General features: G+C 52.1%; 56 protein-coding genes, 1 tRNA gene and 3 pseudogenes (2 of these 60 cut by a window edge). 26 read left to right on the forward strand and 34 right to left on the reverse strand.

Annotated elements, in window-relative coordinates; translation table 11 throughout:
• Positions 1–389: the 3' portion of a metalloprotease LoiP gene (locus tag SK32_RS15830; RefSeq protein WP_003027053.1), read on the forward strand. The gene continues 370 nt to the left of window position 1, outside the view; the window shows 389 of its 759 coding nt (coding positions 371–759); its start codon lies beyond the left edge, outside the window; it ends in the stop codon at positions 387–389.
• 196 nt (positions 390–585) lie between these two features.
• Here the strand turns inward: SK32_RS15830 and speB are convergent, their stop codons facing one another.
• The 4 genes from speB to SK32_RS26605 all read right to left on the reverse strand — a co-directional run bounded on the left by speB (position 586) and on the right by SK32_RS26605 (position 3,993).
• Positions 586–1,506, reverse strand: coding sequence for an agmatinase (gene speB, locus SK32_RS15835; RefSeq protein WP_003027056.1), 921 nt, complete (start codon positions 1,504–1,506; stop codon positions 586–588).
• A gap of 142 nt (positions 1,507–1,648) precedes the next feature.
• On the reverse strand, positions 1,649–3,625 hold the full coding sequence (speA, locus tag SK32_RS15840; protein WP_071887384.1) for a biosynthetic arginine decarboxylase: 1,977 nt from the start codon (positions 3,623–3,625) through the stop codon (positions 1,649–1,651).
• A complete protein-coding gene (gene yqgB, locus SK32_RS24960) occupies positions 3,618–3,764 on the reverse strand; it encodes an acid stress response protein YqgB (protein ID WP_005123310.1) in 147 nt (48 codons plus the stop codon). The genes speA and yqgB overlap by 8 nt, the downstream gene beginning before the upstream one ends.
• 91 nt (positions 3,765–3,855) lie before the next feature.
• Complete coding sequence (locus tag SK32_RS26605) at positions 3,856–3,993, reverse strand: hypothetical protein (RefSeq protein ID WP_269156192.1); 138 nt, start codon at positions 3,991–3,993, stop codon at positions 3,856–3,858.
• A gap of 418 nt (positions 3,994–4,411) precedes the next feature.
• Here SK32_RS26605 and metK point away from each other — a divergent pair, with 418 nt between their 5' ends.
• From metK to ruvX, 8 genes and pseudogenes are all read left to right on the forward strand, one after another.
• On the forward strand, positions 4,412–5,566 hold the full coding sequence (metK, locus tag SK32_RS15845; protein ID WP_040232098.1) for a methionine adenosyltransferase: 1,155 nt from the start codon (positions 4,412–4,414) through the stop codon (positions 5,564–5,566).
• Positions 5,567–5,967: 401 nt separating this feature from the next.
• A pseudogene (gene galP, locus SK32_RS15850) lies at positions 5,968–7,361 on the forward strand (galactose/proton symporter).
• 77 nt (positions 7,362–7,438) lie between these two features.
• Positions 7,439–7,936 (forward strand): SprT family zinc-dependent metalloprotease, encoded by a 498-nt coding sequence (locus SK32_RS15855; RefSeq protein WP_003838223.1) that lies wholly within the window; start codon positions 7,439–7,441, stop codon positions 7,934–7,936.
• A 94-nt stretch (positions 7,937–8,030) separates the two neighbouring features.
• Positions 8,031–8,738 carry a deoxyribonuclease I gene (gene endA, locus SK32_RS15860; RefSeq protein ID WP_048213191.1) on the forward strand — a complete coding sequence of 236 codons (708 nt, stop codon included), beginning with the start codon at positions 8,031–8,033 and terminating at the stop codon, positions 8,736–8,738.
• Between the two features lie 74 nt (positions 8,739–8,812).
• A complete protein-coding gene (gene rsmE, locus SK32_RS15865; protein ID WP_048213192.1) occupies positions 8,813–9,544 on the forward strand; it encodes a 16S rRNA (uracil(1498)-N(3))-methyltransferase in 732 nt (243 codons plus the stop codon).
• Between the two features lie 12 nt (positions 9,545–9,556).
• Positions 9,557–10,504, forward strand: coding sequence for a glutathione synthase (gshB, locus tag SK32_RS15870; protein ID WP_003027083.1), 948 nt, complete (start codon positions 9,557–9,559; stop codon positions 10,502–10,504).
• A 111-nt stretch (positions 10,505–10,615) separates the two neighbouring features.
• Positions 10,616–11,179, forward strand: coding sequence for a YqgE/AlgH family protein (locus tag SK32_RS15875; RefSeq protein ID WP_048213499.1), 564 nt, complete (start codon positions 10,616–10,618; stop codon positions 11,177–11,179).
• Positions 11,179–11,595, forward strand: a complete 417-nt coding sequence (gene ruvX / locus SK32_RS15880) for a Holliday junction resolvase RuvX (RefSeq protein WP_006686843.1) — start codon at positions 11,179–11,181, stop codon at positions 11,593–11,595. The genes SK32_RS15875 and ruvX overlap by 1 nt, the downstream gene beginning before the upstream one ends.
• Here ruvX and SK32_RS15885 read toward each other — a convergent pair.
• Positions 11,592–12,572 carry a type IV pilus twitching motility protein PilT gene (locus tag SK32_RS15885; protein ID WP_003027090.1) on the reverse strand — a complete coding sequence of 327 codons (981 nt, stop codon included), beginning with the start codon at positions 12,570–12,572 and terminating at the stop codon, positions 11,592–11,594. The genes ruvX and SK32_RS15885 overlap by 4 nt on opposite strands.
• 17 nt (positions 12,573–12,589) lie before the next feature.
• On the opposite strand from SK32_RS15885, the pseudogene SK32_RS15890 reads away from it, so the two are divergent.
• Positions 12,590–12,760: pseudogene (locus SK32_RS15890) on the forward strand (YggS family pyridoxal phosphate enzyme); the annotation flags it as partial.
• A 5-nt stretch (positions 12,761–12,765) separates the two neighbouring features.
• Here SK32_RS15890 and SK32_RS15895 read toward each other — a convergent pair.
• Both SK32_RS15895 and SK32_RS26265 read right to left on the reverse strand, forming a co-directional pair.
• Positions 12,766–13,185: a DUF3828 domain-containing protein gene (locus SK32_RS15895; RefSeq protein WP_048213194.1), complete on the reverse strand. Its 420-nt coding sequence runs from the start codon at positions 13,183–13,185 to the stop codon at positions 12,766–12,768.
• Positions 13,186–13,701: 516 nt separating this feature from the next.
• A pseudogene (locus SK32_RS26265) lies at positions 13,702–13,827 on the reverse strand (type IV pili twitching motility protein PilT); the annotation flags it as partial.
• A 17-nt stretch (positions 13,828–13,844) separates the two neighbouring features.
• Between SK32_RS26265 and SK32_RS15900 the strand changes: the two are divergent.
• The 5 genes from SK32_RS15900 to hemW are packed head-to-tail and all read left to right on the forward strand — an operon-like array spanning position 13,845 to position 17,151.
• Positions 13,845–14,549, forward strand: coding sequence for a YggS family pyridoxal phosphate-dependent enzyme (locus SK32_RS15900; protein WP_048213195.1), 705 nt, complete (start codon positions 13,845–13,847; stop codon positions 14,547–14,549).
• Positions 14,550–14,567: 18 nt separating this feature from the next.
• A complete protein-coding gene (locus SK32_RS15905; RefSeq protein WP_003825417.1) occupies positions 14,568–15,134 on the forward strand; it encodes a YggT family protein in 567 nt (188 codons plus the stop codon).
• Positions 15,131–15,421, forward strand: a complete 291-nt coding sequence (yggU, locus tag SK32_RS15910) for a DUF167 family protein YggU (RefSeq protein ID WP_005123286.1) — start codon at positions 15,131–15,133, stop codon at positions 15,419–15,421. Before SK32_RS15905 ends, yggU begins: the two co-directional genes overlap by 4 nt.
• Before the next feature lie 7 nt (positions 15,422–15,428).
• Entirely contained in the window at positions 15,429–16,022 is a 594-nt protein-coding gene (locus SK32_RS15915; protein WP_048213196.1) for an XTP/dITP diphosphatase, read from the forward strand.
• On the forward strand, positions 16,015–17,151 hold the full coding sequence (hemW, locus tag SK32_RS15920; RefSeq protein WP_048213197.1) for a radical SAM family heme chaperone HemW: 1,137 nt from the start codon (positions 16,015–16,017) through the stop codon (positions 17,149–17,151). The genes SK32_RS15915 and hemW overlap by 8 nt, the downstream gene beginning before the upstream one ends.
• Positions 17,152–17,266: 115 nt before the next feature.
• Here the strand turns inward: hemW and ansB are convergent, their stop codons facing one another.
• From ansB to trmB, 4 genes are all read right to left on the reverse strand, one after another.
• On the reverse strand, positions 17,267–18,313 hold the full coding sequence (gene ansB / locus SK32_RS15925) for an L-asparaginase 2 (RefSeq protein WP_048213198.1): 1,047 nt from the start codon (positions 18,311–18,313) through the stop codon (positions 17,267–17,269).
• A 188-nt stretch (positions 18,314–18,501) separates the two neighbouring features.
• The gene (locus SK32_RS15930; RefSeq protein WP_048213199.1) at positions 18,502–19,221 is read right to left on the reverse strand and encodes a YggN family protein; all 720 of its coding nucleotides are present in this window, start codon (positions 19,219–19,221) and stop codon (positions 18,502–18,504) included.
• Between the two features lie 49 nt (positions 19,222–19,270).
• Positions 19,271–19,597 (reverse strand): YggL family protein, encoded by a 327-nt coding sequence (locus tag SK32_RS15935; protein ID WP_003027115.1) that lies wholly within the window; start codon positions 19,595–19,597, stop codon positions 19,271–19,273.
• Complete coding sequence (gene trmB / locus SK32_RS15940; RefSeq protein ID WP_003027117.1) at positions 19,597–20,316, reverse strand: tRNA (guanosine(46)-N7)-methyltransferase TrmB; 720 nt, start codon at positions 20,314–20,316, stop codon at positions 19,597–19,599. Before trmB ends, SK32_RS15935 begins: the two co-directional genes overlap by 1 nt.
• A 160-nt stretch (positions 20,317–20,476) precedes the next feature.
• Between trmB and mutY the strand changes: the two genes are divergently transcribed.
• The 4 genes from mutY (at position 20,477) to SK32_RS15960 (ending at position 24,465) form a co-directional block, all read left to right on the forward strand.
• Positions 20,477–21,529, forward strand: coding sequence for an A/G-specific adenine glycosylase (gene mutY / locus SK32_RS15945; protein WP_086523813.1), 1,053 nt, complete (start codon positions 20,477–20,479; stop codon positions 21,527–21,529).
• Positions 21,530–21,556: 27 nt separating this feature from the next.
• On the forward strand, positions 21,557–21,826 hold the full coding sequence (locus SK32_RS15950; protein ID WP_003027126.1) for an oxidative damage protection protein: 270 nt from the start codon (positions 21,557–21,559) through the stop codon (positions 21,824–21,826).
• 86 nt (positions 21,827–21,912) lie between these two features.
• Positions 21,913–22,998, forward strand: a complete 1,086-nt coding sequence (gene mltC, locus SK32_RS15955; RefSeq protein WP_049001609.1) for a membrane-bound lytic murein transglycosylase MltC — start codon at positions 21,913–21,915, stop codon at positions 22,996–22,998.
• Positions 22,999–23,208: 210 nt separating this feature from the next.
• Complete coding sequence (locus SK32_RS15960) at positions 23,209–24,465, forward strand: nucleoside permease (RefSeq protein WP_003027130.1); 1,257 nt, start codon at positions 23,209–23,211, stop codon at positions 24,463–24,465.
• A gap of 52 nt (positions 24,466–24,517) precedes the next feature.
• Here SK32_RS15960 and SK32_RS15965 read toward each other — a convergent pair whose 3' ends face one another.
• Entirely contained in the window at positions 24,518–26,653 is a 2,136-nt protein-coding gene (locus SK32_RS15965; protein ID WP_048213201.1) for an ornithine decarboxylase, read from the reverse strand.
• Between the two features lie 469 nt (positions 26,654–27,122).
• On the opposite strand from SK32_RS15965, the gene SK32_RS15970 reads away from it, so the two are divergent.
• The 4 genes from SK32_RS15970 (at position 27,123) to SK32_RS15985 (ending at position 30,200) form a co-directional block, all read left to right on the forward strand.
• Positions 27,123–27,830: a DUF554 domain-containing protein gene (locus SK32_RS15970; protein WP_048213202.1), complete on the forward strand. Its 708-nt coding sequence runs from the start codon at positions 27,123–27,125 to the stop codon at positions 27,828–27,830.
• Positions 27,831–27,935: 105 nt separating this feature from the next.
• Positions 27,936–28,011: transfer RNA gene (locus SK32_RS15975), tRNA-Phe, on the forward strand.
• Between the two features lie 163 nt (positions 28,012–28,174).
• Positions 28,175–29,434, forward strand: a complete 1,260-nt coding sequence (locus SK32_RS15980) for a tyrosine-type recombinase/integrase (RefSeq protein ID WP_048213203.1) — start codon at positions 28,175–28,177, stop codon at positions 29,432–29,434.
• 208 nt (positions 29,435–29,642) lie between these two features.
• A complete protein-coding gene (locus SK32_RS15985; protein ID WP_048213204.1) occupies positions 29,643–30,200 on the forward strand; it encodes an AAA family ATPase in 558 nt (185 codons plus the stop codon).
• Positions 30,201–30,422: 222 nt separating this feature from the next.
• Here SK32_RS15985 and SK32_RS15990 read toward each other — a convergent pair whose 3' ends face one another.
• The 3 genes from SK32_RS15990 to SK32_RS16000 all read right to left on the reverse strand — a co-directional run bounded on the left by SK32_RS15990 (position 30,423) and on the right by SK32_RS16000 (position 32,910).
• Positions 30,423–31,304 carry an integrase domain-containing protein gene (locus tag SK32_RS15990; protein ID WP_048213205.1) on the reverse strand — a complete coding sequence of 294 codons (882 nt, stop codon included), beginning with the start codon at positions 31,302–31,304 and terminating at the stop codon, positions 30,423–30,425.
• Between the two features lie 932 nt (positions 31,305–32,236).
• A complete protein-coding gene (locus SK32_RS15995) occupies positions 32,237–32,452 on the reverse strand; it encodes a helix-turn-helix domain-containing protein (protein WP_048213206.1) in 216 nt (71 codons plus the stop codon).
• Positions 32,449–32,910 (reverse strand): hypothetical protein, encoded by a 462-nt coding sequence (locus SK32_RS16000; protein ID WP_048213207.1) that lies wholly within the window; start codon positions 32,908–32,910, stop codon positions 32,449–32,451. Before SK32_RS16000 ends, SK32_RS15995 begins: the two co-directional genes overlap by 4 nt.
• Before the next feature lie 149 nt (positions 32,911–33,059).
• On the opposite strand from SK32_RS16000, the gene SK32_RS26065 reads away from it, so the two are divergent.
• A complete protein-coding gene (locus SK32_RS26065; RefSeq protein ID WP_140168315.1) occupies positions 33,060–33,290 on the forward strand; it encodes a hypothetical protein in 231 nt (76 codons plus the stop codon).
• Between the two features lie 291 nt (positions 33,291–33,581).
• Here the strand turns inward: SK32_RS26065 and SK32_RS16005 are convergent, their stop codons facing one another.
• A complete protein-coding gene (locus tag SK32_RS16005) occupies positions 33,582–34,820 on the reverse strand; it encodes an AAA family ATPase (protein WP_231591584.1) in 1,239 nt (412 codons plus the stop codon).
• A 72-nt stretch (positions 34,821–34,892) separates the two neighbouring features.
• On the opposite strand from SK32_RS16005, the gene SK32_RS25780 reads away from it, so the two are divergent.
• Positions 34,893–36,106 (forward strand): IS3 family transposase gene (locus SK32_RS25780; protein WP_148735742.1). Its coding sequence is split into 2 segments (ribosomal slippage): positions 34,893–35,187 and positions 35,187–36,106, totalling 1,215 coding nucleotides; the frame shifts between segments, so codons are not numbered across the junction.
• A gap of 88 nt (positions 36,107–36,194) precedes the next feature.
• On the opposite strand, the gene tssD is transcribed toward SK32_RS25780, so the two are convergent.
• From tssD to SK32_RS16055, 8 genes are all read right to left on the reverse strand, one after another.
• The gene (gene tssD, locus SK32_RS16020; RefSeq protein ID WP_003024437.1) at positions 36,195–36,686 is read right to left on the reverse strand and encodes a type VI secretion system tube protein TssD; all 492 of its coding nucleotides are present in this window, start codon (positions 36,684–36,686) and stop codon (positions 36,195–36,197) included.
• A gap of 16 nt (positions 36,687–36,702) precedes the next feature.
• Complete coding sequence (locus SK32_RS16025) at positions 36,703–38,367, reverse strand: OmpA family protein (RefSeq protein WP_048213208.1); 1,665 nt, start codon at positions 38,365–38,367, stop codon at positions 36,703–36,705.
• Between the two features lie 3 nt (positions 38,368–38,370).
• A complete protein-coding gene (gene tssL, locus SK32_RS16030) occupies positions 38,371–39,012 on the reverse strand; it encodes a type VI secretion system protein TssL, short form (protein ID WP_048213209.1) in 642 nt (213 codons plus the stop codon).
• Between the two features lie 5 nt (positions 39,013–39,017).
• Positions 39,018–40,355, reverse strand: a complete 1,338-nt coding sequence (gene tssK, locus SK32_RS16035; protein ID WP_048213210.1) for a type VI secretion system baseplate subunit TssK — start codon at positions 40,353–40,355, stop codon at positions 39,018–39,020.
• A gap of 23 nt (positions 40,356–40,378) precedes the next feature.
• A complete protein-coding gene (gene tssC, locus SK32_RS16040) occupies positions 40,379–41,908 on the reverse strand; it encodes a type VI secretion system contractile sheath large subunit (RefSeq protein WP_048213211.1) in 1,530 nt (509 codons plus the stop codon).
• Positions 41,909–41,973: 65 nt separating this feature from the next.
• Positions 41,974–42,471 (reverse strand): type VI secretion system contractile sheath small subunit, encoded by a 498-nt coding sequence (tssB, locus tag SK32_RS16045; RefSeq protein ID WP_048213212.1) that lies wholly within the window; start codon positions 42,469–42,471, stop codon positions 41,974–41,976.
• Between the two features lie 469 nt (positions 42,472–42,940).
• A complete protein-coding gene (gene gss / locus SK32_RS16050) occupies positions 42,941–44,803 on the reverse strand; it encodes a bifunctional glutathionylspermidine amidase/synthase (protein WP_048213213.1) in 1,863 nt (620 codons plus the stop codon).
• A gap of 153 nt (positions 44,804–44,956) precedes the next feature.
• Positions 44,957–47,245, reverse strand: coding sequence for an FdhF/YdeP family oxidoreductase (locus SK32_RS16055; protein WP_048213214.1), 2,289 nt, complete (start codon positions 47,243–47,245; stop codon positions 44,957–44,959).
• Between the two features lie 217 nt (positions 47,246–47,462).
• Here SK32_RS16055 and yghU point away from each other — a divergent pair, with 217 nt between their 5' ends.
• Complete coding sequence (yghU, locus tag SK32_RS16060) at positions 47,463–48,329, forward strand: glutathione-dependent disulfide-bond oxidoreductase (RefSeq protein ID WP_048213215.1); 867 nt, start codon at positions 47,463–47,465, stop codon at positions 48,327–48,329.
• A gap of 95 nt (positions 48,330–48,424) precedes the next feature.
• On the opposite strand, the gene hybG is transcribed toward yghU, so the two are convergent.
• The 10 genes from hybG to SK32_RS16110 all read right to left on the reverse strand — a co-directional run.
• Positions 48,425–48,673 (reverse strand): hydrogenase maturation factor HybG, encoded by a 249-nt coding sequence (gene hybG, locus SK32_RS16065; RefSeq protein WP_048213216.1) that lies wholly within the window; start codon positions 48,671–48,673, stop codon positions 48,425–48,427.
• 30 nt (positions 48,674–48,703) lie between these two features.
• Positions 48,704–49,045, reverse strand: a complete 342-nt coding sequence (hypA, locus tag SK32_RS16070; protein WP_003828349.1) for a hydrogenase maturation nickel metallochaperone HypA — start codon at positions 49,043–49,045, stop codon at positions 48,704–48,706.
• Positions 49,038–49,526 (reverse strand): hydrogenase-2 assembly chaperone, encoded by a 489-nt coding sequence (gene hybE / locus SK32_RS16075; RefSeq protein WP_005123148.1) that lies wholly within the window; start codon positions 49,524–49,526, stop codon positions 49,038–49,040. The genes hypA and hybE overlap by 8 nt, the downstream gene beginning before the upstream one ends.
• Complete coding sequence (locus tag SK32_RS16080) at positions 49,519–50,013, reverse strand: HyaD/HybD family hydrogenase maturation endopeptidase (protein ID WP_048213217.1); 495 nt, start codon at positions 50,011–50,013, stop codon at positions 49,519–49,521. The genes hybE and SK32_RS16080 overlap by 8 nt, the downstream gene beginning before the upstream one ends.
• Positions 50,013–51,716 (reverse strand): hydrogenase 2 large subunit, encoded by a 1,704-nt coding sequence (gene hybC, locus SK32_RS16085; protein WP_003024476.1) that lies wholly within the window; start codon positions 51,714–51,716, stop codon positions 50,013–50,015. The genes SK32_RS16080 and hybC overlap by 1 nt, the downstream gene beginning before the upstream one ends.
• Positions 51,713–52,891, reverse strand: a complete 1,179-nt coding sequence (hybB, locus tag SK32_RS16090) for a Ni/Fe-hydrogenase cytochrome b subunit (protein WP_006688074.1) — start codon at positions 52,889–52,891, stop codon at positions 51,713–51,715. The genes hybC and hybB overlap by 4 nt, the downstream gene beginning before the upstream one ends.
• Complete coding sequence (hybA, locus tag SK32_RS16095) at positions 52,881–53,867, reverse strand: hydrogenase 2 operon protein HybA (protein ID WP_005123143.1); 987 nt, start codon at positions 53,865–53,867, stop codon at positions 52,881–52,883. The genes hybB and hybA overlap by 11 nt, the downstream gene beginning before the upstream one ends.
• A 2-nt stretch (positions 53,868–53,869) precedes the next feature.
• Positions 53,870–54,988: a hydrogenase 2 small subunit gene (gene hybO / locus SK32_RS16100; protein ID WP_016154493.1), complete on the reverse strand. Its 1,119-nt coding sequence runs from the start codon at positions 54,986–54,988 to the stop codon at positions 53,870–53,872.
• 188 nt (positions 54,989–55,176) lie between these two features.
• Positions 55,177–55,464, reverse strand: coding sequence for a DUF2623 family protein (locus SK32_RS16105; protein WP_048213218.1), 288 nt, complete (start codon positions 55,462–55,464; stop codon positions 55,177–55,179).
• Between the two features lie 85 nt (positions 55,465–55,549).
• Positions 55,550–57,161 carry the 3' portion of a methyl-accepting chemotaxis protein gene (locus SK32_RS16110; protein ID WP_048213219.1) on the reverse strand. 29 nt of this gene lie beyond the right edge of the window, so only the last 1,612 of its 1,641 coding nucleotides appear in the window; its start codon lies beyond the right edge, outside the window; the stop codon is at positions 55,550–55,552.

Consider the following 57,161-nt stretch of genomic DNA (forward strand, 5'->3'; position numbering starts at 1 on the left):
TCGAAGCGGTGATCGGCCACGAAATGGGTCACGTTGCGCTGGGTCACGTGAAAAAAGGGATGCAGGTTGCGCTGGGTACGAACGCCGTGCGCGCAGCTGCGGCTTCCGCTGGCGGTATTGTCGGCAGCCTGTCGCAGTCGCAATTGGGCGATCTTGGCGAGAAACTGGTGAACTCGCAGTTCTCCCAGCGTCAGGAATCCGAAGCGGATGATTACTCGTATGATCTGTTGCGCAAACGAGGGATCAATCCGGCAGGCTTAGCCACCAGTTTTGAGAAACTGGCAAAACTGGAAGCAGGACGTCAAAGCTCAATGTTTGACGATCACCCGGCATCCGCAGAACGTGCGCAACATATTCGCGATCGCATGAGCGCAGACGGGATCAAATAATCTTCGAACAGTGCCGGATGGCGGCGTGAACGCCTTATCCGGCCTACAGAATGACAAATTTAGTCCAGCGATCGGGCGTTATTGGCGAAGTCAGTTTGAGACCGGACAGCGCACAGCCACCGGAGCGTACACGTAGTACGTGAGGATGGCGAGCACTGCCCGGGTTCAAAATGGCGAGTAAAATAGCCCGAAACCGTTACTCGCCTTTTTTCGCCGCCTGGATGTACAACATCTCCAACGCTAACGTTGCCGCCGCCAGTGCGGTGATCTCTGACTGATCGTAGGCCGGAGCCACTTCAACAACATCCATCCCGACGATGTTCAGATCTTTCAGACCACGTACCAGTTTTATCGCGCGATCGGACGTCAGGCCGCCGATCACTGGCGTACCGGTTCCTGGTGCAAACGCCGGATCCAGACAGTCGATATCAAAAGTCAGGTATACCGGCATATCACCGACAATCTGCTTAACCTGAGCGATAATGTCATCAACGCTGCGGTCGTTAACCTGGCATGCATCCAGCACGGTAAAACCGTTGTCTTTGTCGAACTCGGTACGAATACCGATCTGCACAGAGTGATTCGGATCGATCAGACCTTCGTTCGGCGCAGTGTAGAACATGGTACCGTGGTCGAATTCGCAGCCGTTCGCGTAGGTGTCGGTGTGAGCATCAAAGTGCACCAGCGCCATTTTACCAAAGTGTTTAGCGTGCGCGCGCAGCAGCGGCAGCGTGACGAAGTGGTCGCCGCCAAAGGAGAGCATGCGCTTACCGGCAGACAGCAGCTTCTCAGCATGCGCCTGCAGTTTTTCACTCATTTCACGCGCATCCCCGAACGCATAAACCAGATCGCCGCAGTCCACCACGTTCAGGCGCTCGCGCATATCGAAGTTCCACGGGAAGCGGTTGTGCTCCCAGGCCAGGTTGGTGGAAACCTGACGGATTGCCGCCGGACCATGACGCCCGCCCGCACGACCAGACGTTGCCATATCAAACGGTACACCGGTGATCACCCAGTCGGCGTCGCTGTCGTAGGGCATAAAGTTCATCGGCAGACGCAAAAAACCAAAGGCGTTAGAAACCAGGGAGTTGTCGTATTGATGACCTAAGGTGCTCATGTACTGACCTCTTTTAAAATCGGTGAAAAAAAATCCCCTCCGCGTCGTTAAGCCCGACGAGGAAGGGATTGATTTACGTGACTACTTGTATGGGCGAATTATCGCCGTTAATTTGCCCAGGTTCAAGCGAACCCGAGCAGCCTTACTCGTCTTCGAGATAAGTGTATCCGTACAAACCTGCTTCGAACTCTTCGAGGAATTGCTGTTGCAACTCAGCATCCAGATCGGTTTTTTTCACCTGGTCACGGAACTGCGTCAGCAGGGTGTTCGGATCCAACTGCACATACTGCAGCATATCCGCCACGGTATCGCCTTCATCAGAAAGCTCTACTTCCACGCTACCGTCGGGGAAGACGAACACGTCAACCGCTTCGGTATCACCGAACAGGTTGTGCATGTTGCCGAGGATCTCCTGGTACGCGCCCACCATAAAGAAGCCCAGCATCGGCGGATTTTCCGGGTCGTATTCCGGCATCGGCATGGTCGTCGCAATCCCATCGCCGTCAACGTAATGGTCGATAGCACCATCGGAGTCACAGGTAATATCCAATAGCACCGCACGACGCTCTGGCACCTGATTCAGTCCTTCGAGCGGCAGTACCGGGAACAGTTGATCGATCCCCCATGCATCCGGCATCGACTGGAACAGGGAGAAGTTGACGTAAATCTTATCCGCCATACGCTCCTGCAGCTCGTCGATAATCGGACGGTGCGCGCGGTTGCTCGGGTCGAGCTGTTTCTGCACGTCATGGCACATGTTCAGATACAACTGCTCTGCCCACGCACGCTCCTGCAGGCTGAAGGTGCCTGAAGAGTAACCCACGTGAATATCATGCAGATCCATCTGGCTGTCGTGCAGCCATTCGCGCAGCGAACGACGGGTTCCCGGCTCGTGCATCTCTTGCCAGGTTTCCCACATGCTTTGCAGGGCACGCGGTGCATCTTCAGCCGGCGGTGTGGCTTCGGTATGTTCGCTACGCTCAACGCCGATAATGTTAGACACCAGCACAGTATGATGCGCGGTAACCGCACGACCAGACTCGGTGATGACCGTCGGATGCGGCAAGCCATGCTCTTCACAGGCATCGCCAATCGCCCAAATGATATTGTTGGCGTATTCGTTCAGGCCGTAGTTTACGGAGCAGTCAGACTGCGAACGGGTACCTTCGTAGTCCACGCCCAGACCACCGCCGACGTCGAAGCACTGGATATTCACGCCCAGCTTGTGCAGCTCAACGTAGAAACGCGCTGATTCACGTACGCCGGTGGCGATATCACGAATGTTCGCCATCTGCGAACCGAGGTGGAAGTGCAGCAACTGAATGCTGTCCAGACGACCGCGCTCGCGCAAAATTTCCACCAGCTGCAGCACCTGGTTTGCCGCCAGGCCGAATTTTGATTTCTCGCCACCGGAAGACTGCCATTTACCGGACCCCTGCGACGCCAGACGCGCACGCACGCCCAGACGCGGAACCACATTCAGGCGTTCAGCTTCATCCAGCACGATAGCGATTTCAGACATCTTCTCGATGACCAGATAGACCTTATGGCCCATCTTCTCGCCAATCAACGCCAGACGGATGTATTCACGGTCTTTATAGCCGTTACACACGATCACGCTACGGGTCATTCCGGCATGGGCCAAAACGGCCATCAGTTCAGCTTTGGAACCGGCTTCCAGCCCCAGCGGTTCGCCGGAGTGGATCAGCGATTCAATCACGCGACGATGCTGGTTGACCTTGATTGGGTAAACGAGGAAATAGTCGCCGTTGTAACCGTAAGATTCACGGGCGCGTTTAAACGCGGCGTTAATCGAACGCAGTCGGTGTTGCAGGATCTGCGGGAAGCAGAATAATGCAGGCAGACGCTGGCCCTGCGCTTCACGGGCTTTCACCAACTCAGCAAGGTCAACGCGCGCTTCTGGTACGTCCGGATCCGGGCACACGCTGATGTGGCCCAGCTCATTGACGTCATAGTAGTTATTACCCCACCAGGCAATATTGTAAGTACGCAGCATCTTGCTGGCTTCCTCGGAACTCATTGCAACCTCCTGCATGGAGCGTAGTACACCGTGTTCGCCTGCTGACGAAGGCGAACCCAAAGAAATGTCGTCAGACATAGCGAACCTCAATTTTATTAACAAGTGTAAAACAGTTGACTACTATCGCAATCCATAGACGCGATAACAACCCAAATACAGGCAGAATTTCCAGCAGATAGTGCTGACGCTCCGACTGTGCGACCGGTTTCTTTTTCATATCAATGTAAACACGTAACCGAACTTAATGCTGACGGTTCGGCGAAACCACGAGAAAACTCTTGTTTACCAAGAGCGCCCTTGTTCAGTTCTTAGTGACCGTTACCGGCTCTTGAGTCCTGAGAAGCGCCGAGATGGGTATAACATCGGCAGGTATGCAAGATGCAGATTGCGGGGGACATATGTACACCAGAACGGTGCGACAGATTCAGCAGAATACAACAGTTCATTATCTCGTATCACCTCCACGGTTGCTCCTGACGGAACGAACCCACAAGCCAAAGCTAAAGTGTTAACCCGGCTGGAAGTGGCAACACGATGAAAACGTCGTGTGCTTTTGTATGAGCCGCGCGCCGCGTTTTATACCCATAAGGAAGTCAAAAAGCAAAAGATAAATGCGCGCATTGCCAGCACCGTCAGGAAAAATTTCCAGTTACATTTTCAGTACAATGCGACCTCAATCAAAAAAAGCTGGAAATCAGGCGAAGAACTGCCCTAAAATAGCCGTCCAGATGTTAATCCATCTATACCGATTAACACTCAGACTGCCAGTGTCCGTCATCTGCAGACTCATGGTAGAATCTTCTACACATGGCTATTCCACTCGACAGTTTGAGCTAACTAAATATTCCTTAGGTGAAATTAAATATGGCAAAACACCTTTTTACGTCCGAGTCCGTATCAGAAGGGCATCCTGACAAAATCGCTGACCAAATCTCTGATGCCGTGCTGGATGCAATCCTCGAGCAGGATCCGAAAGCACGCGTAGCCTGCGAAACCTATGTCAAAACCGGTATGGTTTTAGTTGGCGGTGAGATCACTACCAGCGCCTGGGTAGATATCGAAGAGATCACGCGTAACACGGTTCGCGAAATTGGCTATGTGCATTCCGACATGGGCTTTGACGCCAACTCTTGCGCGGTTCTGAGCGCCATCGGTAAGCAGTCTCCGGATATCAACCAGGGTGTTGACCGCGCGGATCCGCTGGAACAAGGCGCTGGCGACCAGGGCCTGATGTTTGGTTATGCAACCAATGAAACCGACGTGCTGATGCCTGCGCCAATCACCTACGCGCATCGTCTGGTACAGCGTCAGGCTGAAGTACGCAAAAACGGTACTCTGCCGTGGCTGCGCCCGGATGCAAAAAGCCAGGTTACCTTCCAGTATGACGACGGCAAAATCGTCGGTATTGATGCCGTGGTTCTGTCGACTCAGCATGCTGAAGATATCGACCAGAAATCTCTGCAAGAAGCTGTCATGGAAGAGATCATCAAGCCGGTACTGCCGACTGAATGGCTGAGCGCTGCGACCAAATTCTTCATCAACCCAACCGGTCGTTTTGTGATCGGCGGTCCGATGGGCGACTGTGGCCTGACAGGTCGTAAAATCATCGTTGATACCTACGGCGGCATGGCGCGTCACGGCGGCGGTGCATTCTCTGGTAAGGATCCATCTAAAGTTGACCGTTCTGCAGCCTATGCAGCTCGTTACGTCGCGAAAAACATTGTTGCCGCTGGTCTGGCTGACCGTTGTGAGATTCAGGTTTCCTACGCCATCGGCGTGGCTGAACCGACCTCTATCATGGTAGAAACGTTCGGTACTGAAAAAGTGCCTTCTGAGCAACTGACCCTGCTGGTGCGCGAGTTCTTCGACCTGCGTCCGTATGGCCTGATTCAGATGCTGGATCTGCTGCACCCGATCTACAAAGAAACCGCAGCTTACGGTCACTTTGGCCGCGAACATTTCCCATGGGAAAAAACCGACAAAGCGCAGTTGCTGCGTGACGCTGCAGGTCTGAAGTAATTCCCTCACGGCTCAACGCTTATGAAGACCAGCCTCGCGCTGGTCTTTTTTTATTCCCCAATTTTCCCCCCAACGCCTCGTCACCTGAACAATGCAGTGAAGCGTTCCTCTAACAACAATGAAAGCGATTACATAGCACCGATTTTCTATCCACAACAAGTTAACATCTCTTTTCCGTCAAGCTTGCGTCACTGTTACATTATTTTTCAGGATCGTCTTAATTCCAGGCAATTAACCATATTTAATCGTATTATAAAATGTTAATTTTCAAATAGTTAATCAATAATCGTGATAAATGCCAGTGTAACCGATTACACTAATGTGATGTGATTCGCATTTTTTTACCCCGTACTCACCTACCCTTAACATCAACAAAACTAGCTACCCAACCGGAGGGCATCATGCCTGACAATAAAAAAACGGGGCGTTCCAACAAAGCCATGACATTTTTTGTCTGCTTTCTTGCAGCCCTGGCTGGATTACTTTTTGGCCTGGATATCGGTGTTATTGCCGGTGCTTTACCGTTCATTACCGACGAGTTCCAAATTACCCCCACACTCAGGAATGGGTGGTGAGTTCGATGATGTTTGGTGCTGCCGTGGGTGCCGTCGGCAGCGGTTGGCTCTCCTTCAAACTGGGGCGTAAAAAGAGTCTGATGATCGGCGCAATCCTGTTTGTTGCCGGTTCACTGTTCTCCGCCGCGGCGCCAAACGTTGAAGTGCTGCTGGTTTCCCGCGTGCTGCTCGGCCTGGCGGTGGGCGTTGCGTCTTATACCGCGCCGCTGTACCTGTCTGAAATTGCCCCGGAAAAAATTCGTGGCAGTATGATCTCTATGTATCAGCTGATGATCACCATCGGTATTTTGGGTGCGTATCTTTCCGATACGGCGTTTAGCTACAGCGGCGCATGGCGCTGGATGCTGGGCGTGATCATCATCCCTGCCCTGCTGCTGCTGGTTGGCGTTATCTTCCTGCCGGACAGCCCACGCTGGTTTGCTGCTAAACGTCGTTTTGTCGATGCTGAACGTGTTCTGTTGCGTCTGCGTGATACCAGCGCAGAAGCCAAACGCGAGCTGGATGAAATTCGTGAAAGCCTGCAGGTGAAGCAGAGCGGCTGGGCGCTGTTTAAAGAAAACAGCAACTTCCGCCGCGCGGTATTCCTTGGCGTCCTGTTACAGGTGATGCAGCAGTTCACCGGGATGAACGTCATTATGTATTACGCACCGAAAATCTTTGAGCTGGCGGGCTACACCAACACCACCGAGCAGATGTGGGGGACTGTTATCGTCGGTCTGACCAACGTGCTGGCAACCTTTATCGCCATTGGCCTGGTTGACCGTTGGGGCCGCAAGCCTACGCTGATCCTCGGCTTTATCGTCATGGCCGTCGGTATGGGCGTGCTGGGCACGATGATGCACGTGGGTATTCACTCGGCGGCCGCGCAATACTTCGCTGTACTGATGCTGCTGATGTTTATCGTTGGCTTTGCCATGAGCGCCGGTCCGCTGATTTGGGTACTGTGCTCTGAAATCCAGCCGCTGAAAGGCCGCGATTTCGGTATCACCTGCTCTACCGCAACCAACTGGATTGCCAATATGATCGTCGGTGCAACCTTCCTGACGATGCTGAACTCGCTGGGCAGCGCCAATACTTTCTGGGTCTACGGTGGTCTGAACGTCCTGTTCATCTTCCTGACCCTGTGGCTGATTCCGGAAACTAAAAACGTCTCTCTGGAACACATTGAACGTAACCTGATGAAAGGTCGTAAACTGCGCGAAATTGGCGCACACGACTAATCACGAAAAGCTTCCTCCCCCGCGGGAGGAAGCCTTCCTCTTGCAGTCCCTTCCCTGTCGCACTATCCTCTGGCGTTATGAAAACCTCCCGTCTCCCTATCGCCATCCAGCAAGCCGTTATGCGTAGCCTGCGGGAAAAACTCGCTCAGGCCAATCTCAAGCTCGAACGCAATTACCCGGAACCTAAGCTGGTGTACCAACAGCGCGGCACCGCTGCAGGCACCGCGTGGTTACAAACCTACGAAATCCGCCTCAATCCGGTACTACTGATGGAAAATGTCGACGCATTCGTGAATGAGGTGGTGCCCCATGAACTGGCGCATTTACTGGTGTGGAAATACTTTGGTCGCGTGCCGCCGCACGGCAAAGAGTGGAAATGGATGATGGAGAGCGTGCTGGGCGTGCCAGCCCGACGCACACATCAGTTCGAACTGCAATCCGTGCAGCGTAAGACCTTTACTTACCGCTGCAAGTGTCAGGAACACCAACTGACCGTACGCCGCCATAACCGCGTGATACGCGGCGAAGCCACCTACCGCTGCGTTCACTGCGGCGAACCACTGATTGCAGAATAATCTTCAGAATTATCAGGAACTTTTCTGATCTAACTGATTGCATACAGGAATGACTTTCGCTACGTTGCGGGCTCGTTTTGACACGGAGTTCGTGATGTACCGTAATCTTTCTTTTGCAGCCGCCCTGTTAGCCGCTGCGTTTTCAGGCCCGGCTTTAGCCGAAGGCATCAATAGTTTTTCCCAGGCAAAAGCCGCTGGCGTCAAAGTTAACGCCGATGCGCCAGGCGATTTCTACTGTGGTTGCAAAATTAACTGGCAAGGCAAAAAAGGGGTCGTGGACCTCGAATCCTGCGGCTATAAAGTGCGAAAAAACGAAAACCGCGCCAGTCGAATTGAATGGGAACACGTTGTCCCCGCCTGGCAGTTTGGTCATCAGCGCCAGTGCTGGCAGGACGGGGGGCGTAAAAACTGCGCTAAAGATCCGGTCTATCGCAAAATGGAAAGCGATATGCATAACCTGCAGCCTGCGGTAGGTGAAGTGAATGGCGATCGCGCAAACTTTATGTACAGCCAGTGGAACGGTGGCGAAGGCCAGTACGGACAGTGCGCGATGAAGGTTGATTTCAAAGAGAAAGTTGCCGAGCCGCCTGCCCGCGCACGTGGCGCCATCGCGCGTACCTATTTTTATATGCGCGACCAATACAACCTGACGCTCTCCCGCCAGCAAACCCAGCTTTTTAATGCCTGGAATAAGCAGTATCCGGTCACCGACTGGGAGTGTGAGCGCGACGAACGCATCGCGAAGGTACAGGGGAATCATAACCCTTATGTGCAACGCGCTTGCCAGGCGCAAAAGAGCTAACCTACACTAGCGGCAATATTTTTAACCATGCCCTGGCCTTTAATAGCCCAGGGCCATGACGCGGATGTTTAACTATGCGCATTCCCCGCATTTATCACCCTGAGCCAATCACTTCCGGTAGCCAAATTTCATTGTGTGAGGATGCCGCCAATCATATTGGTCGCGTACTGCGTATGGGGCCAGGCCAGGCGCTGCAGCTATTTGACGGCAGCAATCAGGTATTCGACGCCGAAATTACTCACGCCAGTAAGAAAAGCGTGGAGGTGAAGGTACTTAACGCTGAACCCGACGATCGGGAATCACCGTTGCATATCCACCTGGGCCAGGTAATGTCGCGCGGTGAAAAAATGGAATTTACTATCCAGAAATCGATTGAACTAGGTGTAAGCCTCATTACGCCACTTTTTTCTGAGCGCTGCGGCGTTAAACTGGACAATGAACGCCTGAACAAGAAGCTCCAGCAGTGGCAGAAAATCGCCATTGCCGCCTGCGAACAGTGCGGTCGTAATCGGGTACCTGAAATTCGCCCGGCAATGGATCTGGAAGCATGGTGCGCAGAACAGGACGAAGGGTTGAAGCTGAACCTGCACCCGCGCGCCAGTGCCAGCATCAACACGCTGCCGCTCCCGGTGGAGCGCATCCGCTTGCTGATTGGCCCGGAAGGTGGGCTATCGGCAGATGAAATTGCCATGACCGCACGGTATCAGTTTACTGATATTCTGTTAGGACCTCGCGTTCTGCGTACTGAGACAACTGCGCTCACCGCCATTACCGCGCTACAGGTGCGTTTTGGCGATCTGGGCTAACGGAGAAAAACAATGATCAAGCTCGGCATCGTGATGGATCCCATCGCAAGCATCAACATCAAGAAAGATTCCAGCTTCGCTATGCTGCTGGAAGCGCAACGCCGCGGTTACGAAATTCATTATATGGAGATGGCCGATCTTTATCTGATCAACGGTGAAGCCCGCGCCCATACGCGTACCCTGAGCGTAGAGCAGAACTACGACAAATGGTATGAGTTCAAGAGCGAGCAGGATCTCCCGCTGGCAGACCTGGACGTTATTCTGATGCGTAAGGATCCGCCGTTTGATACCGAGTTCATTTATGCAACCTATATTCTGGAACGTGCAGAAGAAAAAGGGACGCTGATCGTCAACAAACCGCAGAGCCTGCGCGACTGCAACGAGAAGTTGTTCACCGCATGGTTTGCCGATCTGACGCCGGAAACGCTGGTCACGCGTAACAAAGCGCAGTTGAAAGCCTTCTGGCAAAAACACAGCGACATCATTCTCAAACCGCTGGACGGCATGGGCGGAGCCTCTATTTTCCGCGTGAAGGAAGGCGATCCGAACCTTGGCGTTATTGCGGAAACGCTGACAGAGCACGGTACCCGCTACTGCATGGCGCAGAACTATCTGCCGGCCATTAAAGATGGCGATAAACGCGTGCTGGTGGTCGATGGCGAACCCGTTCCGTACTGCCTGGCGCGTATTCCGCAGGGCGGTGAAACCCGTGGCAACCTGGCTGCAGGTGGTCGTGGCGAGCCACGTCCATTAACCGACAGTGACTGGGAAATTGCCCGTCGCATTGGGCCGACGCTGAAAGCCAAAGGTTTGATTTTTGTCGGTCTGGATATCATTGGCGATCGTCTGACGGAAATTAACGTCACCAGCCCAACCTGTATTCGTGAAATTGAAGCGGAGTTCCCGGTTTCGATTACCGGTATGCTGATGGATGCCATTGAAGCGCGCCTGCAAAAATAAAAGAACTCGCCGGTAGAAGGGACCCTACCAATACTAATAGTGACAGCGCTCCTGTTTGTACGCATACTGGGCGCTGTTGCTTTTTTGAACCAGGAAACAGAACCTCTGACAATGAATTTACAGCATCACTTTCTAATTGCCATGCCTGCTCTCCAGGATCCAATTTTCCGCCGTTCCGTGGTGTATATCTGCGAACACAATGAGAACGGAGCAATGGGGATTATCGTCAATAAGCCTCTGGAAAACTTACAAATTGAAGGGATTCTGGAAAAGCTGAAGATCACGCCTGAAGGACGCGATCCGTCCATCCGTCTGGATAAAGCAGTGATGCTCGGCGGCCCGTTGGCGGAAGACCGCGGATTTATTCTGCATACTCCGCCCGCCCGTTTTGCATCCAGTATCTTAATTTCTGATAACACTATCATCACGACCTCCCGCGATGTATTAGAAACGTTGGGCACGCAGGAGCAACCGTCCGAGGTGCTGGTGGCATTGGGCTATTCATCATGGGAAAAAGGCCAACTGGAACAAGAGCTACTGGATAACGCCTGGCTCACCGCCCCCGCCGATCTCAACATTCTGTTTAAAACGCCGATTGCCGACCGCTGGCGCGACGCTGCCAAACTTATCGGAATAGATATTCAGACCATGCCCGGCGTGGCGGGACACGCATGATGAGCGGAACATTACTCTCTTTTGATTTTGGTACGAAAAGTATCGGCGTCGCCGTGGGTCAGCGCATTACCGGTACGGCCAGGCCATTGCCCGCCATCAAAGCACAGGACGGTACGCCAGACTGGAATTTGATTGAACGCCTGCTGAAAGAGTGGCAACCGGATGAAATCATTGTCGGCCTGCCGCTCAACATGGATGGCACCGAACAGCCCCTTACCGCGCGCGCACGTAAATTCGCTAACCGCATTCATGGTCGCTTTGGCGTAACCGTAACGCTGCACGATGAACGTTTGAGCACCGTCGAAGCCCGCTCAGGCCTGTTTGAGCAAGGCGGTTACCGGGCGTTGAATAAAGGCAAAGTGGACTCCGCTTCTGCCGTTATTATCCTCGAAAGCTATTTCGAGCAGGGCTATTAAAGCCGCCCCTGCGCCTGTCGCTGCTGTAAACTTTGTGCAAACGTCTGCATACCTGTCTGCTGCCCGGTTTGAATCACGCCGGGTAGCTGATGCGTTTTCCCTTCGCGGATCAAATTGCCCACGGCGGGCGTGTTGACGAGCAGTTCGAATAGCGCCACGCGTCCCCCCTGCTTATCCTCCTCCAGTTTTTGCGAAAGAACCGCCCGCAGGCTATCTGCCAGTTGGTTACGCACAGGATCTTTCTCTGTTGCTGCAAAGGAATCCACCAGCCGCGCGATGGCCTGCGCCGCACCTCGCGTATGTAACGTTGCCAGCACCAGATGTCCGGTCTCCGCCGCCGTTAATGCCAGCCGAATGGTTTCCACGTCGCGCAGCTCTCCCAGCAAAATAACGTCGGGATCTTCGCGTAGCGCACCGCGCAAACCGGTGGCGAAAGAGGCGCAGTGTGCGCCCACCTCCCGCTGTTGAATTAGACAACGTCGGCTGGTGTAGCGATATTCAATAGGATCTTCCAGCGTCAGGATGTGCCCCTCAATATGCTGATTAAGATACTCCACCATCGCCGCCAGGGTCGTAGATTTACCGCTGCCGGTAGCGCCTGTCACCAGAATCAACCCGTTTTCACTGTGAAGCAGTTCAGGTATGACCGCGGGAGGCTGAAGATCGTCTAAATGGGGACAATCCAGCGGTAGCAGTCTTAGCGCCAGCGAGGTTCCCTGCAGATGGACAAATGCGCTGGCGCGCAGCCGCCGGGAGTCCGTCAGGGTAACGGCAAAATCAATCTGCCCTTGCTCCTGCAACTGTACCTGTTGTTGCTCACTGAGCCAGCACATCAGCAGATTCTCTACGTCAGGCGCGGTAAACGGTGCGCTTTCGACTTTTCCATGTCTACGCCAACGCGCAGGCCATGCATTGCACAGGTGTAGATCCGACACGTTATGCTTTACACTAAGGGCCACTATTTCTTCCATATTCATATGAACATCCTCGGAAAATGAACGATATCGCGCATAACCTGGCACATGTCCGGGACAAAATCTCAGCCGCCGCGACGCGTTGCGGGCGGTCTTCAGAAGAAGTTATGTTGCTTGCAGTCAGCAAAACCAAACCTGCGAGCGCCATCGAAGAAGCCATTACCGCAGGATTATTTTCAATTGGTGAAAACAATAACTAATGGCGAGTAGCCACGCTCTTGATTTTCCATACACCATTTTCTTCTACCATGCAGTCAATGACTTTTTGAGATGACTCACCTGTTCCAAATGTCAAATAGACATTGGTACAAATAGGATCAGTTATAGTCAGATCAATACTAATATGCTTACTCCAGTCTTCATCTGCAAAATCCTGAACCTTTAGAAAATAATCCTCTTCAAGCTCATTATTCATATAAGCTTGTTTTAATTTATTCAATGTATCAATACTAACGAAAGGCTCTAATGCCGTCGGGTTATCTGCAACTGGGATGACATTATGAGCAATCTGCTTTATATACCAGGTATTGAATTTTAATGCTTGCGTATCAGCAGGAACTATTTCTGCCATAGCAAATGATGAGAATAGAAAAGTAAATAATATTAATCGCTTCATCAGTTGTGCCTATATAATTTATACGAAGGCTGACTTTTACGATAACCGGGGCCGGGGTAGACGCCATGTTCGATAGCTGCTGTTACTGCCCTGGCACAATAACCCGTAGCGTGTGGATGAGCATTATGTCTAACAAAATTTATAGCGGCTTCTTTATTCCACATTTACAACACCTCATTTATAAACGAAGAATATGAAATATCACAAAGCGAACCATTAGCATGAACATTAAATGCTTCTAACTCCATTTATTGACATCATCACCATGTCCCAAACTTATATTTGCAATGTGTATTATCGTTTAGTTATAAAATAATAAAAAATATTCACCCCACCAATTATGTAATACCTTAATTTTATTAGAGATATAATTTCACACCTGTTTTTATTACTTTAAACCTTTAAATTAAAGCAAGCCTGAGCTAAATAAAAACGAATTAAAAATTCTATTTATTAAATCTGTTTACATCCTCCTACAGACTCACATTTTGTACTCAGCACATCCACAGTCCCACCAGGCGCGGTAAACGGTGCGCTTTCGACTTTTCCATGTCTGCGCCAACGCGCAGGCCATGCATTGCACAGGTGTAGATCCGACACGTTATGCTTTACACTAAGGGCCACTATTTCTTCCATATTCATATGAACATCCTCGGAAAATGAACGATATCGCGCATAACCTGGCACATGTCCGGGACAAAATCTCAGCCGCCGCGACGCGTTGCGGGCGGTCTTCAGAAGAAGTTACGTTGCTTGCAGTCAGCAAAACCAAACCTGCGAGCGCCATCGAAGAAGCCATTACCGCAGGGCAGCGAGCCTTCGGTGAAAACTATGTCCAGGAAGGGGTGGATAAAATCCGCTACTTTCAGGAAAAAGGCGTCAACGATCTGCAGTGGCACTTTATCGGCCCGCTGCAGTCCAACAAAAGTCGTCTGGTCGCAGAACATTTTGACTGGTGCCATACGATTGATCGTCTGCGCATCGCTGCCCGTCTGAGCGAACAGCGCCCGGCAGACCTGCCGCCGCTGAATGTGTTGATCCAGATAAATATCAGCGATGAGAACAGTAAGTCAGGGATTCCGCTGGCAGAGCTTGATGCCCTGGCTGCTGAAGTCGCTGCGCTGCCGCGCATTACCCTGCGTGGCTTGATGGCGATTCCCGCGCCTGAGTCAGATTATGTAAGGCAGTTTGAAGTTGCACAGCAAATGGCTGTAGCATTTGCCGGGTTGAAAACACGCTACCCAAATATCGATACGCTCTCGCTGGGGATGTCTGATGATATGGATGCCGCTATCGCGGCGGGTAGCACGATGGTGCGCATCGGCACTGCCATTTTTGGTGCTCGTGATTACACTAAAAAATAAGGAAAATTAAGGAACACCATGAATACGTTGACCTTCCTGCTCTCAACGGTAATTGAGCTGTATACCATGGCGCTGCTATTGCGTGTGTGGATGCAGTGGTCTCGCTGCGATTTTTACAACCCGTTCTCACAGTTTATTGTGAAAATCACCCAACCTATTATTGGGCCGTTACGCCGCATTATCCCCCCGATGGGACCGATCGACAGCGCATCAGCATTAGTCGCGCTCGTTCTCAGCTTTATCAAAGCCATCGTGCTGTTTAAGGTGGTGACGTTCCAGCCGATCATCTGGATCGCCGCCGTGCTGATTGTCCTGAAAACCATCGGACTGCTGATTTTCTGGGTACTGCTGGTGATGGCGATTATGAGCTGGGTCAGCCAGGGCCGCAGCCCGGTGGAGTACGTGCTGATCCAACTGGCGGATCCGCTGCTGCGTCCTATTCGTCGTATTCTTCCGGGAATGGGTGGGATCGATTTCTCGCCGATGATCCTGGTTCTGCTGCTCTATGTCATTAACATGGGGATCGCGGAAGTGTTACAGGCGACAGGCAACATGCTGCTGCCGGGGCTGTGGATGGCACTATGAGTGCCGTAACACCCTGCGATGACGGTCTGGTTTTACGGCTCTACATTCAGCCGAAAGCCAGCCGTGACAGTATTGTGGGTTTACATGGCGACGAGCTAAAAGTCGCCATTACCGCCCCGCCGGTTGATGGACAAGCCAACAGCCATCTGGTGAAGTTTCTCGGCAAACAGTTCCGCGTAGCGAAAAGCCAGGTCGTTATTGAGAAGGGCGAGCTTGGTCGGCACAAACAGGTTAAAATTATTCATCCGCAACAGATCCCGCCCGAAATTGCGGCGCTAACTGATTAGGTATCCCATGCAAAAAGTTGTCCTCGCGACCGGCAATGCCGGTAAAGTGCGTGAACTCGCCTCTCTTCTGAGTGATTTCGGTCTTGATGTTGTAGCCCAAACGGATCTGGGTGTTGATTCTGCAGAAGAGACCGGGCTGACGTTTATTGAGAACGCCATTCTGAAGGCGCGTCATGCCGCACAAATTACGGGTTTGCCAGCCATTGCTGATGACTCCGGCCTGGCGGTTAATGCCCTTGGCGGTGCGCCGGGTATCTATTCAGCCCGCTATTCCGGCGAAGATGCGACCGACCAGCAGAACCTGGAAAAACTGCTGCACACCCTGCGGGATGTCCCGGATGACCAGCGTCAGGCGCAATTCCACTGCGTGCTGGTGTATATGCGCCATGCGGACGATCCCACGCCTTTAGTGTGCCACGGAAGCTGGCCGGGCGTGATTACCCGTGAACCGGCCGGAAACGGTGGTTTTGGTTACGACCCAATCTTTTTTGTGCCGTCCGAAGGAAAAACAGCTGCTGAGCTGACCCGCGAAGAAAAAAGTGCGATTTCCCACCGCGGACAGGCACTGAAGCTGCTGCTGGATGCCCTGCGTGATGGTTAACCTTCCGCCGCTAAGTCTTTATATTCACATTCCCTGGTGCGTGCAGAAATGCCCGTACTGCGACTTTAACTCGCATGCCCTCAAGGGTGAGGTTCCTCATGACGACTATGTTCAGCACCTGCTGAGCGATCTGGATACTGAGGTGGCCCACGCCCAGGAGCGTGAAGTAAAGACAATTTTTATCGGTGGTGGTACGCCGAGCCTGCTTTCTGGCCCGGCAATGCAAACGTTGCTCGACGGCGTGCGCGCACGGCTGAATCTGGCCGCAGATGCAGAAATCACGATGGAGGCTAATCCCGGGACGGTGGAAGCCGATCGCTTTGTTGATTATCAACGCGCTGGCGTCAACCGTATCTCGATTGGCGTACAGAGCTTTAGCTCTGCCAAACTCGAGCGTCTGGGACGTATTCACGGGCCGGAAGAAGCCAAACGAGCAGCACACCTGGCGAGCGGTCTGGGGCTACGCAGCTTTAACCTCGACCTGATGCATGGTTTGCCGGATCAGACGCTGGAAGAGGCGCTGGGCGATTTACAGCAGGCCATCGCGCTCAATCCACCGCATCTTTCCTGGTATCAGTTGACCATCGAACCCAACACGCTGTTCGGTTCCCGACCGCCTGTTTTACCGGACGATGATGCGCTGTGGGATATTTTTGAGCAAGGCCACCAGTTGCTGACCGCCGCCGGGTATCAACAGTACGAAACCTCAGCCTATGCGAAGCCAGGCTATCAGTGTCAGCACAACCTTAATTACTGGCGTTTTGGTGACTATCTCGGTATTGGCTGCGGCGCGCATGGCAAAATTACGTTCCCGGACGGGCGCATTCTGCGTACCACCAAAACGCGGCATCCGCGTGGCTACATGCAAGGGCGTTATCTCGAAAACCAGCGTGATGTCGCCGAAGCCGATAAGCCGTTCGAGTTCTTTATGAACCGTTTCCGGTTGCTTGAGGCCGCACCTCGCGCGGAGTTCAGACAATATACCGGGCTTACCGAGGACGTTATTCGTCGACAGATCGATGAGGCTATTTCCCAGGGCTACCTGAGTGAATGCGATGAATACTGGCAGATTACCCAACATGGTAAGCTGTTTTTGAATTCTCTGTTGGAGCTGTTTCTGGCGGAGTAATACGGTAACGATCCAGGCCGGATAAGGCCTTGAGCCGCATCCGGCAAATTGCCTGATGGCGCTGCGCTTATCAGGCCTACAGGGTTAGGTCGATAAGCGCAGCCACCTTCATCGATTAATACTGATTAAACATTTCCTGAATCTGCTTAGGATCTTTGGTTTCGGTCAGCGCCAGCTGCAACAGAACACGCGCTTTTTGCGGGTTCAGCGAACCAGACGCGACAAAGCCATATTTCGCATCATCAACTTCAGCATCCTGGGTGGTAGCACCAGTCGGTACACGGGATGAACGTACGACAACGGTTCCTTTATGCGCGGCAGTTGCCAGCGTATCGAAAATGGTTTTATACAGGTTACCGTTACCTACACCCGCACTAACGATCCCTGCGTAACCCGCATCTACCAGCGCTTTTGCCGGCAGATCGGAGGCGTTAGCATAGTTGTAAACAATCCCGACTTTCGGCAGCTCGGTCAGCTTAGAAACATCGAACGGCGTGGATGTGGTGTGCTTACGCGCAGGCGTACGCTGGTAGTCGATTTTACCGTTATGAATGTAACCCAACGGGCCGTAGTTAACGGATTTGAAGGTAGCAACGTCAGTGGTATTGGTTTTGGTCACGTCGCGACCATCCATAACGGTGTCGTTCATCACCACCAGCACACCGCGGTTGGCAGAGGCTTTATCTGCGGCGGTTACCACGGCGTTATACAGGTTGAACGGGCCATCAGCGCTCATACCGGTAGATGGACGCATCGCGCCTACCAGCACCACCGGCTTGTTGCATTTGACGGTCAGATCGAGGAAATAGGCGGTTTCCTCCATGGTATCCGTACCATGCGTTACCACGAAGCCGTCGGTTTTATCACACTCGGTATTAATCTTTTTCGCCAGCGTTAACCAGACGTCGTCATTCATATCCTGGGAGCCGATGTTCACTACCTGCTCACCTTTAACCACGGCGATATCTTTCAACTGAGGTACGGCCTCAACCAGATTTTCTACGCCAACCTTGCCTGCCGTGTAGTTAGATTTTGTCGCGGAATCACCACCACCGGCAATCGTCCCGCCGGTCGCTAAAATGGTGATGTTTGGCAGTGCAAGCGCCGCGCCGCTGAAACCCATAACTAGTGCGGCAAGTGCCGTTTTCTTGAAAAACTCCATGTTATTTCTCCAGTTACTTGAATTTGCAGCATTATGTCTATCCTACAGATGAATAATGTGACGAGTTCCAATTAACCAGATTTATATCTCCACCAAATTGCCATTCTTAGAGATGGATATCAAAAAAACAGAAATATACAAAATAAAACGGCGCAAAATGTTTCTGCGCCGTTAAAAAGAGGTGAAGATTATTTCAGAGTGCTAACCAGCGTTTTACGATCGTTTTCCAGCGTCACGACGCGGGCACAAACATCTTTGCCAAACTGCTGGAAGTCTTGTTCCTGATTCTTCCATTCGTTTTGAATTGAGGTTTGCAAGCCACCGAGACTCCCAAGCACACCCTGCAACGGATTACCACCGCCTTTGAGTACGGCTTTGGCACCCATTTCGTTGATGCTGTCCTGCAAAATACCGCCCATCGCCTGATTAACCAGCTGTTGTCCGTCCGCGCGGACTTGATCAATCGCCTTATAATGGAAGGTCAGGCCATCAGTTCGATGCTCGATGATGCGGTTCATCTGCTCTTTCAATTGCGCATCCAGCTTGGTTAAGCGGCCACGCATGTTGCTGCTTTCACCGACCTCTTTGGCGATGATTTTATCCAGCGCCACGCGACCTTTCTCTACGCGCGCTCTGGCACCTTCGTCAATCCACGGCAGGCTGCTACGCAACGCCGCCTGATAATCTTTGGCTTGCTCACGCTGTGCGGCGTTCAGGTTGTACTGTTTACCGTTGAAGGTGACATCGCCGGCCTGGGTAATAATCAGGTCGCCGTTCTCGCCCTTCACCTGCACCGTTTGTGGGCTCAAAATCACATCGTCACGCGGGGTGACGCTGCACTGGTAATCTGCATGTGCGGCCATCGCCGTGAACGTTAGGACTGCCGCCAGCAGCGTTTTGCGCATCATATCTTTCCCTCAAGACAAATCGGGCCGGCATTTGCCGACCCTGTGCTACTTAGTCCCACCAAATATCGAAAAGTTCGCTGGTACGCACTTCTTCGAGTTTGTGCTCTTCCAGCCACTTACGTACGATTGCCTGGTGTTCTTCGGTGCATTTGCCGATTTCCTGCAGACAGATCAGACCTTCCCAGGCCAGATAGCCGCTGCCGTCAAAAGCCAGCTTGTTCGGTTCGATAACTTCATTGATAAAGTCATCAACGATTTGATCGACCTGCTCTCCAGATGTACCTTCCGGGAAACGCCATGCAACCGAAAATCCTACTTCCTGGAATTCTTCGATGTGCATCTTTTTACGCAGACGACGGCTACGGTTCTTTGCCATTATTTCACCCTCTCGAACATTAAGTCCCATACGCCGTGGCCAAGACGATGACCACGTTGTTCAAATTTGGTTACCGGGCGCGATTGTGGGCGCGGTACATAATCGTTACTCTCGGACTGGTTTTTATACCCGTCAATGGAGGACATCACTTCCAGCATATGTTCCGCATAAGCTTCCCAGTCGGTTGCCATGTGGAATACGCCGCCCAGCTTCAGCTTACTTAAGATATGCTCAGCAAACGGTACCTGAACGATACGGCGTTTATTATGACGTGCTTTATGCCACGGGTCAGGGAAAAACAGCTGAACCATAGATAAAGAATTGTCAGGAATCATTTTATGCAGGACTTCAACGGCATCATGGCACATGACGCGCAGGTTCTCGACACCCTCTTCATGGGCTGAAGCCAGACACGCACCAACGCCCGGCGAGTGAACCTCAATGCCGAGGAAATTCTGTTCCGGACGCGCTTTCGCCATTGCGACCAGCGACGCTCCCATACCAAAACCGATTTCCAGCGTGACTGGCGCATCACGGCCAAACAGTTCTGCGAAATTTACAGGCTCTTCGCTGAACTCAACGCCCATCACCGGCCAGTAGTTTTCCAGCGCGTGTTCCTGCCCTTTCGTCAGTCGCCCCTGGCGACGAACAAAACTACGAATCCGGCGCAGAGGGCGGCCGTTTTCATCAAATTCCGGTGAAATGACGTCGTTCTTCATAAAAGTTTAGTCTGCTGTGTTTGAGTTCTGAAAACGGGCATTATCCAAAGTTAGTTGCCGGATGCAAGTAAAGGAAGAAAGTGAGCAGCGGAAAGTTCCGGTTTACACCCCGTTGCCGCTGTGCTGCAATCTTGCCCCCGGCAATAATGAAACGGTAATCATGCAAGCGTCTCAATTCTCGGCTCAGGTGTTGAGCTGGTACGACAAATACGGGCGGAAAACGCTACCCTGGCAAATTGACAAGACGCCTTACAAAGTATGGCTCTCTGAGGTAATGCTGCAACAAACTCAGGTTGCGACCGTTATCCCTTATTTTGAGCGCTTTATGGCGCGCTTCCCAACGGTAAGCGATTTAGCCCATGCGCCGCTGGATGAAGTCTTGCATTTATGGACCGGCCTTGGCTATTACGCCCGAGCGCGTAATCTGCATAAAGCCGCGCAGCAGGTTGTCACGCTGCATAGCGGTATATTTCCGCAAACTTTTGATGAGGTGGCTGCTCTGCCAGGCGTCGGTCGCTCAACCGCAGGCGCGATCCTTTCCCTCTCTCTGGGTCAGCATTTTCCGATTCTCGACGGTAACGTCAAACGCGTGCTGGCTCGCTGTTATGCTGTAAACGGCTGGCCGGGTAAAAAAGAGGTCGAAAAGAAGCTGTGGGAGTTGAGCGAGCAGGTGACGCCCGCCCATGGCGTTGAGCGTTTTAATCAGGCGATGATGGATTTAGGCGCCATGGTCTGTACGCGCTCAAAACCTAAATGTTCGCTGTGTCCGTTGGATAATGGCTGTGTGGCCAGCGCCAATGCAAGCTGGGCGTTGTACCCGGGTAAAAAACCCAAGCAAACGCTGCCAGAACGAACGGGCTATTTTTTACTGATGCAGCATGATGACGAAGTGCTGCTCGCACAGCGACCGCCCAGCGGCTTATGGGGTGGTTTATACTGTTTTCCACAGTTTGACGACGAAGATGGACTGCGCAACTGGCTGGCGCAACGGCAAATTAACGCAGATAATCTGACCCAACTTAATGCGTTTCGCCATACCTTTAGCCATTTCCACTTAGACATTGTGCCTATGTGGCTTCCTGTGTCTTCATTCGGCTCATGCATGGATGAAGGCAACGCGCTCTGGTATAACTTAGCGCAACCGCCGTCGGTCGGACTGGCGGCTCCCGTGGAGCGTTTGTTACAGCAATTACGTGCCGGTACACACGTTTAACGTACCGGTCGATAGAGAGGATTTTTTATGAGCAGAACGATTTTTTGCACTTTCCTGCAACGCGAAGCAGAGGGCCAGGATTTTCAGCTGTACCCGGGCGATCTGGGGAAACGCATCTACAACGAGATTTCTAAAGAAGCATGGGCGCAATGGCAGCATAAGCAAACCATGCTGATTAACGAGAAGAAGCTCAATATGATGAACGTTGAGCATCGTAAACTGCTTGAGCAGGAGATGATCAACTTCCTGTTTGAAGGCAAAGATGTGCATATTGAAGGCTATACACCAGAGTCTTAAGAACCGTTGCCGGATGGCGCTGCGCTTATCCGGCCTACGATTTAATCTGGTCCTTGCAAATAACAAACACAACACGCACTCCCGGAATGATGAAAAAATTTCTCGCGCTTGCCGTTATTGCGCCGTTGCTCATCTCCTGTTCCAGTTCGACCAAAAAAGGCGATTCCTATAACGAAGCCTGGGTCAAGGATACCAACGGTTTTGATATTCTGATGGGGCAATTTGCCCATAACATTGAGAATTTGTGGGGATTTAAGGAAGTGCTGATTGCGGGTCCAAAGGACTACGTAAAGTATACCGATCAGTATCAAACCCGCAGCCATATCAACTTTGATGACGGTACGATAACCGTCGAGACCATTGCCGGGACAGATCCCGCCGGACACCTGCGTCGGGCGATTATCAAGACATTGCTGATGGGGGATGATCCGGGTTCTATCGACCTCTATTCCGATGTCGACGACATCAAGATTTCCAAAGAGCCGTTCCTGTACGGGCAGGTGGTCGATAATACCGGCCAGCCCATTCGTTGGGAGGGACGCGCCACCAATTTCGCTGACTATCTGCTGAAAACACGCCTGAAAAGCCGCAGCAATGGTATTCGCATCATCTATAGCGTGACGATCAACCTGGTACCGAACCACCTTGATAAGCGCGCGCATAAATACGTCGGCATGGTGCGTCAGGCTTCGCGTAAGTATGGCGTCGATGAGTCGCTGATTCTGGCCATCATGCAAACCGAATCCTCATTTAACCCGTATGCGGTCAGCCATGCCGATGCGCTGGGACTGATGCAGGTGGTACAGCATAGCGCCGGGAAAGATGTGTTTCGCTCGCAAGGGCGCTCCGGCACGCCGAGCCGTAGCTTCCTGTTTGACCCGGCCAGCAACATTGATACCGGTACCGCCTATCTGGCTATGCTCAACAATGTCTATTTAGGCGGCATTGATAATCCAACCTCCCGTCGCTATGCGGTCATCACGGCATATAACGGCGGTGCGGGCAGCGTGCTGCGCGTTTTCTCGAACGATAAAATTCAGGCCGCGAATATTATCAACAGCATGACCCCGGGGGACGTTTATCAAACACTGACCACCCGACATCCGTCTGCTGAATCACGCCGATACCTTTACAAGGTCAATTCCGCCCAAAAATCATATCGACGCCGCTAATATATCCCTCTTCTGCCCCGGTAAACGGGGCCCGGAAGAGGGTAAAGTGTTAACCCCATCACTCTTTTGCTTTGCAATCAGAAATTGTTTGCAAATATTTGTCACAGGTAACAAAAAAAGAGTGTCTCTCGTTGATAGAATCACATCATCAAGCCCCGGCAAATGTGCCTTTTAAAACATTCATCCGCATTACGGTGTGAGGAAATTAACATGAATCTTAAGCTGCAGCTGAAAGTGCTCTCGTTTCTGCAGTTCTGCTTATGGGGTAGTTGGCTCACTACCCTCGGCTCCTATATGTTTGTCACCCTAAAATTCGATGGTGCATCCATTGGCGCAGTGTATAGCTCGCTGGGGATCGCCGCCGTGTTTATGCCTACGCTGTTAGGGATCGTGGCCGACAAATGGATCAGTGCGAAATGGGTGTACGCCATTTGTCACCTGGTCGGCGCAGCAACGCTGTTCGCCGCAGCCGAAGTCACCACCCCAGGCGCCATGTTCTTTGTGATCTTGCTTAACTCTCTGGCCTATATGCCAACGCTGGGGTTAATCAACACCATTTCTTACTATCGCCTGCAGTCAGCCGGGATGGATATCGTTACAGACTTCCCGCCAATCCGTATCTGGGGCACCATTGGCTTTATTATGGCGATGTGGGGCGTGAGCTTCTCCGGCTTCGAGCTGAGTCATATGCAGCTGTATATCGGTGCAACGCTGTCCGTTGTTTTGGCGCTGTTCACGCTGACGCTGCCGCATATTCCGGTGGCTAACCAGCAGAAAAACCAGAGCTGGTCGTCCATGCTGGGCCTGGATGCTTTCGCGCTGTTTAAAAACAAGCGTATGGCGATTTTCTTTATCTTCTCAATGATGCTGGGCGCTGAGCTGCAGATTACCAATATGTTCGGTAATACCTTCCTGCACAGCTTCGATAACAACCCGCTGTTCTCCGGTAGCTTCATCGTTGAACACGCCTCGGTGATGATGTCGATCTCGCAGATTTCCGAGACGCTGTTTATCCTGACCATCCCATTCTTCTTGAGCCGTTACGGTATTAAGAATGTAATGCTTATCAGTATTGTGGCGTGGATGCTGCGCTTCGGCCTGTTTGCCTACGGCGATCCGACACCGTTCGGTACCGTGCTGCTGGTTCTGTCGATGATTGTTTACGGCTGCGCCTTCGACTTCTTCAACATCTCTGGCTCGGTATTCGTGGAGAAAGAAGTTCGCCCTGAAATCCGCGCCAGCGCACAGGGTATGTTCCTGATGATGACCAACGGCTTCGGTTGTATTCTTGGCGGTCTGGTGAGCGGTAAAGTGGTTGAACACTATACGCTGAACGGTATTACCGACTGGCAGACCGTGTGGCTGATCTTCGCAGGTTACTCGCTGGTTCTGGCTTTTGCCTTCGTGGCGCTGTTTAAATACAAACACGTACGCGTTCCGGCAGGTACCCAAACTATCGCGCACTAACGTTTACGCAGAGATAAGCGGGTTGCCAAAAGGTAACCCGCTTTTTTTGCGCTTACTTCACAACATATCCATACAGACGCTTAATACCGTCGGCATCCGTTTCACTGTAAACGCCTTGCAGCTCCGGCGAAAAACCCGGCAGCAGGTTTACGCCCTCTTCCAGCGCCAGGAAATAACGTTGCACCGCCCCGCCCCAGACTTCACCCGGTACCACGCACAGCACGCCCGGAGGATAAGGCAGCGCACCTTCTGCCGCAACGCGACCTGCGGCATCAGAAATTCGCACCAGTTCGACATCACCGCGGATGAAAGCGCTGTTCGCATCCTGCGGGTTCATCGCCACGGCAGGCAAACTCTCCTGGCGGAACATCGCTTTTTGCAGATCCTTGACATCAAAGCTGACGTATAAATCGTGCATCTCCTGACACAGTTCACGCAGCGTGTAATCCCGATAGCGTACCGGATACTTGTTGAAGATGGTGGGCAGCACATCTGCCAGCGGCGTATCGTCCTCAATATGCTGCTCAAACTGCGCCAGCATCGCCACCAGTTGCGCCAGTTTCTCGGTGCTTTCTGCCGGGGTCAGCAGGAACAGAATCGAGTTAAGGTCGCATTTCTCTGGAACAATGCCGTTTTCACGCAGGTAATGCGCCAGAATCGTCGCCGGAATACCAAACTCAGTATATTGCCCGGTTTGCGCATCAATGCCCAGAGTAGTTAACAACAGCTTGCAGGGATCAACGAAGTACTGGTCGCGCGCGTAGCCGGAAAAACCATGCCATTTAGCACCCGGTTCAAAGCTAAAGAAGCGGCGCTCGCTGGCAATCACCGGCGTCGGATAGCTTTCCCACGGTTTGCCATCGACTACCGGGGGAATAAACGGCTGAATCAGCTTACAGCGGGTAAGTATCGCTTTACGGGCCTCGATCCCCAGCGCCACACACTCCGCCCATAGCCGACGACCGCTCTCGCCTTCATGGATTTTGGCGTTCACGTCCAGCGCCGCAAACAGCGGGTAAAACGGACTGGTGGAAGCATGCAGCATAAACGCATTGTTCAGACGCTTGTGCGGGCAGAATCGCGCCTGACCACGAATATGGTTATCCTTTTTGTGGATCTGCGAGGTTTGCGAGAATCCGGCCTGCTGTTTGTGTACCGACTGGGTGACAAAGATCCCCGGATCGTCAGCATTGAGCTCCAGTAGCAGCGGTGACCCATCGGCCATCATCGGAATAAATTGCTCGTAGCCAACCCAGGCAGAATCAAACAGGATGTAATCGCACAGGCTACCGATCTTGTCGATCACCTGCCGGGCGTTGTAGATCGTGCCGTCATAGGTACCTAGCTGAATGATTGCCAGACGGAACGGACGCGGCTGGTCAGCCTTGTGCGGCGCAACGTCACGCAGTTGCTGGCGCAGATACGCCTCATCAAAGCAGTGCTCGTCAATACCGCCAATAAAGCCAAACGGATTACGCGCCGCTTCCAGATAAACCGGCGTCGCGCCTGCCTGGATCAGCGCGCCGTGGTGGTTGGACTTATGGTTGTTGCGGTCAAACAACACCAGATCGCCGCGCGTCAGCAGCGCATTGGTCACCACTTTATTCGCCGCAGAAGTCCCGTTCAGCACAAAGTAGGTTTTATCCGCGTGGAAAACTTTCGCGGCAAATTTCTGCGCATGTTTCGCTGATCCCTCATGAATCAGCAGATCGCCCAGCTTAACGTCAGCGTTGCACATATCCGCGCGAAACAGGTTCTCGCCAAAGAACTCGTAGAAATGTCGACCCGCCGGATGCTTCTTAAAAAACTCACCATGCTGGTGCCCCGGACAAGCAAAGGTACTGTTCCCCATTTCAACATACTGGGTCAGCGTGTCATAGAACGGCGGCAGCAACTCTTCCTCATACCGACGGGCGGCAGACTCCAGCTCCAGCCAGTCCTGCGCATTGCCGCAGATAACCGCTTCAACGTCTGCCAGGACATCCACGTTGGTCTCTGAAAATATAAACACCGGTATGTGAAACCCGGTGCGTTTCAGCAAAGCCAGGATCCCGCTGCGGCTGTCCGCAACGGTAATGACGACTGCCGCGACGTCAGTAAAATCGGTACTGTCCAGCGTCACCACCTTGCGATGAGTAGACAGACGGGAAACCAGTTCACCACTGGCGGCAATATTCATTGATTTCATAAGCGCAAAAACCCGTATCGGGAGAATCAAAAGTCCCGGGCAAAGCCGCATTGCTATGCCCCACGAAATGACAGGTCAAACTGGTCACCAGCCCCGACCGCCAGACATCAGTAAAAGCAGATAGCCTCTGATTTTACTGTTATCCTGCAGTGAGCGTGCGCTGCCCTCACCGCATGGTGGGAGAGTATAGATAAGTCGCAGGAAGGGGCAAACGTCGCGCAAAAAGGCGATATTGAAGGCGATGTAGGGGGAGTAATATCATCCCAGGCAGCCCCATTCAGACAGGAGAAAATTCGCGCAATCATGGCACCTTTCACCTACAGGCGCAAGATAAAATCCTGTGCTTAAACCTCACAGATAAACAAACATTTCGTCTGAAAATAGCGGCATAATAATGCAATCTGAAACATAATTTCACCCAGACAATTGCCTTTAACATCAATACGATAATAGGTATGCAGGAGCTAACGTGGTAATCGGACCCTTTATTAATGCCAGCGCCATTTTACTCGGTGGCGTTCTTGGCGCGCTGCTCAGCCAGCACTTACCCGAACGTATTCGGATCTCAATGACCTCAATATTCGGGTTGTGCTCGTTGGGGATTGGTATCCTGCTGGTTATCAAATGCGCTAACTTGCCGGTGATGGTGCTGGCAACGCTGCTCGGCGCGCTGATCGGCGAGTTCTGTCATCTGGAAAAAGGCATTAATACCGCTGTCGCCAAAGCGCAGCAGCTTTTCACCAAATCGGATGTCAATGCAACACACGAATCTTTCATCCAAAGCTACGTGGCTATCATCGTGCTGTTTTGCGCCAGCGGGACCGGGATCTTCGGTGCGATCCATGAAGGGATGACCGGCGATCCTAATATTTTAATCGCCAAGTCATTTTTGGATTTCTTCACGGCCATCATCTTTGCCTGCTCATTAGGAATCGCGGTATCGGCAATTTGTGTGCCGATGCTGGCAATTCAGTTGACGCTCGCCACCTGCGCGGCTCTGATTTTACCGCTGACAACCCCAGCCATGATGGCCGATTTCAGCGCGGTAGGCGGACTGCTGTTGCTGGCGACGGGTCTACGTATTTGCGGAATCAAAATGTTTGCGGTGGTGAATATGCTTCCCGCCCTGCTGCTGGCAATGCCGCTTTCCGCAGCATGGACGGCATTTTTTGCCTGAGAATGCGTGCAATACCAGCAATGTGGTGATAGATTGTGCAGTCTGCATTGATTTGAAGAAATTTCGTTGACGAAACGAAGTGAATCGGGTTTAATGCGCCTCGTTGCCCGGATAGCTCAGTCGGTAGAGCAGGGGATTGAAAATCCCCGTGTCCTTGGTTCGATTCCGAGTCCGGGCACCAAAATTTAGTTTCATGGCGTACCTGTGCGTCCTGAAACGTTAAAAAATCAGTAAGTTACAAAGAGTCTGGAGTATCAATAGATACTGCCAGATTTTTTGACACCCAGAGTTTTTGGGGGCTTAATTGGGGGCCTGTCGGTTCGATAAACTCTGGAGCCCCCGCTATGCCACTCACCGATACCGCCATTCGCAATGCAAAGCCGCTCGATAAACCCTACAAACTCAGCGACGCACAGGGCTTATACCTGCTGATTAAACCCAACGGCTCTAAACTCTGGCAACTCAAGTACCGCTTTGGCGGCAAGGAGAAGAAGCTGGCGTTTGGCGCTTACCCGACCGTGACGCTGGCGAATGCGCGTAAGCTGCGTGAAGAAGCTCGTACGGTACTCAGTGCGGGCGACGATCCGGGGGTGAAAAAACAGCAGGAGAAGCAGGCGAAGAAAAGCGGCAATACGTTCGAAGAGGTCGCCCGTAAGTGGCTGGCGGGCAATATCCGCTGGACGGAGCATCACGCGGCGAAGATCCTGCGCTCACTGGAGCTACGCGTTTTCCCGCTGATCGGTAAGATCCCCGTTACCGACCTGAAAACCGCCGATCTGCTAATCCCGCTGCGGGTGGCGGAGAGAAAAGGCAATCTGGAGACCGCCGCACGCATTCAGCAGCGCACCACGGCAATTATGCGCTATGCGGTGCAAGAGAGCCTGATCACCAGCAATCCGGCCAACGATCTGACCGGAGCCATCGCGCCGCCGCCGAAAAACCACTACCCCGCCCTGCCGCTGGAGAAAATGCCGGAATTACTGGAGCGGCTGGAAAGCTATTCCGGCAGATTACTGACACGGCTGGCGGTACAGCTTAACCTGCTGATCTTTATCCGCTCCAGCGAACTACGTTTTGCCCGCTGGACAGAGATCGATCTGGATGGTGCCATGTGGACGATCCCCGCACAGCGTGAGCCGATTCCGGGCGTGCGTTATTCAGAGCGCGGCGCAAAGATGAAAACGCCGCATCTGGTGCCGCTGTCAACGCAGGCGGTGACGGTGCTGAAGCAGTTAAAACTGCTGTCCGGCAGCAGTGAGTTATTGTTCCCCGGCGATCACGATCCGCGCAAGCCGATGAGCGAAAACACCATCAACAAGGCGCTGCGGGTGATGGGGTACGATACGAAAGTAGACGTGTGCGGCCACGGCTTCCGCACGATGGCCTGTAGCGCACTGATTGAGTCCGGGCGCTGGTCGAAAGACGCCGTGGAGCGGCAGATGAGCCATCAGGAGCGTAACAATGTTCGCGCCGCGTATATCCACAAGGCGGAACACCTCGACGAGCGCACACAGATGATGCAGTGGTGGTCGGACTGGCTCGACGCCTGTCGGCAGAAGTTCGTTGCGCCTTATCGGTATGACAGGCAGGTTCAGGTGGCCTGAATTTGTTGATGAACCACGCCGTAAAGCAGATCTCAGCGGATCTGCTTTTTATTTGCACTTACTTTGGTCCTTTTTAATCTGATGTTATTCAGCGCTTCCCCTTTTATGGTGGCGACTGATAACATGCTCAGCGTCACTCTACCTGCTTTTTACTTCCTGTTTTTCCTTTCTAACAAAACTTCTTATTCTATTTTTATTGGAGAATTTTATGTCAAACCTCCAGCAGCGTATTGTTATTACCGGCGGGCCAGGTTCCGGTAAAAGCACACTCATTGACGCTTTGATTACTAAAGGTTATACGTGCTTGCCTGAAGCTGGCAGAGGCGTTATTCAGACTCAGGTTTCCATCAATGGAAATGCGCTTCCATGGAGCGACAGAATGGCTTTTGCAGAATGGATGCTATGTTGGGAAATGCGTTCATGGCATGCCGTTGAAGGGTGCAATGAGATCTGCTTTTTTGATCGAGGAATTCCTGATATTGCAGGCTATCTCAACTTATGCCATTTACCTGTACCAGCCCATTTAGATAAGGCCATTCAGACATTTCGTTACAGTAAACAAGTGTTTATTGCGCCGCCATGGCCAGAAATTTACACACAGGATGCGGAGCGAAAACAGTCGATTGAGGAGGCCGAACTGACATATCTCGCAATGGTGACCACTTATCAAAAATACGGTTACCAGCTACTTGAATTACCTCGTGCCTCAGTGGAGAAACGGGCTGAGTTTGTCATTTCTAATATAGCCAATAAGGGAAAAAACTGAACCAACATATTTTGCAGGTTTTTAAAAGTTGCTGTGGTTCTGCTTTTAATTTGCACCAGTATCAAAATCCATTTCGCTGCGCCAGATCCCCCCAGTTAAATGTCGAACTGCGCCAGTTCCGGCCCTTTAGGCCCTTTGGCCTTTTCCGGTCTGGCGCTGTTACCCTTAATATTCCTTTACCCTTCAGCCTTTTGCTTTTCATGATTGCACCAGAACAGGAAATTACTCCTCATCCCGCCGCCCGTAAACCTGCGCCACATAACGCCCGCGCCCGTCGCCGTGGCCCAAATCCATCGCCGTCAGCGCCAGCGCTTCTTTTTCGCTGAATCCCTGCGCCAGATGATGGCGAATGGCATCCTGAGTCCACGCATAACGCAGCGAGTGCGGGGTATACATCCCCGTCAGTCCGGCTTCGGCAAGCTCCCCCCGCCAGTAGTTCATGGCTTTCTGGAGGTTGGACTGGTCGATCAGCCTGCCGTTACGTTCTTCTGCAACAGCCAGGGCGTTATCCAGCGCTTTTTTCATTGCGCCAGCATCCTGAATAACGGTTCCACGCGGGCGATGGCCTTTAGTGCCGAACACCACCGTCAGCCGGGTTTCGCCGCGCTCCAGCGCCTTTTTCCACGCTTTCAACGACTGGCAGCACTGCACCGCTTCCTGCGAGCGCAGGCCCATCAGCCTTGCCAGTTCCAGCGTTGCCGCCAGTCCGGCGTCTTTCGCGCGGGCAGTATCCAGCACCTGCCGGTAATACTCCGGCGTGATGGCCCGGTTAGTGCCGTTGCGGGATGCGCCAGCCAGCCCTAATGCTTTATTGGTCAGTCGCGAATGCTCCACAATCTGTCTGCGTCCGGCCTGTTGCAGCACTTTTCGCAGCGAAGCCATTTCATTTTGCAGCGTTCGCTGCGCGATCCCCTGCGCCAGTCGCGCCTGAATATAGCATTCAATATGGCGAACCCTGATCTGCGCCACCCGCTGGATCTGGATATTCAGCTCACGTAAATGGCGGCTGAACCGCTGCACAATATGAATACGACCATCCACCGTTTTAAAACTGCCGCCCGCTTTTTTCGCCAGCCCTTTCATTTCATTGCCTAATTTGCCCATAGTTACCCCTTGCCGCTGTGAAAAAGCACAATCTGGCCCCGGCGTATGCTTTATGGCTGCGCCAGAACGATACCTTCACGCCGGGGTGGCAGGTTGTTGAGGTGTAGGGAGTTTCAGACTGTACGCGGTACAGGCTGCCTGCCGTAGCAGGAAATTCTCCGGGGCATCATGCCCCCTCGGTATCGATCTTTTTCTCCTTTTCTGAACCGACAGGGGCCTGAAAACGGCGTGTCAGTGCGGGGGATTAGGGCGCAGGCCAGATTTTTCGTGGCTTGCGTCGGCGTGGTGGTGCGGCGTCACTTGCGCCCGTAATACGGGACTCAAGTGACGCCCGGTCAGGTGTCGTGCTCTGAAAGAACCAATTCTGGTGCAGGTTTACGGTCACGCGGCAGCAAAGCCTTGCGGCAATGCAGCCCGCAGCCCGTAACGCAAAAGGCGCTGATGTAGCAGCAGGTGCAGGATTTACCGGAAAGTTTCCGGCGCGGTGAAGCATCGACCAGTGGACTGGTGCAGGTAAAAGGCGCTGAAACTCAGCAGGTGTAAGTGAACCGTGAAATCGGGTGATTTCCGGTTGGGTGGAATGGTAGCCGATGAACTGGCGCAGTAAAAGTATGTAGCGTGTATAACTTCGGGCCTCTGCCGCGATGTTCTGCGACCCGGTGTTTGCAGAGGTCTGCACCGGTAAAGGGATCAACCGTCCTGATAACAGGTGCTTCTTTCAGGTTGTGAAGCAAAGGGAGCTGTCGACGACAGCATATTGCAGGAGGAAGATTACACCCGGTTTATGAGGATGAAAAGGGGAAATCTTTTTTCTGGAAATTGAGTTGTTTGTGGATTTTTTCGTCATTCTGTGAATGGCAGTCTGCCGCGCTTCGCTTGCCTTCTCCCGATCTTCAGCCAGCAGAGCTGACAGAAGATCGGGAGAGTCTGTTTTAACGCGATCTGAGATAGCGGGAAGGCCATATTTGCTCTGGCGCAACGCCCAGCGCTTCAGCAATCAATCTTTCGCCTTTGGGCCAGTGCCTTATTAGCGCATTTGCCAGCGTGGAGGATGCCAGCCCTGAGTTGCGGGAAACGGCGGACAGCGATGTTCCGCGCTTTTTCAGCGCCGCGATGATGTCGGCAGAATGCCAGTCCGTTTGCATCATGCCGCCACCCCGTCAATAAACTTTACGCCGTCAGGTGTACGCAGCCAACGCGGGGCTTTCATTTCTGCCGCAAAGTAATTGATCAGGTCATACAGCAGCCAGCTAAGGAATTTCTCCGTTTCCGAGGAAAATCCCTGCCCCGCCAGCGTCTGCGTCAGGGCAAGGCAGTAGTTGCAAAGTTCGGTACATTCCGGCCCAAACTGAGGGGCGTTTGCGGGGAGGGTATCAACGGTCAGGCTTTCAACAAGATGGGGCGGGACAGGTTCTAACAGCGTGGGCTGGAGCAGTGCCAAAGCGGTGTTAAGTCTGCCGCAGAGCGCCATTTTTAACGCGATATCTTTACTTTCAATCAGGGTTTCAGCGAAGTTTTCGCAGTGGCTGGCAAGGACGGTGAAGTCCGTGGCGGCATTGAAGGGAACAGCAAGTAACGGGTGTGTTTGAGTGGGGATCGTAGCCATAGTGGCAGCCTCCAGTATGTGGTTTTAATACCACCACCGGAGAGGTCAATCTCACGGGTGGTGGACTGAACGAGGTTGACCTTACCGGCCATACTGGATACCGGCGCACCTTACGGTGCCCTCGCCCAGCCCACCATTGAGGTATAGCCGTGCGCGCAACACAAAAAAAGACGCAGGCGCGTCATGTGTCGCCAGTATGTGGTATTTCAGGAGGTCAATCCCGGCACCTGATTTTGCAGGTGCGGGTAAAAGATACCGCGTTTAGTTTTGTCAGACAAGGAATTTTCGGGGGGCCCCATTACACCTATCTGATCAATAATGCCAGCAGCAAAACAGTGACTGAATTCACCTCAACACAAAAATACGACCATCTCAATTAATTGTTATCTAAAGCAAAGATTGAATCATCAAGAAAAATCGCCTACGATAGCGGAAGCCATCCCCCGGGATCCTTAGCTTCTACACGATAGTCACGCGAGTACGAGGTGTACGAGGCTCGCCGACAGCCAGTCGGTGTCGAAAGAAAGGAGCCCGGTATGAAACAGAAAACTGTGCTGGTTCACCAGTATCTGCGTTTCCGTTTTGGTCGCTGGGAGCACGTGTGTCAGCACATGCGCTCTTTGCCGAACAGTTAACGGTAATCCCGGGGTGATGGTCCTCCTCTTTTGTAATCAGGCTGCCTGCGTCGTTTTTTCCATCATTAATGTGTAATGTTCTTCATCTTTCGCAGCCTCAAAGACTTTCTTAAACCAGGCAAGATAGCGTTCAACCGAAGCCCCCTCATGAAGAGAGATATTGCGGGCATCCTGGTGAGAATGTCGATTCAGATAACGAGCAAATATACGGAAACCAGGTTCCCCCTCAGGTCCGCTAGCCAGTGTTTCAAGCGCCCGGTGAAGCGTTTCACTTTTCCCCGAAAAACCAAAGTAGTACTCAAGTATTTGCCGCATCGTATTTGGGATCACCACACTGGCAATGTCATCTTTTTGGGCATGGCGTAAGACATACCATAGTGCCTGATAGTCGTTCAGTAATTCTTTTTCGGAAACAAGGGAAGCAGAACTATGTAAGGATTTGGATACCCGATAAAGCGTCCATTCTGGTGGGCAAGAACCCGCAGCCCTTTTCTTTCGTTCAGCAGAAAGCAGTAACTCCTGAAAGAAAAACAGGCTGTGCGTCAGAATAATCACTTTCTCAGCAATTCTGGCACGTATAATCTGATGCTGGATTAACGATGCTATTTCAAAAACATAATTTTGCGACAGGCTGGATATAGGGTCATCAATGACAATTAAACGTTTTCGTTGGTCATTGTCATCACGACTTTTCCTTCCTGTGCAAGTCTCCAGAAAATAGAGAAAAGCAATCAGCGTTTTTTCACCTTCACTCAAACTACCAAAAACAGGCGTATCGCTGTTCTCACCTTCTCTCACCAGACGATAATCATCCCGATCGTCATAGGGAGCAATGCGGAATCCAGTGATCCCAAGGCTATCCAAACTGTGATTAATATGTTCAATCGTTTCCTGCGTATTGATAATCAGGCTGGATTTATCTCGAATGATTGCGTTCAGCGTATCAAGCTGGGCCGTAATTTCATCCCGAGATACCATTAATTTTGCTAATTTTTCAGCAAGTTCTGCTAGTTGTTCATCATGGTTAATTATCGTATCGGCAGCCAGCTTTCGGATATGACCGAGTAACCTCTGTTTCAGTCTTACCCGTTCAGTCTGATAATTTTCAGCCTTTCGATTATGTTCGCTTATCACCTTATTAATACTGGCGATCTGCACAGAGACATTGCCAGCCAGAGCAGAAAGATCCTCAACAGCAATAGACGCAGAGGGTGATGTTAATTTCTCATCGATATGCAATTTATTTCTTTGATAGGCCTGATCCAGTTCAAGCAAACAGAGATAAACAGGATGTTCCTGATCAACTAACGGTGTAGTGGCACAGTAAATTTGGCCACCTGATTAAAGGTGATATTCTCACCACAACATAAAACAGGTGACTTAATGAACAAGAAAACTAAACGTACTTTCACCCCTGAGTTCAGGCTGGAATGTGCACAGCTGATTGTTGATAAAGGCTACTCATATCGACAAGCCAGTGAAGCAATGAATGTTGGTTCTACCACGCTTGAGTCCTGGGTACGCCAGCTCAGACGAGAGCGCCAGGGGATTACGCCCACTGCCACGCCCATTACTCCAGACCAGCAACGTATCCGCGAGCTGGAAAAGCAGGTTCGCCGTCTGGAGGAACAAAATACGATATTAAAAAAGGCTACTGCGCTCTTGATGTCCGACTCGCTGAACGGTTCACGATAGTTGCCAGACTGAGTGACAGCCACACGGTTGTCAGCCTGTGCTCCGCGCTGGAAATACACCGCAGCAGTTACCGGTACTGGCGAAAACGACGCGATATGGTTAATCCGGTACACGTCAGGTTGTGCAGCGAAATACGTCGGGCGTGGAACCAGAGTCGGGGCTCTGCGGGGGCACGCACTCTGGCTGACATGCTGACCCAAAACGGCGTCGCGATGAGCCGTTACCGTGCCGGACGTCTGATGAAATATCTGAACCTGAGCAGTTATCAGCCCGGAAAACATCAGTACAAAAATGCCCGTCAGGAGCATACCTGCCTGCCGAATCTGCTCGAGCGTCAGTTCGCTGTGCCCGAACCAGACCGGGTGTGGTGCGGAGACATTACGTATCTCTGGGCAGGAAATCGCTGGTGCTATCTGGCGGTCGTCATGGATCTTTTTGCCCGCAGGGTTGTCGGCTGGAGTCTGTCAGTACATGCCGATACCGCACTGATAAGCAGTGCCCTGCGGATGGCCTATGAAACGCGTGGTCAACCGCGTGATGTCATGTTCCATAGCGACCAGGGAAGCCAATATACAGGTCTGAAATATCAGCAACTTCTCTGGCGTTACAGAATAAAACAAAGCGTCAGTCGACGGGGAAACTGCTGGGATAACAGTCCAATGGAACGCTTCTTCCGCAGTCTGAAAACAGAATGGGTGCCAGCACATGGTTATGCAGGCAAGGACGAGGCCCGGCAGCAAATTAATGATTACATACTGAACTACTACAACAGCGTCAGACCTCACCATTATAACGGTGGACTGACGCCGGAAGAGTCTGAGAACAGATACCATTTTTACTGTAAAACTGTGGCCAGTATTACTTGACCACTACAACTCTCTGCTTAACCCCCACTCCGGACGCTCAGCAGAGGGCATAAAAAAACGGATGAGGAAATCCTCATCCGTTAGTGCATTACGCGGTGGTACGCTCGTTCCAGGCGTCAGAATGGATAATGTTGCCATCCTTATACGTCCAGACGATCTTCTCGTAGCGCAGTTCTATCTGTTCCAGGTGGTTGTGCTTCTCTTTAGCCGGATCCTTGATGTCGTACATCACAGGATTTACTTTCACCACCTTCACGTTGTGCAGAGTGGTGTTGAAGTATTCCACTTCCTGACCCGCATCATTAATGCGATACCATTTGAACTCTGCCTGGCGCAGGGTCTGACCGGTCGTTACAGCCTTGTACAGATACGGGCTGGAGGCATCGATTTCCTTAGTGAAAAGGAATGGGGTATGGATGCGCGTCCCGGTCAATTTACCGGTGTTGTTATCGGTAGGGATGTACAGGTTATGTTCCTGAGCCACTACTTCGATACTGCCCACACGGTCTTTCACGTCAACAGAGCCTTTAATATCCGCACCGCCGTCATCTTTCAGCCAAAGGTAGACTGGAATTGCCATAACTCTTTCTCCATTTTTACTTCGCTAATGCGTCACCATCTTGCGGTGACGGTTCCCTCATGCCCGGCACCCGACAGGCATCAACCTGCGGAACCAGACTGATCTCTACACGGCGGTTGGCAGCCCGACCCTCCAGCGTATCGTTGGTTTTGTAGGGATGTGATTCACCGTAACCCTGAACGGCAAAGCAACTCTCTGCGACGTCACCGGTATCACGCATCCAGTCGCGAACAGATTCCGCACGTTTGAGAGAGAGCTGCTGATTAGATTTATCGTCACCCACATCATCGGTATGCCCGGCGATGACTATCAGCCAACCGGGCCTGGCTTTGATATTGACCAAAGCTCGAATGAGCACTCTTGTTGAACCCGCTTTTAGCGCCCATTTGCCCGAATCAAACAGCGACATGCTGTCAAGACGCACGGTTTGCGGGGAGGTCGCTTTTGGTTTTTCAGGTGGCAACCAGTCGCTGATTGCGGCCTGCAAAGGTGGGATCAATCTCATCCCCTGGTACAATCCCATTGAAAGAGAAAGGGGTTCGCCGCGCTGATACCAGCGATCAAGCCGCTGCGCATCCCGACGAAGTTGATCCTGAGCCTGAATCTTTGGCTCGACAGGATTGCCGCTAAGATGGCGGTATAGTGTCAGATGATCGTTTGTGATCCTGATGAGATGCTGGTTATTGATAAAGCTGCATGCCATCGCCAGTCCAACAAAAATGCCGCATAGCAGACCACTTATACCCACAGTTCGTTGAAATGCTGTCAGCGCCCGGCGGCGGGATAAAAAAGGCAATGCTAAATCAGGAAAAGGCAGCAGTTCGGACGCTGCAGAAGCCGCAGGAGAAATCGTTGTTTGATCGGTGATATGCCGCTGCCACAGGTTATTTTCACAGGCCGCTAATGAGGTGAAACACACAACCCGTAAAGCAGAGAAAAGTGGCGGAGCATGGCCCTCGGCGTCGCCTTGTACCTTCTTCAGCCAACCCAGTAAAGTATCTAACCACACTGCATGTGTAAGATGAGAATGGCGAGCCGAGTGCTCTTGCGATGAGAAAGGAACAAAATCATCTAATCCTGTAGCCGACTGCACTTCAGTATCCTGAGGGGTGCGAATAAACCAACGCACAGTCTCATTGCACTGAGGAGAATTCAGCCAACAACACAGCCAAAACGGCGGTATACCTGATAACCAACGCCGACTCTGGGTCACCACCCGCCGCCAACTGAGCAGCATGTGCTTAAGCGCGTCTTCATCATTATGCCGTTCCGGGATCAATGCCAGCATCACGGAAACGCGCATAAGAAGCCCCGGACGCTGCACAGCTATCTGACGAACCAGAGCACTGTAATGCTCTGGGGATTGAACAGATAAATACCAGCCCTGTGAACTCTCGCAGGAATCGCCACGTCCGGCAAACAAGGGAGCAGTATCGCCACATACCAGCACAACAGGTCCACTGAAACTCTCTGGAGGGAGCGGAACGTCATGAGCAGAATGAGCAGACGTCAACCGACCATATTGACGCCAGCCATAAACGATTCCAGGAATGGAAAACAGTAAAATAAAGACGGTAAGACCACTGCGAACACCCATACTTAACGGACTGAATCCCCAGCCCAGCAATAAAGCCAGCACGGTCGCCAGTACATAGTTCACGATCCCTCGCAACTGAGCCATGTCTTAACCCTGCCCGATAAGCTGAGCAATCTGCCCTTGTAAGACATGAGAAAATGTGAGCCATAAAGCACCCAACGCCAGTGCGCCGACAAGCCATGCCAGCCACCAGCGGCGCTTACCGCCAGAGAATCCGGAAGCCCGCATGATGACTGGCGCATCGTGCTTTAACTTAAAAGGCATTGCCTGAGTCGTCAGCGCTTCAAGAACATCTTCACGACGCTCGTCTCCTTGCTCACGATAACGCCCAACAAAACCGAGCGTGATTGCGCGATAAAAGCAGGTTAATACGGCGGTATCAGGAACGGGCTCGCGCAGTACGGTACGGATGCGCTCCCAAAGTTCTTCCCCGGCATTGGTGGTGTTGAAATAGCGAGCCTGTAAAGGTGTCGCAAGCCAGGTGATATAACCGCTATCCTGGCGGTTGCGGTTCAATACGCTTTCATCCAGTAATGCACATTGCGTATAGAGCATGTGCTCAACGCTGTGTTCGCTGTATCCCATGTCACGTAAGGCCTCACGTGCAGAATCAATCCATTGGCAGGCCCGGCGATAGAAAGCAGCCCCATCGTCGACTTCCGACCCATCGCGTAATTGGCTTACAGCAAGCCAGGTTGGCCAGAACACCTGATCAATATCCTTATTCATTTATTTCAATCCCTTAATACTGCAAATAGCTCAAGTTGAATCTCTCCCAACGTTCCCGGCACATAGAAAGCGCAATTACCGGCGTCCAGCATGGACTGGGCGGTTGGATGATTAATCTCAAGAGCAAAATATTGATTTTCCAGTCGTAGTGGGATGGCTGCGGGTACATGCGTCAGCGGTTTTAATGGAATGCCGCTGAGTGCCACATTGACGACATCTGACACATCAGCCCGACTCCCTGCTTTACACAGCTGTGGAAACTGCGTCAGGAGGACATGCGCAGGAAGAGGCGAACGAACGGAAAGATAAAAATCAGCGCCTTCACGCAGCCGTGCATCCGACAGAGCGCCATACCAGAACTGTCGCTCCTGGGTCAGTTCAATCGCGACAACGCGAGATGGCAGGCTGGCTTCCAGTAGTTCCACCAGCAGTGCAAACAGTGGCGGGAATACCTGCTGCGGATTTGCGTGCTGGTATGGAGGTACAACGCTGACATCATTTTCTAATGAAAAGGTCAGCAGGCTGCCGGCTAACCGCGCCAACTCACGCCACAAAAGCTCGGGGTGACGGCCCGGATTTTGCAGCATTTCTTTCAGAACAGGCTCCGAGCTATTAAGCGCATTCAGCAGCCAAAACAATGAAACGTCTGCTACCGCAAAATCCGCCATTCGTTCGTTACTTTCACGGCGCAAGGCCATCAGGCGACGGCAACGCGCCTGGATACGGTGTACTAAATCACCGAGCGAATTGATTAATGAGGGGCTCGCTGAGAGTGAAAGCGAGGGTGGTAAAAAATCGCGTCCCAGCTCCCATTGCCCCTGAGCATTACGAATAAGGCAAGCTACCGGACAGGTCAGATAAGCGCTGTTATCGTCATGGGCATACCGGAGGGTAATAGCATGCCGCAGTACCGCCATATCAGTCCGTTCCTGGCCTGCGAGATCCTGCACTGGTAGCCATTCCTGCTGCCAGCGACACGGACGGCTAACGCCGTTGCCTGATGACAGATTGCCGCCATTAGCTGAAAGCAGCGGCAACGCCAGCACGATATCAACGCTGCTGTAACCAGTAAGATGCGATAAATCACACGCCGGAGGCAGGTTATCTGAAATACCTGTATCCACTAACGTACCGTCAGGAAAGCGCACCACCAGATTAACGGGATTCAAACGGGAAACCGTTAGCGCACTTTCATCAAACTCCGCACTGATGACGCCCCACGGTGATGAAAGTGACATGTGAGCAACAACGTCAGCGACATAAGCATCCCAACGTGTCTGTTGCTGAAACTGCTGGGGAGCCAGAAAGGCCCCCTCGCTCCATAACGGACGATAGATCTTCATCGCACCTCCTGTGCGCTGCGTCGTTAAGATTTCGACTTCGGCATTTGTGAAACTAACGACAGACTGACGTCCATACCTTCAACCTGGAAATGCGGAATGGCATACAGGCGTACACGGAAGAAACCGGGGTTATCCTCAATATCCTCCACCACGACACGCCCATCACGCAGCGGGTGTGATGCCTGCAAGTCGTCGCCAGGATCGGTCATTTCGGTTACCAGACTGCGCAGCCAGTTGTTAAGTTCAAGCTCAAGCAGACGGCGATCTTTGGTCGTGCCAATATTTTCCCGCTGCAAGATTTTCAGGTAGTGAGCGATGCGAGAAAGCAGGAAGATATACGGCAGACGTGAGTTAATCCGGCTGTTAGCCGTCGCTTCCGGAGTATCAAACTGCGCAGGTTTTTGAGCCGAGTTAGCAGAGAAGAAGCAGGCGTAATCACGATTCTTATAATATGAAAGCGGAATAAAGCCGAGGTTAGCGAATTCAAACTCGCGGGTTTCCGGAATCATCACCTCAGATGGAATCTTCACCTGATTACCCGTACCCAGATCGTACAAATGGATAGGCAAATCTTTAACTGCGCCGCCCGCCTGCGGCCCACGGATCTGGACGCACCAGCCATTCTTGATAAAACTTTTCACCATGTTGACAGCGAAAGAGAAAGAGGCGCTGGTCCACAGATATTTTTCGTGATCCGGCCCCTTAACTTCTTCAACATAGTTAAAACTGCGTACCGGCACCGTATCAGGGCCGTACGGCAGGCGACCCAGCACACGCGGCATAGTCAGCCCGATGTAGCGTGAATCATCGCTATCACGAAATGCTTTCCACTTGATGTATTCAGCACGTTCGAAATAATCATTGATATCTTTTATGGCCGCGACGTCTTCCATATTTTCTTTCAGGAAGAATTTCGGCCCCACGGCACCAATAAACGGCATATGACAGGCTGCCGAGACGCCAGAAATATTGCGCAGCAGTGCAATATCCTGCGGGCTGTTATCAAATTCGTATGCTGAAATCATTGCCGCAATGGGTTCGCCGCCTGGCTGATCATATTCTTCAATATAAACATGGCGGTATAACCCGCTCTGGATAAGTTCCGGCGCGTCGTCAAAATCATCACGTAACGCATCCTTGCTGATATCCATCATTTCTACCCGGATATTTCGACGAAAATCGATGCCGGTGATCATCGAATGTAAACCGCGCCAGAGCGATTCTTGCTTCTGAAACTCAGCATGATGCATGACTTCATTTACCTGATCGCTAATCTGCTTATCAAGGCGAGCAATTTGTTCATCAAGCAGCGTTTTATCCAGGCGCTCTACTGGCTGTGCGGCATCCGCCAGACATGAGACCAGAACCTGAATAGCGGCGGTCACGCGTTCAGCCGGAGCGGCATCAGAAAGCGCTTCATCACTCTGCCACGCATCAACATTTTTTAATGCCGAAACCGGGGAAAGATTAATTTTGTCAAAGAGGGATTGATAAACGCTGCGTTCACTGGTCGTAGTGGCCGCGACTGAAGAGGTATGTTCCTGAACAGACATCAACATATTCCTTTTATGATCCTTTACTATTCCTGCCAATTAAGCGGAGGAAACCCTGTATAGCGTTAAATCTCTTCTGGCATCATGGTTGCCAGTTCATCACGCAGTTCCTGACTCAGGGCTGGATCCTTAAGGATGGTTTCCAGCTCGCGACGAAAAGCAGCGTTATCGAGTAAGTTAGATTTCAGGTCACGAAGTAAGTTACGCATAGCTAACAGAACGCGTAATTGTGGGATATTCCTGGCTACCTGCTCGGGTTCAAAATCGTGGATATTTTTAAAGGTAAGATTAATATCGTCTTTTCTACCATCACCAGCTAACGTATTTTTAACACTCAGATTAACGACTGGTGAGAACTTAGCTAACACATCGTTGAAATTATTCTTATTAATATCAACCTTTTCGCGTTCCGATAGAGGTCGTTGTTCTCTACCATTACTGAAATCACCCACGGTCAAAAGTTTTAACGGCAATTCAACCTTTTTCTGAACGCCTCCGGTATGTAAATCTAACTTGATATTAACGCGTGCCGTCGGCACTTCATTCTGAAAACTGTCACCCATACATCCCTCTCAGACCGGCGATTCCTGCCGATATTTTGCATTTCCTGACGGAGCATTTTCCAATCGCTCAACGAGTTTCATACAACGTCATTTCTGTGGGCAGTCAACAATGACTGTTAATGACAATTAATGATTATAATTAGTGTGGCGATGTAATCCGATATATTCTCTAATAGAAAACATGATCAATATCACTGTTCAACCAAATAATACATCAGTATTATTTATTTAAAATAGAGATCAAGAAGCTCTTTATCTAATACAAACAACAGGAATTAAATAATGTTAAATACATTCACTGAATAAATGTGTTTTTATTATGCAAGTATTAATAAGGGGAATATCTATAATTATATATATAGACCACATCATTTATTAAAACATAATCGAAATCAATTAAACTATAAATAAAAAAAAGCCGAAGATATACTTCGGCTTTTCGCACCTCATTCCTGAGCACGCAGAAAGATTACGCTTCCTGCACCACAATCAACGGCTCGATATCACTCTCTTTTTTAATCACCAGCGACTCATCACCGCGCAGGCAGGTCCCGCCGTAGTTACCACCTACGGTGAACGTACAAACCTGAATATATTTACCGGCAACCTTCGGCAGACACCAAAGCTGCTGATAAATGTTCTTCTGCTCAGCAAACTTACCGCTGGTTTTATCCAGCAGCTCTTCCTGATGACTCACCAGATCGATGTTGCTGCCACAACGTCCTGCAATAGGTTTCACCGCATAACCGGTTTGCGCCAGCTCTTCATTAACAGTGAAATCGGTATCAAGCAGATAACGGTGGTGCGGGAAAAGCTGCCAGAGGATCGGCAAAATCGCTTTGTTGCCAGGGATCACCGTCCACAGAGGTTCGAAGACCAGCACTTCCGGGCGCAGCAACACGTCGATTAAACGCACTTCCTGATTGGTATGCCCGGTACGAATTGGCACCGCTGCGTACTCCGTTTCGCTGACCTCTCGCACCTGCTCAATCGCGGTTTCCCACGCCCAGGTTTTCCAGACGCAGTTCACCAGGCGACCGTCACCGTCAATCAGTTGACCAGCATCATCCCAACGTAGCTCATCAAGGCCACGCAGAATTTTGCTGTCAAACCCGGCCTGACGCAGCGCCTGCTGCATAAACTGCGCGTGGTAGTTTTCTTCGATATCCTTATCCTGCATGATGTGGACAAACGGACGTGCGCGGCTGTGCTTCCAGGCACCCGCCAGTTCGTTGATCAACCCTTCAGCCGGGTTGTGTCCCTGCCCTGTGTAGCCTCGCTCGGCCCATCTTTCGAGAATCAAGCCAGCTTCGGTATGGCACGAGGCGGAATCGGCATTGTACTCATACACCTTCAGTCCGCGTTCATCCATACAGAAATCCATACGACCCGTAATCATATGATGCCGACGACGCTGCCAGGAAAGGCGCAGGCGCGGCCAGAGGATTTTCGGGATATCGAACAGCGCCAGCAGGTTGTCGTCTTTCAGCACCTTGTCGGTCGCGTGCAGGTACATCAGGTGTAACTCGTTGGTGGCTTTGATCAGCTCCTGCTCGGCACTTTCGGTAATGATGAAGTACTGATGCGGATCCTGATTAATGACGTGACCGTTCGCCAGCACGTAGGCTTTTTGCAGCGGATCCTGCTCATCCAGCCATTTACCGTCGAACTGTCCGTTATCTTCCAGTCGCGCGCTGCCAATTTTCAGCGAGTCATTAGCGATCTCCGGCTGCGGCAGGCTGTAACGGGTATCCTCGGTCTGGATCATCCAGCCAAGGATGGTGGTGTCGTCAAAGGTATCCCGCAGGGTGTAGCAACCGTTTTCAACCACCATCTCCAGCTCGCGGGTCCACTGCTGTCCGGGAGGCAGCGGCGTATGAAGCACGTTCTGTTCGGCAATACGGATTTTGTTTTCCAGCAACTGGGTAACGACCGCCACATGGCCGGTATCTTTAAATTCGCCGCCTTTTTGCCAGATAAGCAACGCGCCTGCTACCGGTGCGCGGGGTGAACCATTGGGAAATGCCTGTAACGGCAGGATATTGTCATTCACCACTTCACGCAGGAAGCGTAAGGAGAAGATCTCCCAGGCCATGCCTACATCGGTGAAGACCACACCATAGTTAAGGAAGAGAAAGCGGCGTGCGAACTCTACGCACTGCCATTTGTGGCCCATGTATTCGTCGTCGATATAGCTGCGAAATGCCGCATCATCGTCGTAGTCCCGTGGGTCAAGGGAGCTGTAATCTGAAGAGTAGATTGCTACGCCGCCTGGGGCGTAGCCCAATAATGTCCCGAATGGGGCATCCTGACTGGTCGTTCCTTTGCTCATGCACCTTACCTCAAAACAATACAGCCTGAGCAGGTTGGCGTGAATTTTTCGCTCTGATTGCCTGCTCTGCGACACTAACCGGACAGAGGTCGACATCATCATACACCTCAACGCAGCGACTGGCGCTCAGAGGCGAAAAATTCACAGCAGGAACTATGCCTGGGTAAGGATTACCGGCACGCTTTTATACGCCGGAGTCAAACTTTGTGTGTCCACCGCGTCCAACGAGAGCAGGACATTCGCTTCAGGTAGATACGCGCCAATTGAGCCCGCCGCCATGTTGTAAATCACCACCGTTAAGCCGTACATGATGCGATCCGCGCACGGCTGGCCGTTGTCACCCAGCGCCTGAACGTTGACCACATCTCCCTGGCTCAGACCGCGAGCCGCCGCTTCCTCGGCGCTTAAAAACACCACATCCCGACGACCGGTAATGCCGCGATAGCGATCGTTCATACCATAAATCGTGGTGTTGTACTGATCGTGGCTACGTAGCGTCGCCAGAACCAGCGCATCAGCAGGCTGATTTTCCCGCTCTACCGCCCGCTGATGGCTGACGATAAAGTTGGCTTTGCCATTTACCGTTCGCCATTCACGGCGCGATGCAGGGGTATCCATACGAAACCCGCCCGGCTCGGCAATACGGGCGTTGTAATCGTGGAACGCAGGGATCACGGCTTCAATGGCGTTACGGATCAGTGCGTAGTCCCCGGTCAACGCTTCCCAGTTTACCGGCGAAAGCGGCAGCGTGGCGCGTGCTATGCCCGCCACAATCGCGGGCTCTGATTTTAGCCAGCGGGAGGCCGGTTTCAGTGCCCCGCAGGACGCGTGGACCATCGACATTGAATCTTCGACGGTCACCGACTGAATGCCCGTCGCCTGCAGATCGCGCTCGGTTCTGCCCAGCGCGGGGAGCAGGTAGTTATGTTTTGCCAGCAGCAGGTGCGATCTGTTCAGTTTGGTCGCAACGTGAACCTGCAGATCCAGCTTTTTCATCGCCGCAAAAGTACGCTGCGGCTGTGGCATCGCCACCGCCAGATTGCCGCCCATGCAGATGAGCGCTTTTGCATCGCCCCGCTCGATGGCGCGAATACTTTCCACGCTGGAGCGGCCATGTTTGCGCGGTACACGGATAGAAAAATACGTCTCAAGGCGTTGCAGGAAATCTTCTGATGCTGCCTCGTTGATCCCCACCGAACGGTCACCCTGCACGTTAGAATGACCGCGCAACGGGCAGATCCCCGCCCCAGGCTTACCTATATTGCCTTTCAGCAGCAACAGGTTTACCAGTTGCTGGACGTTCTCAGTGCCGTTTTTATGTTGGGTGATGCCCAGACCATAACAAACAATCGTGGCGCGGGATTTACTGTAACTGTGCGCCAGATCTTCCATCTGACTGCGCGTCAGTCCCGAGTCCTGTTCCAGCTCCGCCCAGCTACGCTGGCGTAAGTCATCATACAGCGCGGCATATCCGGCGGTGTGCTCATCGATAAACGCATGATCGAGCGTTGGCTGCTGATCCAGTAAGATCCGCGCTTCATCCATTTCGATCAGCGCCTTCATGATGCCTTTAAGCAGCGAGGCGTCACCGCCCATTTTGACCTGGTAGTAGTCGTGGCTCAGCGCCGTCGCCTGGCCGGTGAACATCTCTTTCGGACTTTGCGGAAAACTAAAGCGCTCAAGCCCTCTTTCGGTCAGCGGATTGATGGAGATAATCTTAGCCCCGCGTCTGGCAACATCGCGCAGCGTGGTGAGCATACGTGGATGGTTAGTGCCAGGGTTATGCCCGATACAAATCACCAGATCGCAGTGGTCAAAATCATCGAGTTCAACGGTTCCTTTTCCAAGGCCAATGGCCGGCGTTAGCCCTGCGCTGGTCGGTCCGTGGCACATGTTTGAGCAATCAGGGAAGTTGCTGCTGCCATATTCGCGGGCAAACAACTGATACAGGAACGCCGCCTCATTTGACGTTCTGCCAGAAGTGTAAAACTCAACCTGCTGGGCTGAATCATAACTGCGCAGACGCTCGCCGATTTCCTGGAAGGCGATATCCCAATCCACCGCCTGCCAGGTATCGGACGCTGCATCGTATTTCATTGGATGCGTCAAACGACCGATATTTTCCAGTTCATAATCGCTGTAGTGCCAGAGCGTAGAAACCGGATGACGGCTGAAAAATTCCGGTGACGCTTTCTTGCTGGTTGTCTCCCAGGAGACCGCCTTAACGCCATTTTCGCACAGCTCCATCGGTGCCCGATGGCCAGGGTCCGGCCATGCACAGCCCGGACAGTCGAACCCTTTCACCTGGTTCATTTTAAACATCGCGATAATGTCGCGGGCGACAGCCTTTTGCGAAAACAACGAAGCAGTGACGGCTTTTACCGCGCCCCACCCACCCGCCGAGCCCTGATAACCGCTTACTCCTGGAACACCCTTTTTCATTATTACTGCTTATTCACCGCCAATTTTTGATGGTGAATACGGTAGCAATTTCCGTCCAACATTGATTTCCTCTTCATGGAGTACGGGCCAGGTACAATGAACGGGTTAGATTTATCTTCCCCTTTCAGCACAAAACGGCATAAAGTCCCAATCTGTTAAATTGAGTTCTACCTGGCTGCTACACTGCATCAAACAACCACTCAGAAGGCAGGTCACTATGTCAGACAATACCTATCAGCCCGCGAAAGTCTGGACGTGGGAAAAATCGAACGGCGGCGCATTCGCCAATATCAATCGCCCTGTTTCCGGCGCTACACACGAGAAAACGCTGCCAGTTGGCAAGCATCCGCTGCAGCTCTATTCGTTGGGTACGCCAAACGGGCAGAAAGTGACAATTATGCTGGAGGAGCTGCTGGCGCAGGGCGTGAAGGGCGCGGAATACGATGCCTGGATCATCCGCATCGGCGATGGCGATCAGTTTTCCAGCGGCTTTGTGGAGGTGAATCCGAACTCGAAGATCCCGGCGCTACGCGATCACTCGCAAAACCCACCGGTTCGCGTATTCGAATCTGGCGCAATCCTGCTCTATCTGGCGGAAAAGTATGGCTATTTTCTGCCGCAGGATTTACCAAAACGCACCGAAACGCTGAACTGGTTATTCTGGCTACAAGGCGCAGCCCCATTCCTCGGCGGTGGCTTTGGCCACTTCTACAACTATGCGCCAGTGAAGATTGAGTACGCGATCAACCGCTTCACCATGGAAGCCAAACGCTTACTCGACGTGTTGGATAAACAGTTAGCACAGCATCAGTTTGTCGCCGGAGATGAATACACCATTGCCGATATGGCGGTCTGGCCATGGTTTGGCAATGTGGTTCTGGGTAACGTGTACGACGCGGCAGAGTTCCTTGATGCAGCAAGCTACAAGCACGTGCAGCGCTGGGCAAAAGAGATTGCGGCACGTCCGGCAGTAAAGCGGGGCCGTATTGTAAATCGCACTAACGGACCGCTGAACGAGCAGCTTCATGAACGCCATGACGCCAGCGACTTCGATACCAATACTGAAGATAAGCGACAGGCTTAAAATGCCTGATGGCGACGCCGGGGCGTCTTATCAGGCCTACAAAGACGCCCTGGCGTAGGCCGGATAAGGCGTTTGCGCCGCCATCCGGCATAAAATCAAGCGCTGGTGACGTCATACTCCATGCGGCGAAGTGCATCCAATGTGAATTTAGCTTCATCTTCATCAATGATGCTCATGGCGAACCCTACGTGCACCAGCACCCATTGCCCGACCAGTTCGGCAGGCTCGCCTTCACATATCAGGGCAATATTGACATCACGCTTGATGCCGCACACTTCAACCTGCGCAAGCTGGTGAATATCTTCACCAACGGCCAGAACCTGACCAGGGACTCCAATACACATATCTGACTCCGCCCCATAGCAACCTATGGGCTATTCGACTTCAATACTTTTCACTTTCAGTGAATCGCCAGCATCTACCCGCAGACGATCGCCCTGACAGAGAGGACACTGCGCATCATGCTGGGTGATCTCTACGACCTGACTGCAATCCCAGCACCACGCCTGGGCGGGTTTGTAATCAATATGCAGCTCACAACCCTGGGCCAGCGTCCCCTGACAGACGATGTCGAAACTGAAACGCACGGCGCTCTCTTCAACGCAGGAGAGCGCCCCGATTTCCAGCCAAACGCCGGTTACACGTTTGACACCGTGCTGCTCTGCCTGCTGTTGAACAATCTCAACCGCGCTCTGACAAAGGGACAGCTCATGCATTTTCGCAGTTCCGACGACCCAGCAGCAGCGCGCGGCGGTTGAGCTGCGGCGCATTTGGATCGCTTACCGGCAGCGATAACAGCATTCGTGCGCAATCGTCAGTCAGGCGCACACCTTCTTGCGCAGACATGCTGTGCGAAAGCGGCGACATCAGCGAACAGGAGAGGTATTGCGATACACCCTCCAGTTCACCCACGGTAAAGGTCATTTCGCCATACGGCAGACGCAACCCGATTTTTTCGCTGACTTTACGCACCGGCCAGACCTGATCCGGCCCGGGGAAAATCAGCGCGCTGAGCATCCAGGGTGTGATAACACACCCCGTCCACTGTCCTTCAAACAGCGTAAAATCAGAGACATATACCGGCATATTCGGATGCAGGAAAGAAAGATCGTGCATCGAACGCCGGGCAACCTCTTCAAACGCGGCCTGAATTTGCTGCTTCGGGGCTGTCTGAAAGCCTAAGAACTCCTCAGACATGTGCCTTCTCCCGTGGAATAGCTTCAACGCCAGACTCGCGCAGCGCGGCAAGAACCTGCTCAAGCGCAGGTTCAATCATCGCTTCGACCGTTGGCGTTAGCCCGATATGCGGCTCCAGCGATTCCGGAATAACGCCGACTAACGTCAGCTTTTTCGGAAACTCGCCGGTGAAACGCAGGGCCGACAAAACGTCGGCCAGGCCAAGCTGGTGCGGTGAGATTTTGTTGGTAAACAGCGCCGGGATCTCTTCATCCCGCAGAACCATCATCTTTCCTGGCGTGTTTTTCTTCGACACAATGGCGTCAGCAATGATCAGATGATCTCTGTTCGCCATATCGCCGAGAAGCTCCATCCCAGCCGTACCACCGTCCAGAACATCAACAAAGTCTGGCAGGATGTACCGTTGCTCTAATGCCTCAACGATACGTACTCCGATGGCTTCGTCGGTCAGCAAAATATTGCCAACCCCTAAGACTAATATCCGCATTACAGAACCTTAACTGAGACCACTTCGTTCCCGTCAACGTCCACCACATGCACCGCACATGACATACAAGGGTCGAAGGAGTGAATGGTACGAACCACTTCCAGCGGTTTGTTTGGATCGGCAATCGGCGTTCCTACCAGCGAGCGCTCATACGGTCCCACTTCATCATTAAAGTTACGTGGGCCAGAGTTCCAGGTTGACGGAACAACCGCCTGGTAGTTGCTGATAATGCCATCTTTAATCACCATCCAGTGAGACAGCATACCGCGCGGCGCTTCGAGGAAACCGACACCTTTGAATTCGCCCGTTGCCGGGATATCCGGTTTCACGAAGGTGGTGTGGTCGCCTTTACCGATGTTCACGATCAGCGCGTTGTACTGATCCTGCAGAACGTTCTGCAGTTCACAGCAGTGAACGGTACGGCCAATAATACGACCCAGCGTAGAGTGCAGCTGCGACACTTCGATAGTTTTACCGGTCAGCTTGGTGTAAATCGCGATGATTTCATTCAGCTTGGCATGGGTAGACTCGCGTTTGGCCGCCAGTTTACACAGCATGTTAGCCAGCGGACCCACTTCAACCGTTTTCCCGTAGAAGGTCGGCGCTTTAACCCAGGAGTACTTGCCGTCATCTGACCAACCGGTGTAATCAGGAACCGTTGTGCCTTCCCACGGAGCCTGCGGCGCTTCGTCTTTGTACCACGCGTGTTTCGCACTCTCCTGAATCCCTTTGATCAGATACTCATCGGAGTGAGAGGTGATCGGACGATAGGTCGACAGATCTTCATTAGTAATGTAACCACCCGGGAACAGGAAGCTGCCGTTTTTACCGTCAGTCGGAAATTCCGGCGCACTCAGATAGTTAACCGCGCCCTGACCACGCTCCAGCCACTCAGGATAGAATGCAGCAATAACCGCGGTATCTACCTTGTAAACCTGCTCAACGAAGTCGCTCAGCTTATCAATGAAAGACTTGATGTACATCAGGCGTTCAAGGTTCAGCACGCCAAGACCGTCGAGGTTAATCGGGTTAGCAACCCCACCTACCGCCAGGTTCTGGATGTGCGGCGTTTTACCGCCCAACAGCGCCACAACGCGGTTGGCATCACGCTGGCATTCCAGCGCCTGCAGATAGTGAGCGACCGCAATCAGGTTCACTTCCGGCGGCAGCTGCATTGCCGGGTGACCCCAGCAACCGTTAGCAAAAATGCCTAACTGACCGCTGGCAACAAGATCTTTGATCTTGTTCTGAACCTTGGTGAACTCTTCTGCGCTGTTCAGGTGCCAGGAGGACACGCCGTTCAGCATGGCAGATGCTTTCGCTGGATCGGCTTTCAGCGCAGAAGTGATATCCACCCAGTCCAGCGCAGAGAGCTGATAGAAGTGAACAATATGGTCATGCGTGGTGTGCGCGGCCAGAATGATGTTACGGATATACTGTGCATTTACCGGAACATCAATATTCAGCGCGCTTTCAGCTGCACGAACGGAAGAGATAGCGTGAGTCGTGGTGCAAACACCACAAATACGCTGCACAATCATCCAGGCATCGCGCGGATCGCGGTTTTTCACGATCTCTTCCATGCCGCGCCACATGGTACCGGAAGCCCATGCTTTAGATACCACGCCATTTTCGATTTCGCAGTCGATGCGTAAATGACCCTCAATACGGGTTACCGGATCAATAGTAATTCTCTGGCTCATGCTTTGCTCGCCTCATGACGATTTTGATCGTTTTGTTTTAAAGGAGGAAGTATCGGCAGTAGACGAATGAGTACGATGTATGCACAAATCTCAATAGCCACAAAACCAATAGAAATCAACAGTTCTTCCCAGGTCGGGAAGTAGTGGTAGCCACCACCAGGATTGAATGCCACCAGCGAGTAGGACAGACGCCATGTCGCACAACCCAGCAATGCGCTCAGCGCAGACAGATACAGCATGCGCGAGTCATTGCGCAGCTTAGTGACGCGCAGCACCACCAGCGGGAAGACCATCAGCACGACTTCAATCCAGAACATCACGGAGTAAAGATCGCCTGCAAACGCATACGACAGCTTGTCGCGGTAGATCAACTCGCCAAAGCGCAGGACCACGAAAATCGCCAGCAGCACGCTGATGGTGTTCGTCAGCTTAATGAACAGACTTTTCTCGTCCGGACCGTTACCTTTCAGACCCGCTTGTACCAGTGAGCCTTCAAAAATGACGATCGAGAAGCCCATTATAAAGGCGGTTAATACCGAGAAAAGCGGCAACATTTCATAAGCTTGCCAGAGCGGATGTACTTTATAACCCGCAGAAATCATCAATGAACCCATTGAAGACTGGTGCATGGTCGGCAGCAGCGCGCCGAGGGCAATAATAAAGAACATCACTTTATTCAAACGCTTGAGAGAAACTTTCCACCCCAGACGTTCAAACAGAGCTGGCGCAAATTCCAGCGCCATGATGCCGATATAGATGGTCATACAGACCGCCGTTTCGAACAGTACCGAGTTCACGTTGAAGTGACCCGGAATGTAGAAGTACGGCAGGTTCCAGTAACGACCGACGTCAATGGTGATCGACAAACCACCCAGCGAGTAACCAAACAGGCTTGCCAGCAACGCCGGACGTACCAGTGGATGGTATTGTCCTCTGTTGAAAACATACACCGCCCACGCCAGCGCCCAACCGCCGCACGCAAAGCCAGTACCAATCAACAGGTCAAACGCGATCCATACGCCCCACGGGAAACCGCCGTTCAGATCGGAGACTGAACCCAATCCGAAGACCAGACGTTTCACGATCAGGAGCATACACAGGACGATAAGCGGCCCAAAAATAATGACCGGTTTGCTGATTATTTTTCCGCCCAGCGGTTTAGGATCATGACTCATGATCGTCTCCTCCATCGTGATGGTCGTTTTTCGTGTTACGACGAACCAGCACGGTTAAGCCCGCCAGCGCAGCCAGGGGTAAAATCATGCCCTTGTACAGGGAATGTTGAACATGTTCGGAACGCGCACCGGTTGAAAGATCATCCAGTTTTGGCAGATCCAAATCCTCGTAAGGAACACCCGTCAGCACCATAACCTGCGTACCACCGCCTTCCTTTTCACCGTACAGGTGCGGATAGTACTTCGGTACCGTATGCAAATAAGTATCACCAGCGTTCACTGTCTGACGCGGATAGTGGTATTCGCTGCCAGGCTTCAGTGCGAGACGTTTTTTCGCCTCAGCCATCAGCTCTTCACGGGTACCAAAAATCACTGCACCGGCAGGACACACTTCAACACATCCCGGCAAACCGCCTTTGTCCAGACGTTCAACGCCTTTCTGGTTACACAGTTCACATTTATGAAGCGCACCAAACGGGTTGTTGTAGTCGTATTTAGGGACGTTGTACGGACAGGCGACCATGCAGTAACGGCAGCCGGTACAGACATCTTTGTCATAGTGGACGATGCCGGTTTTCGGGTCTTTCTTCAGCGCGGAGACCGGGCAAACGGAGACGCAGTTTGGATCGACACAGTGCATGCACTGTTTCTTAATGTATGCGTAACCATTTTCTTCCTGGTCTTTGTTAACGCCTGTTCCGCTACGCCACACCTGGATGATGTTGTTGGTGTACGGTGACAATTTGTCGTTGTTCGACCAGGTTTGCTCGCCTTCCGGGTTACGCGCCGGGAAGTTGATATCCTGACACTTGGTGACGCAGGCCTGGCAGCCTACGCACAGCGTCGAATCATAAAGCATCCCAAGAGAACCCGGGATCGGCGGACGGTTTTCTGCAGCCGCATGGCTGATGGACGGCGCGGCGCCCAACAGCAATGCCCCGCTGGAGGCTGCTTTAATAAAGTTACGTCTGTTCACGGTTATTCTCCCCGTGAGTCAGCGTTATCTTTCTTCTGCTGACGCCCCAGTTCACGTACCGCCATCACGCTGACGCCGGCAACCAGTCCTACTACGCCGCCAAGCAGCCCAATAGCCCCAGCTGAAATGTTGCCGCCTTCTTTCATGTTGACATCAGGCTTCTCTGAACGCGGGGTTTGGTTTTCCACATGGGCGAGTTGGTGAATGCCTTTATGGAAACCGACGCCTTCTTCGTTACAGCCGTAGCAAGGATGACCAATAGCTACCGGCCACACGCCGCCAACGTCGCAGAATTGCAATGTTGAGCAGTTGCCGTACGTTTCTGGCCCTTTACAGCCCAGATGATAGAGGCACCAACCTTCACGATGGCCTTCATCGCCGAACTCTTTAGCAAAACGACCGGCATCAAAGTGCGGGCGACGTTCGCAGTGTTCGTGAATCAAACGGCCATAGGCGAATGTCGGACGGTTTTTGGTATCCAGCTTCGGCGGCTTACCGTAAGTGATGATATGCGCGACCGTGGCGAGGAAGTTATGCGGGTTAGGCGGACAGCCTGGGATGTTGATGATGGTTTTGCCTGGCAGAACTTCTTGCAAGCCGACTGCACCCGTTGGGTTCACGCCAGCGGCAGCCACACCACCCCATGCGGCACAAGAGCCGATAGCGATGATAGCTGCTGCACCTTCGGCCGCTCTGCGGATGTGATCCACAATTGGCTCACCGGCAACCATGCAATAAATACCATTATCTTTTAGTGGTATAGAACCATCTACCACCAGAACATATTGCCCTTTGTACTTCTCCAGAGCGTTATGTTTGTTCTCTTCGACCTGGTGGCCAAAGGCGGCAGAGAGCACCTCATGATATTCAAGAGAGATAGTCTCCAGAACGAGGTTTTCCACTGTAGGGTGTGTCGCACGAAGCAGCGATTCAGTACAACCCGTACACTCCTGAGCACCAATCCAGATAACCGGCGGGCGCTGAGGACGAGAAACTGATTCGGCCATTTCTGCGGCGGCTTTGCTACTGAGCCCCATAGTAGCGGCCAGTGCTGCACAAAGCTTCATGAAATCACGGCGATTGATGCCGTTCGAATTGATGAGAGAATTATCTCCAGTCATTTTATTGTTATTCCGTTGCGAAGACCTGGCTTTTATTTTGCACCATTCGCATGTTGCATATTGCGATCGGCGCGCCATTACCACACTTTTTATATGGTTATGTGCATTATAATACTTCGGCGGAGCAACAAAACGAAGGCGTAGGTCAATAGTGTAATTAATTAAAGCAAGATAATACCCCTTTTGGATCAAGCTTCGAGCCGATAGCCGGCCATGAAAAACCGAATTGTTGTACTCGACTGGTTCTCTTTGAAGAAATCCATCACCATCTCTTTATCCAGCCCGTAACGACGCGTCAGGATCCCCGCTTCCCATGCGCTGAGCTGTCGGTCACCCGTTTTTTCAAACATTCGATGTGAAAAACCCAGAACAAAACCGCGTTTATAATCTGAACAAAAATTCGCCACTGAACGAGCACTGTCCGCACTTGAGGCGTTCAATCCGGCCATCAGGCCCTTTCCAAAATGGTTGTCCATGCATAACCTCCAATCGCTATATAACAAATTATATAGCGATTTTTTAAGCAAAGGCCAGAGGTATCACGCACTTTTTTGTGCCAGATTAAAAGGACACCCACTCGTCCGTTTTAGGTGCTGCAGAGGTTCTGCTTTCTGTGGAAGGGGAAGCGGTATTGGCAGCGGCGTATTGCACATCATTCGCAGACAGGCGGAACTGTTGCACCGAGCGTTGTAGCTCTTCCGTTTGCCGTTCCAGCGCCACTGCCGCAGCGGATACTTGTTCTACCAACGCGGCATTCTGTTGCGTCACGCTATCCATCTGCGTGATCGCAACACTAACCTGCGAGATACCTTTATTCTGCTCTTCAGAAGCAGAGGCAATTTGTTTCATGATAACGGTCACTTCGGTGGCACCGCGCAGAATCGCTTCCATGGTTAATCCCGTCTCTTTAACCAGACGAGCGCCCTGTTCGACACGACGCGACGATTCACCGATTAATGTCTCAATCTCTTTTGCCGCACCGGCGCTACGGCTGGCGAGATTACGTACTTCCCCTGCTACCACGGCAAAACCACGTCCCTGTTCACCAGCCCTGGCCGCTTCAACGGCGGCGTTGAGCGCCAGAATGTTGGTCTGGAAAGCAATGCTATTAATGACAGAGGTAATTTCTGCGATCTGTTTAGAGCTGGCGGCAATACCGTCCATCGTCTCAACCACTTCTGAAACCAGCGAGCTGCCTTTACCTGCCGTTTCTGTCGCCGTATCGGCGAGTTGGCTGGCCTCACGCGCATTTTCGGCGTTAAGTTTTACCGTGGCGGTCAGTTGCTCCATGCTGGCAGCGGTCTCTTCCAGCGCCGCGGCCTGCTCCTCAGTACGGGAAGAGAGATCATTATTGCCGGTAGAAATTTCCGTAGCGCCTCGCCAGATGTTGTCACTGCCTGAACGAATCGTACTTACGGCTTCACGCAGGCTGTCCTGCATTGCGCACAATAAAGGGACCAGTTGGCCCACGCAGTTACGCCCAAAATCTTCAATTGGATGGCTGAGATCGCCCTGGGCAATCTGGCGGAACTGCAAGCGAATGCGACCGAGAGGTTTCACCATCATGGTAACGAGGTAACGATCGGTGAAGAACAGGAGGGCAATCCCGAGGATAACGGCAGTAATAATCAGTGTCCGAATGATCGACGTTTTACCGTCTACCATGATACGCGTCGCATCAAGTCTCTTTCCGGCGGTGGTATTAAACAGCTCAGCGCTGGCACCAAATTCACGGCTCAGTGCGGGCGTAATCGTGCTGGCATGTTCCGAAAACGCCGTAAGCGAGCCCTGCTGCGCCAGCTGCATTTGCGGTATCACGCCTTTATCCAGCAAAGCTTGCCACTTGGCCAGCACTGTTGCTGAAATTTCCGGGTCCATCGGTCCTGGAGACAATGTTTTCATCTCCTGGAGCTTTTGGCTCAGATTATCCAGCGATTGCTGGGCAGGTGCAAAATCAGGCGTTTCACCACCAATTTTGACATCCACAGCACGGCTCAGGCGTGTCACAAAGCGAAAGTACTGATCGTTCCCCTGACTCAGTACCGTCATCTGTTTGACAAGATGACGGTCAATATCGTTGCCTTCTGATATTTTTGATAAAGCATGAAGACTGAATAAACCCACGCCCGACCAGAGCAGGCAAAAAAGTCCCAGTATCGCCAGCATGACAATA

This window comes from Citrobacter sp. MGH100, from assembly GCF_001034465.1.
Taxonomy (GTDB): domain Bacteria; phylum Pseudomonadota; class Gammaproteobacteria; order Enterobacterales; family Enterobacteriaceae; genus Citrobacter; species Citrobacter youngae.

Bases quoted from the DNA above. Each gene is read 5' to 3' on its own strand.
- yggU (WP_005123286.1), top strand. From the start codon at position 15,131: ATGAGTGCCGTAACACCCTGCGATGACGGTCTGGTTTTACGGCTCTAC.
- endA (WP_048213191.1), top strand. From the start codon at position 8,031: ATGTACCGTAATCTTTCTTTTGCAGCCGCCCTGTTAGCCGCTGCGTTT.
- rsmE (WP_048213192.1), top strand. From the start codon at position 8,813: ATGCGCATTCCCCGCATTTATCACCCTGAGCCAATCACTTCCGGTAGC.
- SK32_RS15935 (WP_003027115.1), bottom strand. From the start codon at position 19,597: ATGGCAAAGAACCGTAGCCGTCGTCTGCGTAAAAAGATGCACATCGAA.
- gss (WP_048213213.1), bottom strand. From the start codon at position 44,803: ATGAGCAAAGGAACGACCAGTCAGGATGCCCCATTCGGGACATTATTG.
- tssL (WP_048213209.1), bottom strand. From the start codon at position 39,012: ATGAATAAGGATATTGATCAGGTGTTCTGGCCAACCTGGCTTGCTGTA.
- hybC (WP_003024476.1), bottom strand. From the start codon at position 51,716: ATGAGCCAGAGAATTACTATTGATCCGGTAACCCGTATTGAGGGTCAT.
- hybE (WP_005123148.1), bottom strand. From the start codon at position 49,526: ATGTCTGAGGAGTTCTTAGGCTTTCAGACAGCCCCGAAGCAGCAAATT.
- SK32_RS15965 (WP_048213201.1), bottom strand. From the start codon at position 26,653: ATGAAATCAATGAATATTGCCGCCAGTGGTGAACTGGTTTCCCGTCTG.
- SK32_RS15855 (WP_003838223.1), top strand. From the start codon at position 7,439: ATGAAAACCTCCCGTCTCCCTATCGCCATCCAGCAAGCCGTTATGCGT.
- ansB (WP_048213198.1), bottom strand. From the start codon at position 18,313: ATGGAGTTTTTCAAGAAAACGGCACTTGCCGCACTAGTTATGGGTTTC.
- speA (WP_071887384.1), bottom strand. From the start codon at position 3,625: ATGTCTGACGACATTTCTTTGGGTTCGCCTTCGTCAGCAGGCGAACAC.
- SK32_RS15885 (WP_003027090.1), bottom strand. From the start codon at position 12,572: ATGAATATGGAAGAAATAGTGGCCCTTAGTGTAAAGCATAACGTGTCG.
- SK32_RS16025 (WP_048213208.1), bottom strand. From the start codon at position 38,367: ATGGCTCAGTTGCGAGGGATCGTGAACTATGTACTGGCGACCGTGCTG.
- tssC (WP_048213211.1), bottom strand. From the start codon at position 41,908: ATGTCTGTTCAGGAACATACCTCTTCAGTCGCGGCCACTACGACCAGT.
- SK32_RS16105 (WP_048213218.1), bottom strand. From the start codon at position 55,464: ATGGACAACCATTTTGGAAAGGGCCTGATGGCCGGATTGAACGCCTCA.
- SK32_RS15930 (WP_048213199.1), bottom strand. From the start codon at position 19,221: ATGATGCGCAAAACGCTGCTGGCGGCAGTCCTAACGTTCACGGCGATG.
- trmB (WP_003027117.1), bottom strand. From the start codon at position 20,316: ATGAAGAACGACGTCATTTCACCGGAATTTGATGAAAACGGCCGCCCT.
- hybG (WP_048213216.1), bottom strand. From the start codon at position 48,673: ATGTGTATTGGAGTCCCTGGTCAGGTTCTGGCCGTTGGTGAAGATATT.
- SK32_RS26605 (WP_269156192.1), bottom strand. From the start codon at position 3,993: ATGAACTGTTGTATTCTGCTGAATCTGTCGCACCGTTCTGGTGTACAT.
- metK (WP_040232098.1), top strand. From the start codon at position 4,412: ATGGCAAAACACCTTTTTACGTCCGAGTCCGTATCAGAAGGGCATCCT.
- SK32_RS16000 (WP_048213207.1), bottom strand. From the start codon at position 32,910: ATGGCTACGATCCCCACTCAAACACACCCGTTACTTGCTGTTCCCTTC.
- mltC (WP_049001609.1), top strand. From the start codon at position 21,913: ATGATGAAAAAATTTCTCGCGCTTGCCGTTATTGCGCCGTTGCTCATC.
- SK32_RS15960 (WP_003027130.1), top strand. From the start codon at position 23,209: ATGAATCTTAAGCTGCAGCTGAAAGTGCTCTCGTTTCTGCAGTTCTGC.
- SK32_RS15980 (WP_048213203.1), top strand. From the start codon at position 28,175: ATGCCACTCACCGATACCGCCATTCGCAATGCAAAGCCGCTCGATAAA.
- SK32_RS15995 (WP_048213206.1), bottom strand. From the start codon at position 32,452: ATGATGCAAACGGACTGGCATTCTGCCGACATCATCGCGGCGCTGAAA.
- hybO (WP_016154493.1), bottom strand. From the start codon at position 54,988: ATGACTGGAGATAATTCTCTCATCAATTCGAACGGCATCAATCGCCGT.
- SK32_RS15990 (WP_048213205.1), bottom strand. From the start codon at position 31,304: ATGGGCAAATTAGGCAATGAAATGAAAGGGCTGGCGAAAAAAGCGGGC.
- hemW (WP_048213197.1), top strand. From the start codon at position 16,015: ATGGTTAACCTTCCGCCGCTAAGTCTTTATATTCACATTCCCTGGTGC.
- SK32_RS16080 (WP_048213217.1), bottom strand. From the start codon at position 50,013: ATGCGGATATTAGTCTTAGGGGTTGGCAATATTTTGCTGACCGACGAA.
- speB (WP_003027056.1), bottom strand. From the start codon at position 1,506: ATGAGCACCTTAGGTCATCAATACGACAACTCCCTGGTTTCTAACGCC.
- SK32_RS15875 (WP_048213499.1), top strand. From the start codon at position 10,616: ATGAATTTACAGCATCACTTTCTAATTGCCATGCCTGCTCTCCAGGAT.
- SK32_RS15985 (WP_048213204.1), top strand. From the start codon at position 29,643: ATGTCAAACCTCCAGCAGCGTATTGTTATTACCGGCGGGCCAGGTTCC.
- tssK (WP_048213210.1), bottom strand. From the start codon at position 40,355: ATGAAGATCTATCGTCCGTTATGGAGCGAGGGGGCCTTTCTGGCTCCC.
- hypA (WP_003828349.1), bottom strand. From the start codon at position 49,045: ATGCATGAGCTGTCCCTTTGTCAGAGCGCGGTTGAGATTGTTCAACAG.
- gshB (WP_003027083.1), top strand. From the start codon at position 9,557: ATGATCAAGCTCGGCATCGTGATGGATCCCATCGCAAGCATCAACATC.
- SK32_RS15915 (WP_048213196.1), top strand. From the start codon at position 15,429: ATGCAAAAAGTTGTCCTCGCGACCGGCAATGCCGGTAAAGTGCGTGAA.
- tssD (WP_003024437.1), bottom strand. From the start codon at position 36,686: ATGGCAATTCCAGTCTACCTTTGGCTGAAAGATGACGGCGGTGCGGAT.
- hybB (WP_006688074.1), bottom strand. From the start codon at position 52,891: ATGAGTCATGATCCTAAACCGCTGGGCGGAAAAATAATCAGCAAACCG.
- SK32_RS15900 (WP_048213195.1), top strand. From the start codon at position 13,845: ATGAACGATATCGCGCATAACCTGGCACATGTCCGGGACAAAATCTCA.
- SK32_RS15895 (WP_048213194.1), bottom strand. From the start codon at position 13,185: ATGAAGCGATTAATATTATTTACTTTTCTATTCTCATCATTTGCTATG.
- SK32_RS15950 (WP_003027126.1), top strand. From the start codon at position 21,557: ATGAGCAGAACGATTTTTTGCACTTTCCTGCAACGCGAAGCAGAGGGC.
- tssB (WP_048213212.1), bottom strand. From the start codon at position 42,471: ATGGGTGACAGTTTTCAGAATGAAGTGCCGACGGCACGCGTTAATATC.
- yqgB (WP_005123310.1), bottom strand. From the start codon at position 3,764: ATGAAAAAGAAACCGGTCGCACAGTCGGAGCGTCAGCACTATCTGCTG.
- mutY (WP_086523813.1), top strand. From the start codon at position 20,477: ATGCAAGCGTCTCAATTCTCGGCTCAGGTGTTGAGCTGGTACGACAAA.
- yghU (WP_048213215.1), top strand. From the start codon at position 47,463: ATGTCAGACAATACCTATCAGCCCGCGAAAGTCTGGACGTGGGAAAAA.
- ruvX (WP_006686843.1), top strand. From the start codon at position 11,179: ATGAGCGGAACATTACTCTCTTTTGATTTTGGTACGAAAAGTATCGGC.
- SK32_RS16055 (WP_048213214.1), bottom strand. From the start codon at position 47,245: ATGAAAAAGGGTGTTCCAGGAGTAAGCGGTTATCAGGGCTCGGCGGGT.
- SK32_RS15905 (WP_003825417.1), top strand. From the start codon at position 14,568: ATGAATACGTTGACCTTCCTGCTCTCAACGGTAATTGAGCTGTATACC.